Raw genomic sequence first — 57,671 nt, 5'->3', positions numbered from 1 at the left:
CTCAAGGGTGAATTCAACATGCAGATCCGCTCCCTTGCTCCACTGCGGGGGAATACTGAACTCATAGGTTTCCTCGTCCCCGGAATAGGTAATTTGCGAAATGGGACGTGCACTTCCCGAGGGGCCCACGTACCGGCCGACCAGGGCACTGACGCCCGAGGTTTCGATCTCCAGCCATGCGGGTTGTTCGCCGCTGGCTGTCGCAATGGTAATATCCCACCGACCCGCGGCCTCACTCCCCGGAATCTGAGCCTGCAGGGCTGTTACGCCAGCTGTTACAAATAACACAAACGATATAAAACTCAGCTTTTTAAGTGATAACATGATAACAGCTACCTCCGAATTACTTGATCTCTGTAATATTAATATTTCGAAATTCAACCCGCGAGTTATGGTTTTGGAGGCCGATATATCCTGACCTGCGTTTCAGACCGGGATGCTCCTCCACCCGATCCATATAATTAACCAGGTCGGTACTTACAACCGTCTCACCATTCAGCCGCACCTTCACTTCAGAACCATCCGCTGTAATTTCCATTTTCTGCCACTCTCCGGCTTTTTTACTTGCTTCCCCGGAGGGCGCCTTGACATCATAGATACTGCCGGTATATTGCCACGGCTGCAGGTCCGCATACTGCTCGGCATTGTCGTCCAGCAGCTGTATTTCCATTCCTTCATAGGCGGGATTGCCCTCGCGGGGGGCGCGCAGAAACACTCCGCTGTTGCCCCCTTCCGGGAGGCGATACTCAAATTCCAACTTAAAATTGTCGTAGGTTTCAGTCGTTGACAGCCATCCCCCGCCGCCTTCCGTATAAAGGAGCCCGTCATCGGCATGCCATTGCCCGGTATCCTCACCCACGCGTTCCCAGCCGGAAAGATTCTCGCCGTTAAAAAGAGATACTTTGCGTGGTATTTCACGGATAAAAATATTTTTGAAATAGAGGGGCGTATTATGCGCCTGCAAATCAATAGCGCCCTCCGAATAAACCGGCTCATCCCGGTCCCAGAAATTCTCCAATACTACATTATCCACAACCAGTTCGCTATTCAGGTGAACGGTCACTTTCTCACCCACCATCCGAATGTGCATGTTATTCCACTCACCAATGGCGTTGTCGGCCGGGACCAAAGGCTTACTGGGATGTTCCTTGTTATTATACAATCCGCCGGATCCCTGGGGCCATTCGGTAATATCCCAAATCTGAACCTGGGGCGTTTCCCGGAGATATACGCCGCTGTCGCCGCCCGGCTCAATTTTCCAGTCGAGCATCATCTCAAAATCCCTGTACTTCTTGTCCGTTGCCACACTGTGGCCTTCGCCGTCGAAAGAGAGCACGCCATCCCGCACTGACCAGTGCTCTCGCATCTCGGTATTTGCCTCTTTCTGCTTCTGAGCCAGTTCTTCTTCTGTCATTTCCGCCCGCGTTTTGGGATTGCCTACCACTCCTTTCCAGCCTTCCAGATTCTCGCCGTTGAAGAGAGCCTTAAAACCTTCCGGCGGCTCGTTCATCCCGTCTCCGTTCCCGGAATCCGAGCTGTAGTCCGGGTAGTAGACGTCGAGATCCTGTATTCTGATGTCCCTGAAGGCAACCTCGTCGCCGTGTCCCAAAAAGCCGATATGACCGCTTTCATTAAGCAAGCCGGGATGATCTCGTCCATCCATGGTGTTGGACGTATCAATATCGGCAAGATCCACATCGGTGATGGTTTGACCATTTACCCTGACCGTAATGTGGGAGCCGTCGGCAATCACTTCCTGGGTGTTCCACTCTCCGACCGGGTTCAAATGACCCCGCTGGGCAGGCGCTACCCCGTAGATCGACCCGTGGAACTGGTAGGGTTCCAGATCCTTATATTTTTCAGCCGTGTTGTCAATGATCTGAAGCTCCATGGCCTCATACGCCGGGTGGCTGTCCAGCGGTGCACGTATGGCCAGCCCGTTATTGGCTCCGGCGGTCAGTTTAAAATCGAACTTCAGAATAAAGTTACTGTATTCATCCTCGGTAAACAGATTGCCTGTAGCCCCATCCTTACTGATAATCTGTCCATTGCTGACGGCATACGATTCCATATCACCAACCCAGCCGGTCAGATCCTCCCCGTTAAATAACGTGGTAAAAATGTCCGTTTCATCACCGGCGGATTCCAGCTCCTGTATATACTGTTCGATTTTCTCTTTATGTTCCGGGCTTGTAGTCGCTGCTATCAGTGCAAGTTCCCGGCCGGTATCTTCAGTCGAGGCCGAAAGTATTTGCGCTACCGATCGGAGTGAGCGTTCCCGCACAGCCACATTTTCGTCATTAAAATGAGCCGCAACCGCTCTCAGCGCTTCCGGGGACTCCAGCGCCGCAAATCCGCTCAGCACCCGCAGCTTTTCTTCACCGGAGGTGGACTCATCTAACATATCCTTCAGAAACTGAACTTTGTCTGCTGCGCTGTATTTTGACTGCTGTACCAGGCGGATATAGCCTTCCAGAATGTCACTTCGTCCGGATTCCGGTGCGTTTTGGAAAGCCTCTGCCAACGGGGACAGTGCCAAAGCATCCGGCCAGTCGGAGAGGGCCCGCAAGGCCGCCTGTTGAATAGAATCGTTAGAGCTTCGGGACGCTGCAACCACCGCCTCAAGGGCTTTCTCACCCCCCATCTCGGGAAGGAGTTCCAGCAGATACGGTTTCTGGCGATTCGGGGCTTCCTCCAGAGCCTGCAGGACCGCCCGGGCACGTTTTTCCGGTTCCGGGATTTCCTCCGAAACCGCTAATACCGCTTCCTGCAGAGCCGAGCGCTCATTTTCATTTTGAGCTTCCGACAACAGGCGGGCCAATTGAGGCAGGTCGTCGGGATCGGCCAACCCCCTGAGGGACTGAAATACGGCCAATCGCACCGGTGCATCCGAACCGTCAAGCTGATCCAGCACGGTATCAAGATGCTGGTCCGCCCGCCGTTCCGCCAATATTTCGATAAGAGCGATCCTTGCGGATCCCGAGGGCGACGGCAGCAGATCTGCTGCTTCTGAAACGAGGGACTCCGTGGGAAGCCGCAGCAGGGCATTTTTCAGGGCGGCTATTTCTTCAGGCTGCTCAGCTTCGGTTAATGCCTCCAGTAAAACAGGCAGCGCTTCTTCTCCCCCGGCAGCGGCCGTTGCCCGAGCAGCAGCTATCCGAACCGAAAGCTCATTGCTTTCCAGAAAAGGCCGCAGCGTCGAAACGGAAGCCCGCCCGCTGCGCCCCAACATATCAATAATATCTGCCTGTACAGCGGGGGACAGCTCATCCAATGCCGAAGCTGTAGTCCAGCGCTCCGGTACTTGCCAGCCCGCATGTTGCCCGAGCAGGCTAAGAGCCGTTGAACGAAGCCGTGCATCTGAACTTTCGGCGGCTTCAACCAGATCATCGAGCGCTTCTTCACCTTCGTGGCCGACCAGTATCGATAAGGCCGAGCTTCGGGCTTCCGATGAAAAATCACCGGATAGAATATTGCGGCTGATGTCGGCACTCTGGCTTGTATTCCCCTCTTCCGCCAGTCGCCCTGCATACAACAGATAATACCTTCGGGCCGCTTCTTGCTGGTATCCTTCACCGGTATCCAGTGCCGAAGACAGCACCTCCCCGGCTTCCGGCTCCCCACTCCGGGCTAATGCGTACAGGACCACCTTCCGGGTCATCGGGTCATCGGAAGTAGCCAGGGGTAGCAGGGATCCCGTAACATCCGACGCCTTCATGTCCCCCAGTGCTTTGATCACGGCAATACGCTTCTCTCCCTCCGTAGCCGATATTCCCTCCGCCAGTACCTGGCGGGCACGGTTTGTATTGATCGCCCGGAGCGCATGCACGGCCGATTCGTTCAGGCGGTCGTCTCCGATGAATGACTGCAACGCCGGGATGGACTCGTTACTTCCGATCAGCTCCAGCTGCTCCATCAAAAAAACCTTTACCAGGGGATGGCGATGGGACTGTAACTCATCAATGAGGACTTTCTCAACCATGGCCCGTTCGGATTCCGCACCGGCGCGAGAAACATATTTTGATATTCCGTTGACGGCGAATCGGGCCTGCGTATCGTCACCGCTGCCCGGGGCTACCAGCATTTCCGTCAGTGCATTTATTCCCGAAGGTCCTGCCGCCACCAGCTCGCTGAAAATCCATTCCCTTTCAGCCTGATCAACGGCCGGGAGATCAGTAATGCGGCTCGTTACTTTAGCTGTAGAAGATGCGGGTTCATAGGTTTGTTGTTGCTGAGGCATTTCCCTGGTGGAAGAGCAGGAAACGAGAACCAAAGCAAAGGCGACCAATGTAAAGTGTCTAAAACGCATAAAATTACTCATTAAGTTGTGTTCAGATGAAAAACGGGAGCCTGTAACTCCATCTTCCATTACTGCTACTTTTTTTGTGCTGTGTAATTCAAGATTTTGCCCTGGTGAGCCGAAGGCCGGTGAGCGGACTGGCGAACGCAAGCTATATATGCCACTGCCCGCGCATCGGCTGGTTAATCAAGCGATTAGCGGCCTCGTCGCCGATAAAACGCTGGGTTTCAGGGTCAAATTCCAGTTTTCTTCCCAGTCGCAATGCAGCTTTCCCCAGGTTTACCAGTGTGCAGGAACGGTGGCCATTGGCTTCATTCAAAGCAAACGTCTGCCTGTTTCTGACCGCCTTGCTAAAGTCCGTCACCTGTGGATCCGGATCGGGCAGGCTGTCCGCCAGTTTACGGATATTGGGTATATCGGATTGAAATCCCCGGTACAGCTTGCCCTCCGGTCCCTCGATGAAGGCGGCATCGGTATCCTTGTTCTCGCCATCGAGGATAATCCGGCAGCCGTCCTCATACTTCATCTCAATTCTTCGCCAGGAGCTGACGGCATCGGGGTGCTGTTGGGGGGCGTCCGCCTCTACGCTAATGGGACTGGTATGATCCTTGCTTAAAATATACTGAACCGGGTCAAGGTAGTGCTGGCCCATGTCGCCCAGTCCCCCGCCGTCGTAATCCCAGTAGCCCCGGAAGGTCACATGCGTGCGGTGTTCGTTATACGGTTTTCGGGGCGCCGGACCCAGCCACATGTCATAATCCAGTGCCTCGGGAATCCACTGCGGCTCCAGGTTCGTCAGCCCGCTCCAGTTAAACTTCCAGTTGAAGCCGGTCGTCTCGCTGATGGTCACCTTGAGCGGCCACCCGAAGACACCGTTCTCTACCAGCTTCTTGATCGGCTTGACCGGCGTCCCCATGCCATAGAAAACATCTTCAAACCGGAACCAGGTATTCAGCCGAAAGATACTGCCGTTCCGCTGCACCGCTTCCACTACCTTTTCACCTTCGCCGATTGTTCGTGTCATCGGCTTTTCGCACCAGACATCCTTGCCCGCTTCCGCCGCATCCGCCGCCATAATGCCGTGCCAGTGCGGTGGCGTGGCGATATGCACGATATCTATATCATCCTGCTGCAGGACTTCCCGGTAATCGGAATAGCCCCTGACATTTGAGTCCGTCAGATTCAGGGCCTCCTGCAGATGATTCTCATCCACGTCACAGACCGCCACAAGCCGGGCTCCCGGATAATTCAGGTGCCCTTTGCCCATCATACCGACCCCGATAACCGCTTTGGTAAGCTGGTCACTCGGTGCCGTATAGCCTCTGCCGCCCAACACGTGTCGCGGCACAATAGTAAGAGCACCAAGTGTGCCAAGCGCACCTTTTATAAATTTTTTCCTGTTCATACCTTTTTCTCCCATGGTTGCCATCCATTTGTTGATTAAGAAGTTTTACAATGTAATGAGTCTCAGGGATGCCCCACTAAGACTTCATAACAAAAGCACTATATAATATTTTTGTTTCGATAATGAAACATAAAACTTACTTTTTCTTCAATTACTTATGCCGGTTTCTGTTACAGCCACTCCTAAATAATTAGTGATCAAATTACTCATGTTTTATGTTCCATTTTTGAAGCAACGCAAAAACGGAACCCAAAAACGTCGCCGGTCGTTTTTCACCCATCAGCTTTGCTGATTTGCTTGATCTATGTCGGAGGTGATACCATGCGTGTTGTTTATGCATCAGCTCCGCTGGTCCTGCACTCCAGCTGGGATGACGAATCAAAAATGGCAGGGAACCTACTTCTCGGCTCAGGTCCATGTAAACGCTTCACGGAGCAGGTCCAGGCTTTTGGGCACCGCCACCTGCGGGTTTTGCTGTCCTTCAAATTCCAGGGAAATATATCCCCGGTAATCGACCGCCCTGAATATTTCAGCCACCCGTTCATACTCGATGAAGGTCTCCTCCTTGGGCCCGTTAAACTGCCAAAAAGAATCGAAAGATACCCCGATCTTGTTTCTGGTCCCCTCCTTTTTCTGCCTTTTACTTTCCCTGTTAGCATTTAAAAAAGGAGCAGCCATTCCACCTGCTGCTCCCAACATAGTTTTTTCCGGAAATGCTCGTCGGCTTGTTTTCATAGCAAAAAATAAAGTGTTCCAAATTGTCCCTTATCATGTATAAATAACGCGTTGAGCGGTTAAAATACAAGTTGATCTCACGCGTTTACGGGCAGCAACAACCGATAGCTTTTTTCAGCGTCTTGTTATGAGTACAGCAATTTCAGGCCCCGGTTTTCGGCGGGACCTGAAATATTGTTTATAAGTTCTCTGTGAAACGCGTTAACGGCAACGTTGCAGTTAGTATCCGGGATTATTTTCAGAAATAGAATCATTGGAATTAATTTCGGCCTGCGGTATGGGCCACAGATGGTGATGTTCGCTGAAGTTTCTCGAATACCCGACGTCCTGTAAATAAACCTCTCCTTCCGAATTTTCAAAATGAGCACCGCGAACGGGCCCGGCTACCTGTTCACCGATTCCCCATCGCATGATGTCAAAGAGTCGCAATCCTTCCAGTGCAAATTCCCGGGCGCGCTCATCCATCAGGTACTCCATCAGGCTCTCTGCATCCGGATGTGTTGTTGCATTGATGGGGTCCAGTTCAACTGTGGGACGTTCACGCACTTCATTAATTGCATCGTAAACTGATTGATCAATCTCGCCGAGCTGAACTTTTGCTTCAGCATACATCAGCAGGATATCGGCATACCGGATGTGAATCATGTTAATGGATCCCGTCGAAGGGCTGTCTATATCATCTTCATAGTCAATATACTTCTTCATATTGTACCCAAGTTCGGTGGCTCTCTCTGTGACATTAACACGATCAGGAGTCGGACTGTCGGGACTGGAGTCGTAGGTGCTGTTACCGATGGGCTGTCCGGTATAATAAACCGAATAATTCCAGCGGGGATCCATGTTTTCATAGGCCTCTTCACGGCTGTTAAATTCACTGATATCATATTCCCCTTCATCAAGCCGGTACTTCCGATAGAGGCCATGGGCAGGCTCTATGCCCGAGCCGCCTCCAATGGATGCGGCAGAGATCCCAAAAGCATCATAGCTGTCCCCGGTAGAAGTATACTGCCTGTCAAAAATTACCTCTGAAGAGTTCTGACCTTCATAATGGAACAGCTCTTCATAGTTGGGATAGAGGTCATAAACACCACTTTCTATGACCGATTGCGCCGCATCGCGGGCGATCTCCCACCGTTCGTTGCGCAACGCAGCTCTCGCCTTCAGCGACTCGGCAGCGCCATGGGTTGCCCGGCCGACATTCCCGCTGCCGTAACTCACGGGCAGAGCCTCCGTGGTGATGATCGCATCCAACTCGTCAATAATAAAATCAACAATCTCATCACGATCGGTCCGGGCTACGTGATCATTGATGTCAATGGGTTCCAAAATTAAAGGGACCGCTCCCCATAAACTGGTAAGCTGGGTATAGTAATAGGCCCGGAGAAACCGCGCCTCCGCCTCCACCCTCTCCAGCAGATCCGTATTACCAAACTCGACCTCCCCGATGTTGGTAATCACATCATTGGCTTTGAAAATACCCCTGTAATACCTGTTCCAATAGCCTTCCACCGTACCGTTTGACGGGACAAGCGGAGTAAGTTGAGAATAGGCTATATCGGTCCGGTTATCCAGACCAAAGGTGCGGCCGTCCATCTCTGCATAAACAGCATTGACGGCAATCTCCGCATCACTGGCCCGCTGCCAGTACGAACCTTCTGTTACCGTATCGGCCGGAGTGACATCCAGGCCATCACATCCAGTGAGAATAACGGCAACCATCATTATACTTAATATTATAAGCTTTTTCATAACAATTTCCATTTACATTTAAACATTAAAAAATTAAAACGTGACATTGACACCCAGCGAGACTGATTTCGTATGAGGATAAAACTGATTTCGTCCCCTCGGGACTTCCGGGTCCATAAGGTCGGTGGGAGTTATGGTAACCAGGTTTGTCCCCGAGACATAAATCCGGAATCGCTGTATGAATTGCTGGGGGATGGAATAGCCGAGCTGAATATTTTTTAATCGTGCATATTTGGTATCCTCCAGCCAGAATTCAGATCCCCGCCTGTTCCAGTTTTGCGAACCTGTCATTACTCTCGGCCACTTACCACCGGGATTCTTTTCAGGATGGTATCGTTCCTCGACGTACTTTTGGGCAATATAATTTTGATTGTTCGGACCTTCGATGATGGCACCGTCCAGCATATGGTACTGCTGTAAGACCCCCTGCCAGAACATTTTGAAATCGAACCCGCGATACGAAGCGTCGAAATTCACACCAAACTCATACCTTGGGTCTTCATTGGCTATAATAATATGGTCGCCGTCAGGATATAATGCGGTACTGAGCGCACCGTCTCCATCCAGATCTTCATAAATAACATCTCCGATAGTCACTTCCGGGCTGTAGGTAGTGGGATAATTGTCAAGATCTTCCTGCGTGCGGTAAATTCCCGGGGAAGCATATCCACGCAATGAATTAATGGACTCGCCTTCAGTCCAAACAGTAAATCCATCGGGGTAGAAAGGACCCTGATCATTAAGATCCTCGATCGTATTAACGACATCCGAGAAATTTATGCCGACGGAATACTCCAGCTCCCCGGAGCCGGCAGCGCTGTTGTAATTAACCGCCAGCTCCCACCCGTTATTGGAAACATCCGCTGCATTCTGGTAGGGAGCACTTTTACCCACCGTAGCAGGAATGGGCAGCTGCAGCAGAATATCGCTGGTATAGTTCCAGAAATACTCGCCTATGACCTCTATTCTGTCATCCATCAACCCCAAGTCCAGACCAATATTCGTCATCGTCGTGGTTTCCCAGGCGATATCCGTGTTACCGGCCGAAGTGACGGCAGCAGCCGGTACGACCTCGTCGTCGAACTGGTAGGAAAGTCCCAGGTTATACGTATTCAAATAGGAATAAAGGCCGGTTCTCTCATTGGAACCCTGCCGCTCGTTACCTAATTGTCCCCATGAAGCTCGAATTCTCAGGTTGCTTAACCAATCCACATCCTGCATAAACTCTTCGCTGGAGATTCTCCAGCCGCCGGAGAACGATGGAAAGAAGCCCCACCTGTTGCCCTCCGCAAATCTCGATGATCCGTCGTATCGCACATTAGCCTGGAACGAATAGCGGTCCTCATATGAATAGTTCATACGTCCAAAGAAAGATCGTATTCTCCACTCGTCATTAAAACAACCATTGGTAAATTCGCCCGGATCATTAAATTGTCCACACGTCAGTTCCGTACCGGAATCACCTGCATTCAGGGATCGAAGATCATCATTGAAAAAATCGGAACGCGCTGCAGATGCCTGTGTAGCCTGGGTATAAATTTCTTCATACCCAACCATCCCATTCAAACTGTGATCCCCGAAATCATCCGTATACCGCAGCAATGCCCTCTGACTCAGTTCATTGCGATTATACCGACCTTCATTCAAGGTGTTTGTGGAAAACCAGCTGCTGGCAGCGACTGTTTCACCAGTGAGGGGATGGATCATGTTGCTTTTATCATCCCGGAAAATATTCTCTTCAGTACTGGTCCGGTTCAGCGTAAGATCTCCTTCAAGTGAAAACATCTCATTGATCTCGTATTCAACTCCGGCTGTAGCAACGATATCGTTGCTCGCCCTGTTTGTCTCACCGGAATTTCCCATGACAAACGGATTCCATGTGCCCCCGATCAGATCACCGGTTGCCTCCCGGCCGTCCGGATAACTCATAATCATATCGCGATTCATATGCAAAAGGGCCTGCATAATCCGCTGGGGCCTGAATCCCGGACCACTGACATCCCGGTTCCTGTAAAGCATATTAGCTTTAACCGTTAAATCATCCGTCACAAACAGATCGCTGTTCAACCGCAGTGACGTTTTTTTGCTGTTAAAATTTCGCATGATTCCATCCGTATCATCATGACTGACAGCCGCATATAATCTTCCCGTCTCGCCCCCCGTGGATACAGAGAGAGCATTACTATGCTCCAATGAATAGTCGCGGAAAACGCCACCCTCAAAGTCGGCAAAAGGATACTCCAGCGGGTTCGTTCCCGCAAGAACATTTTTCTGATATTCCTCGGTAAAAATCGGATCTGCTCCTGTTGCTGCATCTGCTTCGTTCCTCAGCATCATCCAATCTTCCTTAGAGGCCCCCGGCGGAAAAAAAAGCAGATCCTGCACGCCGACGTGGGCGTTGTAACTTACGGTAACCCCTGATTCGGCACCTCGTTTGGTGGTAACCAATATGACTCCGTTTGCCGCCCGCGATCCATAAATAGCGGCAGAAGCCGCATCTTTCAATACACTGATCGATTCAATATTAGAAGATTCCACCGTAGAAAGCGACTGTTCCACCCCGTCCACAAGCACCAGCGGGTTCGGGTTATTCAGCGTACCGGTCCCACGGATCCGCGCCACGGCATTTTCTTCCCCGGGTTGTCCCCCCTCGTACTGTATGCTTAAGCCGGGACTCAATCCCTGCATTCCCAGTTCGGTGTTGGTCATCGGACGCTCCTCGAAATCACGGGCTGAAACCGAACTGACAGCGCCCGTTACGTCTTCCCTTCGCTGAGTACCGAAGCCTACAACCACCATTTCTTCACCCATAATCGCCTGACCGACCAGTGCTATATCTATTTCGGTCCGGCCGTTTATGGGAATTTCCTGCGTCTGATAGCCGATGAACGAGGCAACAAGGGTATCCTCCAAGGAGGGAACCGAAAGCTCAAAAGTACCGTCCCCTCCCGTCGACGTTCCGGTGGTCGTTCCCTTGACCAAAATATTGACCCCCGGAAGGGTTTCATTATTCTCGGCATCCACTACGGTCCCCGTCACCGTTTCCCCTGTATTTTGTCCCTTCACCGGCAACGCCGGCAAACCAAATAACATACCTGCCAAGGCAAGTCTGGTCATCCACTTATATAGATATGTACATGTACGTGTATCCTTTTTTTTCATCATCGACCTTTTTTAAAAGTTTAGTTTAAGAGCGTACTTTTATCGTCATGTTTCCAGCTTGGAACCGACCTTCCCGCTGTATTTTCCCCGAGAGGATTTCCGCTTTGGAGCGTTTATCAAGCAAGCAGTTTAAATAAACGGTACAACTTGCTAAAAAGCTGTTATTCTCTAATCACCTTTATGTAAAGAAACCATTAAAGATTGGCCAACTCAGACATAAAGAATCAGAACGATGACAGCATTGAATATATCCCTTTTATCACGGAGTATTACGTTATACTCTTTTTACTACTAACCTGATAACTTTTTGATCCCGTATTTTTTAAAAAAGTAATGTTTTTCTGGGAAATCCGTTAATAATTCTAAACGAAAAGCCGAGGCTTCGGTTTCGGCTCGAATTATGTCCGGCAGCGAAAGGATGCCCTAATAGAATCTCTCTCCACAAGATTAACCTCAAACGTTCTGCACAGACGACTTCATGCAGCGCTGACTGATATAACAGAAATAGCCCCGATCCAACGTCCTGAAAACCATCCCTTCACCCTGAATTCAACTTGTTGAGATTGAGGTGCCTTCAGGGTTCAACGGTAACATAATATTTCAGTCGCCGGCTTCAATCCACGTTCCATTGAGCATGACCCGCCCTATGTTTTTCATCGCGGCAATGTCTTCATCCGGGCGTCCCTCAATCAGCAGCAGGTCGGCCAGCTTACCGGCTTCTATGCTGCCCAGTCGCTGTTCGGTGCGAAAATACCGGGCATTCCCCATAGTGCTGCTGGTTATGACGTCCATCGGATCCATTCCTACTTCATTAACCAGAAGTTCCATTTCATGCTGGTAATCCCACCCGGAATCTGCATGGGGTACGCTCGCGTGTGACCCGAGGGCAATGCGCATGCCGGACCGGTAGGCTTTCTCCACGAACCGAACCATGTTCCGGTATCCTTTGACGTGAAAATCCTTCACTCCCTCATCTCCCTGATACCGTTCAAAAACACTCAGCGTGGGCGTCATAATAACATCGTTTTCAACAGCCAGCTCAATCACCTCCTGCACCCGATCCGATTCCACGTCGATGGTCGACCAAAGCCTGAAGCGCTCCTCTCTCCGGGCACCATATTCGGCATTCACCCGTTTCTTGAACGTTCTGGATTCCTTCGGTCCGGCCAGGGCCGTGCCGAAGGAAGTAACGTGCTCCACGCCCTCGAGTCCCGCCCGGATGGCATCATCGGCATCCACGAGTTCGAGGTGTGCCATCACGGGAACGTTTCGTTTTGAGGCGGCATCCATGATTACTTCGTAGTAGTCAAGGGGCAGCTTAAAATAGAGTTTAATCCCCGTCGCCCCGTTCTCCACATGATCATACACCGCCTGCCGGGCGTGCGCATGGTTTCTGACAACCACCGCCTGGCTCTCCCAGACCGGGGGAAACCCTTCCAGATGTCCACCGGTTAAGAACATTCTCGGGACCGGCTTTTCCGCGAAATGGAGAGACTGGTAAAACCGCAGGGGATGTCCCGGATCCCGCATGGTGGTTATTCCCTTGTGGAGGTACCTGTTAATCCGGTCGTTGTCCATAAGCGAATGAAAATGGGCGTCAATCAGGCCGGGCATCAGGGTTTTTCCGGCTGCGTCCAGACGATCTGCATGATCGGGTATCTCAACCTCCGCGCGCGGACCCGCATCAACGATTCTGTTGCGTTCCACGACCACTACCGCATCCTCAACCGGTTCACCGCCCAGGCCGTCGATCAGCCGGCAGCCAACGATCGCTACGGGGGCACCATCAGCTGGGACAGGCGGGGGATTAACTTCCAGTAGCGGCCGGTCGTCACAGCAGGTATTCTGTTGCGCGTAGGTCCCCGAGGGACTCAGAACACAGAAAGCCAGGCAGCACAATCCAATAGAAATCCAATTAATTTTTTTGTTCCAGCGGGGTAAAGCCATGTTTGTACACCATTATATTTAAATTATGACGTATAATCGCCTTCTGATATGTGTGTATCATTGATTAATGCAGGACAAAAATAATGATCACAACGCTCGCATCTAAGAAGTCAGGTAATATATTAGTATTACAAATCAATATCCCGGGTTTTGGGTCATTTCAGGATTGTTGTCCATCTCACGCTGGGGGATCGGCAGCAGATAGTTTCTTTCCGCCACGAAATTTCTTTCTTCCAGAATGATATGTTCCGATTCCCAGGTGACCTCACCGGTCTCATTGTTCACAGAACCCTTCCGGACCCCGTATACCGTCCCGTCGATGGACTCCTCGCCGAGATCCCATCGGACAATATCAAAATACCGCAGGTTTTCAAAGGCGAATTCCACCCGTCGCTCCCGCCGCACCAGCGCTTCCGTCAGTGCGGTCGCTTCCGGCAGTCCGGCCCGTTTTCGTACCCTGTTGAGATATTCAAGTCCCTGTGCCATATTCTGCCCGGTTTCAAACGCGGCCTCGGCATAGGTCAGGTACATTTCAGGCAGCCGAATGACCATGAGGTCCTGTCCGCTGTTCTGCATGACCGCCTCGGGCATCGGCTCCACGTATTTCTTGATAATCAATCCCGCCGGAGATCCCACGGAGTTCTCATAGTAATCCGGGTTGCTTACCATATCACCTTCCTCGTTGGGAATCTGCTGGTCCAACGGATTATAATACCTTCCATCCCACTCTTGTCCCGGGTAAAGCAATGACTTCTCCAGACGGGGATCCCTGTTTTCGAAAGGATTGTCCGGGTCGTAGGTTGGATCTTCAGAAATGGGGAGTCCGTTCATGGTTTCGTAGGCCTCGACCATATCATAGGTACCCGATACATTCGCATAGCCTCCCCCCATGCCCGGAAGCATGAACTGGGGATGCCTGCTCGGATAGATATCCTGGGTAAACTTGATGCTCAATATCGCCTCTTCGTTATCCGATTCGCTTAAAAACAGCTGCCGGTAATCCGGGTACAGCTCATACACACCCATCTCGATAACCGCTTGGGCATCCTCCATCGCGGTGGCATAATTCCCCATATAGAGCTCCAGCCTTGCTTTCAGGGCGCGCGCGGCACCGCTGGTAATATGTCCCTCTGACTGAACCATGTTTTGAACGGGAAGCTTGTCACTGATCTCATCCAGCTCCTGAAGGATAAAACTTTTGACTTCCTCAGCGGGCGTTCTCGCCATGACCGCATCCGGCCCGAGTGTTTCGGTAACCAGCGGCATATCGCCGAACATCATCACCTTGTAAAAATAATTATAGGCCCTTAAAAATCGAGCCTCGGCCTTATAACGCTCTTTCGTGGCCTCGTCCATGGAAACATTTTCGATCTTTTCAAGGAAATTATTGTACTTCCGGATTCGACCGTATTCAAACCAGTCGCCGCTGTACGGGTCTCCCCAGTAGGATTCAGCAAGATTTGTGGGAGAGGCGGATCCGTCTATTTTATGGCTCCAGCCCGGATAATAGGCGTTATCGCTCATCCCGTCAAAGTAGATGATATTTGACCAGGTTTCCCAGTTTTCGTACAGGCCTGCAAGGGCCAGCTCGGCATCTTGCTCCGTTTGCCAAAAAGTATTGTCAGACAACGAATTTTTGGGCGTCACATCCAAAAAACCATCGCCACACGAGGTAACTCCCAGCCCAAACGTTGTTATGGTCAAAAAGTATATTAGCTTTTTCATAGTATATCTCTTTAAATTATTTTAAAATGTAATATTTAATCCAAGCGTATACGTTTTAACTTGAGGATAACCAACCCCATTGGGCGTTTCGGGGTCATAGTTCCCCGGAAATCCGGTTATGGTCAGCAAATTCTCACCGCTGAAAAACACCCTCACATTGGATAAATAATCGCCCGACCATGTGACCGGCACGGTATAGCCAAGCTGAATATTTTTCAGTCGTATATAAGCCGCATCAAGCACACTAAAGGAGCTAAACTGATAATAGCTGGTGGTATGCCCCGTCAAGGCCGTCGTTACCACTCTCGGATAGCGGCCTTCCCGGACCACTTCGTTATTCTCAACGATCGTGCGATCCATATGCATTTGCTGAACTTTCGCCCCGTTCTGGAAAGGCCACATGGCTTCCGGATGAATGGTCCGGTAGACTCTGTCCGCGCCCTGGAAAAAGGTGGAAAGGTCAAATCCCTTGTAATTGAGCCCCAGGTTAAAACCAAAGGTAATTTCCGGGATCGTATTCCCAAGCACAATCCGGTCATCGCCGTTGATAACCCCGTCACCATTTTGGTCTTGGTATTTCTGATCGCCCACGGCAGGAGTATTCCCCGGTATGTGGGGACTTGCATCGACATCTGCTTCATTTTGGAAAACGCCGATCGCCTCATAACCATAGTACGAATTCCATGCAATGCCCTCTTTTCGAATGCTGGTCCCGATATCAGGATTCTCGTACCGCTCCACCTTGTTGATATTATAGGCTCCGTAAAGGGACACATCATACTGGAAATCACGGATATTATTGTTGTGAGCAACCTCAAACTCTATTCCCCTGTTCCTCATAGCCCCGGCATTCACCGTAGGTGCGGGCAACCCGTATATGTCGGAAACAGGAACAGAGGTAAGAATATCGTCGGTATACCGATTATAGTAATCGAAGGTCAGGGAGAGCTGGTTTTCAAACAGACCCGCATCAAAACCGATATCCATCTCTGTGGTCGTCTCCCATGTGATATCCGGGTTGGTCGGACTGGTTTGTGCGGCTCCGCTCGATGCTGATCCCCCGAAATTATAGTTCTGCCCAAGCGATATAAGCGGTATATATTGATAGTTGCCGATTCTGTTATTCCCCAGCTTACCCCAGGATCCTCTTAACTTCAGTTCATTAATCCAGCTGATATCGTCCATGAAAGACTCCTCGGCGATTCGCCATCCGGCGGAAAAGGAAGGAAACCATCCCCAGCGCTGCTCCCGGGCAAATTTGGAGGATCCGTCATATCTCAAATTGGCCTGGACAAGATACCGGCTTCTAAAATCATAATTTATCCTTCCGAAATAGGAACCCAGCTTGGATTCAACTGCCGAACCGTCATTCGACCAGCCCTCTTGCGAACCCGCCGTCAGCTCCGATATGTCATTAGAGGGAAACTCCTGGCGATAGGCGCTTAGGGAGTTGCCGAGCTCTCTTTTTCTGTAGACTCCCAGCAGGCCATTTATTCCGTGATCTCCGTGCCTCCGGTCGTACTCCAGCATGGCTTCCAGTACCGTAACAGAGCTCCGATACACCTGGTCCTCCACCGAATTTGGTCCCTGTACGGACCCATCACCATATGCAATCGTCCGGTCATGATCCTTGCCGTCGCTGAGCTCATAATTCGCGCTGGCCGTCCCCTGCAGCGACAAGCCCTCCATTAAGTGAGCTTCGCCGGTCAGGCTCCCCACGACCCGTGAATTCTTTTCCTGATACTTCCCTCCTTCTTCAATCCAGGCAATGGGATTGCCATCGTCATGGCGGTCCCACGCCCCATCCTCGTATTTATTGGCAACGATGGGCGGAATGCGGTTCGCCTGCCGGAAAAACTGGTAAACGGACCCTCCGCTGTTGAACGGATTAGCGGGATTGGTCGTTTCCCTGCGTGTCAGGGAAGCATTGACGCCCAGATCGAACCAATCGGTCACGTCACTGTCGAAGTTGATCCGCAAATTGTAGCGATCACTATTTGCCTTTTCCATTAGGCCATATTGCTCATTGTAACCCAGCGATACTCTATACCGGTTCACATCACTGCCTCCGGCAAAACTGAGATCATGATTTTGTGTAAAGCCCGAACCCTGCAGCAACAGATCAAGCCACTGCGTATTCGGGTAATTATAAGGGTCCGATCCGGTTTCAAATTTTGTTATTTCTTCCTGTGTGTACCGGGGATCAAGTCCTTCATTTATGTTTGCCTCATTTAACAACCGTCCATATTCAGCGGACGAAACATATTCCGGAAGACGGGTGGCCTGCTGCCAGCCGATATGTGTTTTATACGAAACATTCATGCTCTCCCTGTTGCCCCGTTTGGTTGTTATCAACACGACCCCGTTTGCAGCGCGAGAGCCATAGATAGCAGCAGAAGCCGCATCCTTCAGTACACTCACGCTCTCCACGTCATTGGGATTGACATCGTCCATTGAAGCCTCAACACCGTCGATCAGGACCATCGGCGAAGAGTTGTTCATCGTCCCTACCCCACGGATCAAAATACTGTGATCTTCCTGTCCCGGTTGTCCCGAAGACTGTGTAATTGTCACACCGGGGCTTTTACCCTGCAGCAGGGAAGTCATATTGGTGGCGGGACGGGATTCCAGTCCTTCACTGCTGATCGTACTTACAGAACCTGTTACATCCTGGCGCTCCTGCGTGCCATATCCCACGACTACCAGCTCTTCACCAGAAATAGCCTGTGGCTGCAGGGTAATATCAATTTCCGTTCGTCCGCTAATGGCCACCTCCTGCCGCTGATAGCCAATATAGGTAAACACGAGGGTATCCTGCAGGGAAGGCACGGTTACCTCATAATAACCCTCACCGTCAGTCGATGCCCCGGTTGAGGTCCCCTTCAACAGAATATTCACGCCCGGGAGTGTTTCCCCTGTCCGGGCATCGGTCACGGTCCCTGTAATCGTTTCCTGAACGCGTTGGATAGTAAGTTTTTCATTCTTATTCATCAATATCAGTTGTCCGCTGGGCGAAACAGCAAACCGCAAGCCGGTATTCTCCAATACTTTCCAGAGGGCATCCTGTATGCTTATCTCCTCAAGGTCAAGGCTTAAGTGATTTCCCAGAACAGGCAATTGAGTGTCATACGAAAGTTTTAAATGGCCTTTGGAGGCAATGGATTTTAAAGCGTCAAGCAAGGTAGTTTGCTCGACCCGTAGTGTGATGCTCTTATTTAATACGGAAGATTCGTCAATATCCTGCCTGACTTCTGTATTAAGAAGCTGTTCCAGTGTTCCGACTGACGCCACCTGTTCGTTTGCCTGCTGGCTATCCTGTCCCATCAGCGGCAATGCCAATACTCCAAACAGAACAACCATGGAGACGAGTTTAGCTATCCGTTCATATAGATCGATATATCTGTCCCTGTTTATCATAATTAAGCTTCCTCTGTTAATATTAACCGACATATGTGTAAATGTTATCGTTATTCATTGTTATGAAATGTTACTCTACGACCTTCTCTTTTATAGTCCAAATCGAGGGAGAGTGCGATGACAGCCAGCACTTCTGTCAAAGGTTCATCCTCAAAGGAGGCCGACATGCGACGTTCTTCAAAAGAAGAATCCGACAATACGATATCGATATTATACCACCGCTCTAACCGTTCTGCTATGTGATCCAGGGATTTATCTGTGAATACCAGTCTCTTGTCTTTCCAGGCGATCAGTTCGTCAATATTTCCTTCCCCCTTTTCGATAAGCTGTCCGGCTGACCGGTACGTAACCCATTGATTTTTGGTCAGATAGATAGTTTCCGTTTCCCTGCTTTCTCCTTCGGAATCGATTTCTTCATCCTCATCCTCCCTGGAAACAGCCACCTTACCCTCTGCGACAGCAACCTGCACATCATCATCGTACGCTCTGATATTAAATGAGGTCCCCAATACCCGCGTAGTGGTAGGCCCGGCATGAACAATAAAAGGGCGGGATTCATCCCGATTAACCGAGAAAAAGCCCTCACCTTCCAAATAAACTTCTCGCTTGTCACTACCAAATTTTTCCGGATACCGCAGCGTGCTTCCGGCATTTAGCCTTATCACTGATCCGTCTCCAAAACGCAGGGTCGCTGTTTGTCCATTTGACAACGTACGCTGTTCGAACTTGATTTCTGACTGGGTTTGAGATGAAGGGAAGTCATTATAACTGTAATACAAACCGATCCCTCCGGCCATCACGATAATCAATGCCATGGCAGCCACTTTCATCCAAAGTCCTCCCCTGATACGGTGAGAGCGCTGAAAATAGGATGATTTTATATCTGAATCCCGCCTTTCACGGCCAGAATGAGTACCCTCTTCCTTTTCTATTTCAGAAAAAAGACGATCTCTGATTTCATCTTTCTCTGTAAAGGACAATGAACCCTGGTGGCCGATTTCTCTGGATACTTCCTGCAATAAAGAAATATTGCCCGGCTCTTTATCCAGCCAGTACTCTACCTCTTTCACTTCTTCGGGCGTACAAAGGCCCAACAGATAGTTAATCAATAGTTGTCGTTTCGGAAAATCGTCCATATCAGTTTTTTCCTAAAATTCTACCCCGGATTTCTCACCAAGAAATTTGTATGTCCGCAAGGCGAAGAAAAAATAACAGCGCAGCCCCCTGCGCCCCCACGCTATTTTTTTCTTCACCGACGCTGAGGGGGCAACGTTCGCAGTATGTTACACGCTGTTATAGTTTGTTGGCCTCATAAATAAATATAACTTTATCCTTGTCATGTGGTTACAACTATACGCCAGAAATCCTTGTGGAAAATACGGCTACTTATATAATCCTTTTCAAAGCCCGGTACCCTGAGGGAAAAAATATATATTTTTCCTGCTTCACACGTCGTGAAGGCATAAAACGAAAAATATAGAGTAATGACCTCCGGAAAATGTGCGAGCGTTGCGCGTATATTGTGACAGGCAGGTCAGTAATCGTTGCAAAATATGGTATTCAGAGCAAGCAGAGATTCAGGCTTTAAGCAGGAAGTGTGAAGTATAACTTGTCATGGCCGGGGATTAATAGGAGGGCAGGATGGAATTAGAAAGGTAGTCGCGGGAAGCCGAATATTAGAAGTTGTACGCTGGATAGCCTTTTGCAGGATTTCGCCCGAAGCTCTGCATTAACAACCCGGACAGAATTCAGTTTACACCCCCACGCTATATCCTCTTAATTATTTCGGGAAAAATCTCCCAGTTCTTCTCTCAGAACATTCAGTGCTTTGCTAATATGGGTTTCCACCGTCTTAAGCGAGATATCCATTACCTCGGCAATCTCGGTATAGGTCAATCCTTCCTCCCGGCTTAACAGGTAGGCCCGGCGCGCCCGATTGGAAATTTTAGAAAGTGCCACACTGTACGCCTCCCGTACCTCGGTGGATCTGGCCGCAGACTCGCTTTGGGGTTCCACTTGGGTAAGTTTTTCCAGGTTTTCTTCGAGCCACCGGTCGTATCTTTTGGCTCTTTTTAGTTTTTTAAGCGCGTGATTTCGTGCAGTTTTCAGAAGGTAACTTTTAAAGGCAGGGTGATCAAAATCAATTCTTTCTCTTTTCCTCCACATTTTAATAAAAACTTCCTGGGTCCAGTCTTTTACCCGCGCACTGTCGGAGGTATAGGTATACAGAAAGGAGACAACATCATCCACATATTTGTTAAACAACCGGTCGAACTGTTCCCGTGTAAGCATAGACCCCGCTGATCTTCTTTTCATTCCTGGTTCATAACTTAATATCCGTCAATTATGTAGCAGTCAAAGCTTGAAACATCCCTTTCAGGACAGATCACGATGAGCCGATCATTGTTATCCCATCAACAAGCTATCTACCGCACCGCTTATCCTTGTCATTTCTTTCAAGCAATTTTTCAGCCCTTAGAAAATATTAAATAAAGTTTTTATTTTACCAATCAAAAGTAATAATTCATTTTATTTTTGCTGTCTGTTTAAACACTGTCATTATGTTTCCCTTTTAAAGCCTCGCAGCTGATTTATTTGAACATCGTTTATTAATAGCATCCCTGACAACCATTTTTGGTCATCATTTTTTCCCGAAATACTTCCAGTCGACATCATATACCCCCCCTGTAGAACTCCCTCCCTACCCTTCCGGCCGCATGCGGCAGATCATGAATTACCCCTGCCTCAGATCTTTGCCCGCTACCGTCAAGTAGCTGCCGGACCCGAAATTCATCCTTGTCTTCATGCTTAGAAGGCTTGCTGCATCTTTAGCGCTGACACTATAAGCAGGGATCTTTTGGCACTATGACTGCATTGAAACATCTTCATCCGTAGCTTCGGACTTGTCTTTCCTATTTCGCCATATCGTCCATCCCCAAAGCAGCAGAAAGCCGACACCCAGCAGGGCGGCAATCGGACGGTTGAAGAACGGCCAGAGGATTCCCTCCGATCCGGTAACGGTCTGTATGAACCGCTCTTCCAGCGGTCCCCCTAAAATAATACCCAGCACGACCGGGCCCAGCGGGATTTTCCGGCGTTCCAGGACAAAACCAAGCAGTCCCATCCCAAGCATGATACCGACATCAAAGTAACTCCCCTGGATCGCAAAAGAACCGATAATACAAAACAACAGAATTACAGGGAGCAATATTTTTTGCGGGATCTTAATGACAAAGCGGCCTGTTTTGATGGCGACATAGCCCACGACCAGCAGGGCCAGATTAGCGATGATGAAGGACAGGTAGATGCTGTATACCAGCACCGGCTGGCTTGCAAAGATCTCCGGACCCGGGTTTAGGTTTTTCATGAGCAACACCCCGATCACAATCGCGGTTATTGAATCCCCCGGTATCCCGAAAACCAGCGCCGGGATCCATGTGCCGGCCAGGGCCGAACTGTTGGCTGTCGTAGCGTCGGCAATCCCTTCCAGCGATCCTTTGCCATACTCCTCCGGATGCTTGCTGGATCGTTTGGAGGCCGCCAGGGAAATCCAGGATCCCATATCCGCTCCCGCACCGGGCAGCATGCCCGTCACAGAACCGATTAAGCCGGAACGCAAAAAATCACCTTTCCGCCCGCTGATCAGCTTCACAGGAGACCGGAAGACGGACACAAAAGGCCTCCATATATTCCGCTTCAACCAGCCGCCTGCTCCCGTTTCCTCCCTCGTATCTGCGGCCGGATCCGGGATGGATCTATCTTTTCGAATATTCATGACGTTCCGCAGTACCTCGGAAAGCCCGAACAAGCCGATCATGGCCGGTATAAAACTGATACCCTGGTACAGCTGGGGCAGCCCAAAGGTGAACCGCGCTTCGGTATGCACGGCGCTCAGTCCCACCAAGGCAAGGAACAGCCCGATAAGCAGGCCCAGCAGCGACTTCAGAACAGGTCCGCGCGCCACCACGACCGCCGAACTCAGCCCCAGCAGGTACAACCAGAAATATTCCGCCACGCTGAACATCGATGCCACCCTGGCCAGCTGTCCCCCCAGCAGAATAAGGATAACCGCCCCGAACAGTCCCCCCATCACACTGCCCGTCAGCGCCATCCCCAGCGGCTTCTCCGACTGGCCCTTCCGGGTGAACGCGTAGGCATCATCCACATAGGCGGCCGAAGCCGGAGTGCCCGGGATACGCAGGAGCGTCGTGGGAATATCGCCGGCAAAAATAGCACAGGCCGTCATGGTTGCAATACCCGCCAGCGCCGGGACAGGATCCATCCAGTAGGTAATAGGGACAAACAAGGCCACCGCCATCGTAGCCGTCAAGCCGGGGATGGCCCCTAAAAAGATCCCGTATATGGCAGACAGGATAATCACCATCCAGATGGACGGGGAGAAAACAATCAGTTGCAGGGCTTCCAAAAGTGCTTCTATCATAATGTGACCATGAATATTACCATCCCAGCAGGCCCCAGGGCAGGGGGACCCGCAGGTAGATTGCGAACAGTTGATAAGTCAGGGGTACGATGACAAGTACGACCACCAGAGCAGTTGACCATCGAACGTGGAATTGCCACATGAGCAGCAACAGGATGAACGCCGCTGTGAGGATAAATCCAAGGTACTCGGCAAACAGCAGGTAAAAAATAACAGCCCCAACCAACAGCAGGATATGAGTATAGTCGATCCCTTTAAGATCGTCGGCCTCCGCCCTGCGGCCCAGGCTGCCGGTAACCAGTAAGGTCAGAATAATAAGCCCCATCAAAGCTAAAATGATAGAGGGGAAGAACATCGGGCCATACCGCTGCGAAACCACCTCTGCAAACGCTTGGCTGTTAAAGATCTCGCCATAGGTTTGATTCTCCGTTTCCAGGAACTGAAGGAAAGCCTCCGGGGACTGGCCACTGCTGCCAAAGCCGGAGTTCTTCAGAAAACGATGGTATTCCTCGCTGGTGATTACAGACTCTACCGATTCCAGCAACGTCTGGTAGCGCTCATCCGGGACCTCGTTCGGTACGGCCAGACCCCGCCAGGTTTGGCTGGTCCAGTCGTATCCCTGCTCCCGGAAGGTCGGGATATCCGGCTGGTCGGCCAGTCGCTCCTCAGCCATCACTCCCAGGCTCCGGATTTCGCCCGCATCGTACAGCGACCTGGCCTCCGGGAAGCTGCACACGACCATATCCACGCCGCCCGCCATCAGCTCCTGCAGGGAAGGGGCCGATCCGTTTATGGAGATCCAGGTAACCGCATCGGCCGGGAGGTCCGCTTCCAACAGCCAGCCCGCCAGGCTCACGTGCCATACGCCTCCGAAAGCCGTACCGGAAGCCTGCAGGGAACCCGGTGATTCCCGGATAGCCTGCTCCAAATCATCCAGGTTTTCCCAGGGTGCCTCCTCACGGACAAATATAGCGGCATTATCCTGGTTGACCTTCATCAGCGGCCGGTAATCCCGGTAGGTGATATTTGTCAGCCCCCGCCAGTGCAGCATATTAATTTCCGCCGTTATCATGGTCATGCTGTATCCGTCAGGGCGCTCCAGGGCCCCCCGGGTATGCCCCGTCACTCCGCCCCCGCCGGTGGCATTGATCACATTCACGGGCACCTCCATCTCCCGTTCCAGCTGGGAAGCGATCTGCCGGGCCACCCGGTCAGTTCCTCCGCCCGCGGACCACGGACATATCAGCGAGATGGGCCGGTTCGGATAGGATGCTTCCCGGGTACAGCCCAGCAGCAGTACGACTGCCACTAATAATATAGCCACAGGAGTTCCGAGAGCCCTGCCAACGCAGACGTATTTTATAACCCTGACCTTAAATGGTAACAATCTCATACCATTCCCGATAAAAATTTGAACCTCTTATTCCATTTTTTTCCGATGTTGAATAGTATTGCTGCCTTCTTTCCATACTCATGGTTGTTCAGTATGTTGTTATCGGCCTTCATAGTTTGAGCTTCTCCCCTCCGTGCCCGGTATTCCTCTACTCAAACAGAAACAGCGTTCTCCTCGATATACTGATCCAACTTGGTCGGCTGACTGGCTGGTCCCACATAATGAATCCGTTCAGCCCATTCAAGACCATATTTTTCTCCAACCTTCTTATCTGATGGCGTCCCCCAGCGTAATCGCATGGAATCCATATCCAGCATGATATGCTTGATATAGTTAAAATTGGCCGTCTCGTCGTCTTCACCCAGAATCGGTAATTTCTTCCCCTCTTCAGATAGTCTCCTGCGCAGCCGTGAACCGGCGTGGCCCCCGGGCCCCTGCGTCGTATTGACCATATTGGCCCTTACTTTGGTATCAATTACCTCACTGATATCTACAATCCGGTTAATATATTGTCTGCTTTTATTTTGATAGCGCGCAAAGTAGTACATCTCACTGACGCTGTTGGGCTCAACCCCCGCATCAAAATGTTCGGGATAATTCCGGCTGCTCCCGGCCATCCAGCGTGCTGCTTCGACGGCCCGTGCTGTTATATAGTGATCCGGATTTTCTTCATAATGGGCCCATGGATCGTAAGAAACCACCGTATCGACTTTCAGCATTCGAAAAAGAAATATCAAACGACCTTTCAGATCCTGGATATTGACTTCATCCATCTGATGGTTCCGGTTATAGAAATCATACGTTTTTTCCAGTCCCAGCACTTCTGCAACAGCTTCATTGGATTTTTCATTATTCACAATAACCTCTCCTCTGGTACTACCCCTCCCCGCCTTTTCGTCGTTGGAGGTGCGGATAAGATAGCCGGTATATCCTTCTTTTATCAGTTTGGCTACCGTCCCCCCCGCGAATAGTGATATGTCATCGGAATGAGGCTGTATCACCGCTAACACCTTGCCTTTATGGGGCTGGCCCTTTTGCATCTTTTCGACGACAAGCTCATTCCCGAAGAGATCGGGATCCTCATCTTCCGGCTTTATTTTGTTATCCCCCAGTGACGACAGGTAAACGGGAGAACCCAACAATGCTCCGGTTGTTAACCCCGTCTGCAGAAAATCTTTTCGTTTCATAGTTGCCTTTTTATTTAACCTTAGCCTGTAAACAAAAACGCTCAAATTTTATCAGATCCGGGTCCGCTAAAATACAAGTGCCGTTGAGTCAGCTACACCGGATTCCATACTTCATACTCTTCCGAAGGAACAGCTGTCTCGGTTAAAAAGAGCTCCCGAAAAACCAGCCTTACAACGACTGGAACGGGAAAGATTAACCTTTGCCATTTGCGTAGCGTGCTTCACTACTCATCCCAGGGCGAAGCCGCCAGCCCGTTGAGGTCGTAGACGACTTCCCCCTCCCGTATCGTCAGTTCCGTCTCCAGTTTTCTGTCGGCCCCCGGCTTCAGGTTGCCTCGCGAGTCGACAAAGCCAAAGTCCCCCTCCCGCATACCGAAGACGGCCACGTCGGCCACCGCCCCCTCGCTCAGGTGACCCAGATCCTCGCGGCCGATGACCTGCGCCGGGGTCCACGTGGAGGCCTCAATTACTTCTCCCAGCGACATGCCCATATCCATCATCTTCGAGACCACATTCAGCATGTTCTTCATCCCGTCGTTCATGCTCCCCGTATGCAGGTCCGTGCTGATGGTCGTGGGATGCAGTCCCTGCTCGAAGGCCGGAATGGCTACGGGGTAGAAAAAGCTGCCCCCGCCATGGCCCACGTCAAACACTATGCCCCGGTCCCGGGCTTCCAGCATGCCCTCCCGGAGCTCCTTGTCCTCGTCAATCACCGCCTGGCGTCCCCCGTGCACAGTGCCCCCGCCGCCGTACATGTGGGTATAAATATCGCCGGGACGCAATACCTCCAGCAGCAGCTTCTCCAGCGGAAGCGGCGGTGAGGCTCCTCCGAAGTCCACCATCACCGGCACGCCGGCACGCTCGCCGGCCTCCACTGCCCGCTCGTAGGGCCCCCACTCATGACCATGGTAGTGGGCAATTTTAACCCCCACCACCTCCGGGTGCTGCCGGGCCACCAGGGCCGTCATCTTCGGGTCCATGTCATTATTATTCTGTTCTTCAGGTATTACTCCTTTCATGCCGCTGCCGATAATATTCAGGAACGCCAGCACGCGGGTCCGGGAGCGGTCGATGACCTGCTCTTTGAAATGGCCGAAGTTCCGCCAGCCCGCGCCCCCCACATCCACGGTGGTCGTGACCCCGGCCCGGAAGGTAAAGCCGTCGGGGGGAAGGGCCGTAAAGCTGTTGCTCAGGTACGCATCCGGCTCGGTGCCGTGGTAATGGTGCCCGTGGAGGTCGATCAGCCCCGGGGTGACGTACAGCCCGGACGCGTCAACCACGGTTTCGGCTTCTGCCGGGGACAGGGAAGCGGACACTTCCACGATCTTCCCGTCGCTGATGCCCACGTCCATCGGCTCGTCGATGTTGTTCCTGGGGTCGATCACATGTCCGCCTTTCAGCAGCAGATCGTAGGACTGGGCTACACTTAAAGCCGGCAGGGACAACAGCAAAAAAGTCAGGAAAAAGAAAGCAGGGTAACGCAAACCCTTTTTTAAAAAAAACAGCAAACGGGCACGGTTATATTTAAATTTCAACATAGTTACCTGGGAATTCATCATTTTTATTACATTGCTTGATTTGATTGATACTTTACTTGGCGTTTAAAACAGCCGGGCTTCGCACCCGGGAAGAAATTCAGGTTAGGCCATTGAGAGTTCTTCCCGAATTCTCTCCCCTACGATTTCTGCCTCCCCGGGCTGCAGCATAAAGACCGTGAGGTTTATCGTATGCTCCCCGCTGCCTCTCATTTCGATCGAAGGATCGCCCTCTCTTAGATTTTCCCTGAGCTCCTCTTGTGAGAGACCTATGGTATTTTTGTCCCACGTTATCGCCAGCGAAGGCGTGTGATTTGCGATGGGCGGAACGGTAACCTCGGTCGTTACCCCATCAACCTGCCGGGCCTTATCTTCAATCAGTGCAATGCGGTCTTCCCACCTTTTCCACTGCTCGTCATGATCCATCTCAACATATCGTTTGACGGCGGCATACATGCCCAGGATCTCTTCTTTATTTACCTTCATGCCGCGGCCGATGTTGCCCCCGCGCGGGGGACTGTTAAAGCGGGCTGCGGCAACCAGGTCCTTCCTGCCCATCAGTATACCCGCACTCTGGGGGCCGCGCAGCGCCTTGCCCCCGGATATACACACCAGGTCAAATCCCATGTCATTAAACCTCCACAGATTTTCAACCGGCGGCACATCCGCAGCGATATCGATCATGGTCGGAACATCGTGTTTCCGGCCGACCTCCACCCACTCTTCATGTTGAATCATCCCATCCGGGGCGGCTTTGTTTAAAAACCACATCATCGCGGTATCTTCACTGATAGCGTTTTCCAGTTCCTCCTTCGATTCTACGGGGACAATCGTCACGCCGGTATTCGTAACCGCATGCACATAGCCGGTGTTATGGCTCTTCTGTACAATGACCTCAGACTTCAGGTCCGTCCCTTCCAGGTGAGGAAGCCGGGCGGCTTTCTCCGGGTCCGTCCCGGCAATAATGCCTGCCGTCCCCAGCACCATGGCAGACCAGCATCCCGCCGACACCATGGCGGATTCGGCGTGACACATTTCAGCAATGCGCTCGCCGACCTTGTCCTGTGCCTCATCCAGCATCATAAAATCGTTGGAAGAAGCGTTGATAGCCTGCATAACCTCCTCCGGCATCAGGCAGCCGGTCATGGAGGTATAGGTCCCTGCCGCATTGATAAACGTTCGAATGCCCAGCTCATCGGCGATATCGCGCTCTCCTGTAGTGCCGGGGGCCCGGTCACAGGACTGCATCGAGACGGCGCCGCTTCCGAACAGGCCAAACAGGGATAGGGTTGACAGCCGTTTTAAGAGTGCTCTTCTACTTAGCATAATAATATATATCCATTCATTTCATTAAAAAAACCTTTATCATGATTTAATTAATATATCAATAAGAATCAAATTCTTTCATATCATTTCGTATTGACCGGATGATTCTTTCGTAATTCTTTTCTTTTTTCCCTTGTTTATTTTGCAATCATCCCACAACAGTCATTTATCAGATATTGCAAGAAACCGAAGGAATACAACAATTGTTTTATATTCTTCTCGCTTTTTTCCTGCAAAAATAAAGGCGCGAGAGGCACTGGTTAAGAGAACGATTACTATAGTTCTCTCCTGGCGATGATCAGAGAAGAGGAACGGATTGTATCAACCCGGGACCGAAATCATCTGTTTTCAACAGGGAAGTTTTTTTAAACCCGCCCATTCTTATAACCAGACAAAAGAAACTATTTGCTTTTTTTAAAACTGCTAAACATGCTGTTATCCTATTTATCCATCACCATTAATTAATATGATAGTCAATATCCAGGTCATTTTCCCGCACCTCTTTTAGCTTCTGCCGCAGCCGCTCCCGGAATGAAGCCACAATATCCTCGTACTGCGGGTTTCCGGCCAGGTTGTTATACTGCTGCGGGTCCCGCTCCATATCGTACAGCTCCATACCCGATCCCGCGTCTTCATCATACTGGATATAGGCCCACTTCTCGGAGCGAAGCAGGTACGCCAATCCTCCCCCCCACCGGTGCATCGAAAAGGCGGCCTCCCGGACCTCGTGGTTCGGATCCTCCAGCGTTTGTACCAGGCTCTTGCCCTGCAGGTGCTCCGAGTACTCCAGTCCCGCCATTTCCGCGACCGTGGGATACAGGTCCAGCAGCTCCACCAGCGAATGGCTGACCGCCGGCTCTTTCCCCGGGGCTTTGATGATCAGCGGCACCCGCACCGATTCCTCATGCAGGCCCACCTTCATCCAGAACCGGTGCTCGCCCAGGTGAAAGCCGTGATCGGAGGTAAAGATGACAATGGTTTCATCTTCCAGTCCCTCCTCTTCGAGCGTCTGCAGCACTTTTCCCACCTGCGCGTCCATATAGGACACCGAAGCGTAATAGCCCGCCACCGCCTTTTTTTCCTGCTCCTCCGACATGCGTGCATTCACGCTGGTCACATAGTTGATTCCGCGGGCCGGAATATCATCCCAGTCGCCGGCCACTTTGGGCGGCAGCACCATCTCCCGGTAGGGATAGGGCTCAAAGTATTCCCCGGGCGCCACAAAGGGTACGTGCGGGCGAACAAATCCCACCCCGAGGAAAAACGGTTCGTCCTTATGCTTGCGGATTAAATCAGAGGCCTTTTCAGCGGTTTTGCCATCCGAATGGGCGGCATCGCCTTTATCCGCCTTGACGATGGTCATTACGTTGCCTCCCTGCCGGGGTTTCTCCCCATACGGGTTATTCTGCACCAGCTCCGCTTCGCCCTCGGCTTTCCACTCCGGACCGGGACTGTTATAGCGCTCGGTCCAGGAGGCCGGATCGTCGGTTCCGTTTGATCCCTCCTCGATATCGCCCGGCACGCCCATATGATAAATCTTGCTGACGCGCGCGGTATAATAGCCGTTGTCTTTGAACAGCTGAGACCAGGATCTCCGGTCGGGACCCACGTTCCGGCGGCCGCTGACGTAGCCGTAGGTGGTGGTCGCGCTCGGGTAATAGCCGAACATCAGCGAAGCGCGGGACGGGCCACAGACCGGGTACTGCGAGTAGGCCCGCGTAAAGCGTACTCCCTCGGAGGCCAGCCGGTCGATATTGGGGGTGATATCCAGCTTATTCTTATAGGAGGAGACCGCGGTGGCCGTCAGGTCATCGGAAATGATAAACAGCACATTGGGTTTTTCCGGTTGCTGGGCGGGAGCATTTAGTGATAATGCTATGAATAGACAGGTAAAGATGGATATGGATAGATATTTCATGGGCACAATTCTTTTCAAAATTTACTCGGTTTTCTTAAACCCTAATACAGTGGGTTCATCAATATCCGGATCGCCGGGCTTTATTATTTAGATATGAAAGGAAGTTTCCCCGCTTCAGTAACAGGGATCAGGATGTTCCCTGGGACTCCCATTACATCCCAATATGGTCAATACAATATAAATACAACAAATCGTTAATCTTCTTTTTTCCATAGAATAAGCAGGTATGGTATTCATTGTAGAGGCCTTTGAAAAACCAGGAGTTTTGTTCAAGGTCAAGGCCAGAGGGAGGTTGGAATCGCAGTATATAGCCCATATGTAAGAATTTCAACCACCCGATAACGCCGACATTGGCCAAAAGAACGGTTTTGCAAAGAGTTCTTGTAAGCTTTCGCTATTAGTGCAAGAAACTGATTCTCCATTTCACTCTAATATACGGTATATTTATTATAATGCGTTTAGCGGTTAGAGACTTATTAACTTACCGCGCTGTTGCACTTGTTACTTGAACACAGCTTATATTTAAAGAAGACACAAAATTATTCTGAATAAACCTTGTGGTTCAACTGCTCAGGTCCAATGGGTTGCCGGGTAAAGCCCGGACCCCTCCACCGTACCTGAAGAGCGTGCGTGCCTTTCTCACCACGAGCATATGTGAGTTGTATTGGGTGATACCCTTCCTCCAGATGAATGTCCCCTGAAACTTCGGTGCCACCCGTATAGCCCCGGTCTGCATCGATCACCGTAGCCGCGTGGAGATGCAGGACCGCACCACCGTCGGTCTGCAAAGAAAACGTATAGGTTCCGGTTTGGGGTACATCGAGTAGACCGCTGTAAGCTATTACAATATCCTCATCCCGGGTTCGAACGCTCAGATCAAAACCTTTGGCCACCCCGGACGCGCTTTCGGAATCCAGCCCGAGCGTGCTTACATCCGGGGTCCACGGGGTCGGAGTCTCAAAAACGCGGTAGCGGAGGCCAAGCTTCAGATTCTGAGGTGCCTCTACTGCAGGTACCGGGACCTCATCATAGGGCCGAGCCGCTGTTGAATCGGGGCGACGCAGCCGCAGTACCCGGTCTTTCATGAGCCCTTGCAGTTTTTCGAATTTACCGCTACTACCGGCTAAATCCTTCGTTTCGCCCGGATCTTTCCGGGTATCATATATACGAAAATCATCATCTGCGGATTCTACGTTATATCGTATTCCTTTGTAGCCATCCAAATAAATTACCTGCATCTGCCCGCGACGCTGGCCCTGACGGGAGGCCTCAAATTCGGAATAATCAGGGGTTGCCCCACCCTGACTGTATTCGATATATACCTCACTTTCGTTGGGCGTACCTTCTCCGGAGAGTAGGGGAAGCAGCGATACCCCATCAGTGCGGGCCGGTGCCGGCAGCCCGGCCAGGTCAGCAAACGTCGGCAGCCAGTCGTGGAAGCCGCCGGGCGCATCACTGGTTGACCCCGCGGGAATCTGTCCCGGCCAGCGCACGATAGTGGGGACGCGAATGCCCCCCTCCCACGTATCCCGTTTTATCCCGTCTAACGGACCAAAACTATCAAAAAAGGTAGGATCGTAAGCCCCGTAGCCGTAGGATTCGCGGTGTGGTCCGTTATCGGAAGTAAACACAACCAGGGTATTGTCGTCAATATCCAGATCGTTGAGTAGCTGAAGAATATCTCCTACGCCATTATCTATCCGTCTGACCATGCTGGCAAACCGCTTCTGCGGCTCCGGCCAGTCCCTGCCGGCATAATCGTGATGGATATAGTCCTCAATTGTGCTATCCGCGGTGTTGATGATATGGCCCTTTTCGCCTTTCCACTGCACTCCACCTTTTAATCCACCGCCTTTGGGATAGGGAGCGGGCGCTATCTCCAATCCGGCATGGGGCGTATCATAGGGCAGGTACAGGAAAAAAGGGTGGCCCGTATCTTTCTGTTCGGTAATCCACTTTTTGGCGGCGGCTGTAAACAAGTCGGTGGTATAAGCGCCTTTTAGCTGATCAGAGATTTCCTCAGTTCCGGAATACAACTCTACAGGCGGCCGCTGGCGCACTTCATGGGCCGGGTAGTGATTATGGCCATCCCGGTGACGCACGTAGCCGAAAAAATGATCGAATCCGCGTTTGGTCGGGTAGGCTTCCCACGTCTGCGGGCTATCGCCCTCGCGGCCCTGCAGTCCGTATTTACCTACAAGACCGGTCGCATAGCCGGCCTCTTTCAGCACTGTAGCAAGGTTATGATTATCAGACAGGGCTTTATCAAACTGGTTATCGCGAATCTGGGCGTGACCCTGGTGGACGCCCTGCAACAGCGAAGCTCGAGAGGGCGCGCAAACAGGGGCCCCTACATAATGGCGGTCCAGGCGTATTCCCTCAGCGACCATCCGGTCCAGGTTGGGCGTCTTATGGAAAGGCTCGCCTTCGTCGACTCGCTCATTTTGATAGAATGCTCCGATATCTCCATAGCCGAGATCATCGGTCAGAATAAAGATGATATTGGGCGGGGCCCCGGACCCTTTAGCTGGCTGTTGTTGAGGTTCCCTGCAGCCTATCAAACTGAGAAAAAAAAGACCAAAAAAGCTAACAAAACGGATTGATTTCTTCATATCAGTTATATATATGATCGACATATTTAATTTCTGTGTTGTATCCATTCCTTAATTTCAGGAGTTCCTTTTAGTAACTGTTGTTCAATTAAAAACCGAACCGCTTCAAGAACCGTCTGTATAAAATAGTCGGCATTCCGGCCAATAAATGCAACAGCCTCACGGGCGTCATCCACGGCATCAAAAGGCGTAGTGCCATGCCGGGAGGCAACACGATAATCCACCAGAATGCCGGTCATTCCCCGTTGGGCAAAGTACTCGGCGTGAGGTTTAAATTGATCCATTTTCCCCTCTTTCCATCCCCCGCCAAAGAAGAAGACAATCGCCGGGGCTTTCGATTGGCTGCGGGCGGAGGGAAAAACGGTCAAATCGAGCGCTACAGAATCCACTTTTTTGTATTGGAACTCATAAGCAGAACTGTCTACAGCTGTAATTTCTGTTGCTACCTCCCCATCCGGTGGGCCGAACCGATGAGATGTTACCTGAGTCGTTGAGCTGGCCCGAAACGACAGGATAAATCCAACTACTAATACTGACCCTAACAACTAATTGAACACAGTGGCTCCATTTATCATGTTAAATCAAATCTATCTGCCTGTATGTTAGATCGCATATCCAGGTTAACGGATACGTGTATCGGCTACATCTGTACCGCGCCGGGCTGTCCGTTTTCAACAACAAACGAAGCTCGTGTCCGGATATCTGCTCCCTTGGTTTCGACATACGGTACCACCCGAAAATCCGTTTGCCACCGCTCGGGTGTTATGCTGCATCGCACATATCCCCGTTGAGCGTTATAAAACTTAATATGCGGATTTTCTGCCAAAATTGTACTTGCGTAACCTGGAAAATCGGTGCCGTTGCCGCCGGAAGTAATGCTGGTTCCCATAAATTCGGTACCCAGCGTACGAGAATCCGGATTACTAAAATCGTCTTTCAGATCGTTCACCCAATTTTTGTGCGAGTCGCCCGTCAATACCACCATATTATCGATATCATTTTCTTTTACAACATCAAATAATCGATTACGGGTTGCGGCATAGCCGTCCCACTTATCCATGCCGAATGCGGTTCCCGGGCCCTCTTGTCGATCATCCTGCGCCATCATGACCTGCTGGGCGAGTACCTTCCACCGGGCCGAAGAGGAACGAAGTCCGTCGAACAGCCAGTCTTCCTGGTCCTCTCCCAGCATCGTACGGGCTGGATCCAGCCGCTCCGAACAATCCGACTGGATACCTCCCCCGCAGGCAAAACCAGTGCGGTATTGCCGGGTATCCAGCACATTAAAATCCACTAAATTACCATATTTAAACCGACGGAACAGCTGCATATTGACATCACCGGGCAGGGAGGATCTTCGAATCGGCATATGCTCGTAATACGCCTTAAAGGCCGCTGCCCGCCGACTCAAAAACTGAGCTGTATTATCATAAGGAGGCCCTTCGCCTCCCCAGTTGTTTTTGACTTCATGATCGTCAAGGGTCACTATCCAGGGAAAGGCCGCATGGGCCGCCTGCAGGGAAGGATCGCTTTTATACTGTCCGTAGCGAATGCGGTATTCATGTAATGTGCGGACTTCATTTCGCGGCAGATGTCCCCTGCCCAGACTCCCCTGGGCCGCTCCTTCATAGATATAATCTCCCAGAAAAAAGACCACATCCAAATCCTCATTAACCAGATGATCGTAGGCCGTATAATAGCCTGCAGGATAATTCTGGCAAGAGGCGAATGCGATATTCAGCTGATCCACTGGCGCGCCGTCCGCCGGTATTGTTTTGGTGCGTCCGGTCGGACTCACTTCGTCATTCATTTTAAACCGGTAATAATACCACTGGTCCGGTTCCAGTCCCTCTATTTCGGCATGCACGGAATGGGCGTATTCGGGCTCTGCCGCATAGGTGCCTTGTTGTACGATGCTCGTGAAAGATTCGTCCTCAGCTACCTCCCACGTTACATCCACCGGCTCGGAGGGCATGGATCCCCCCCGGGGCGCCAAGCGGGTCCATAGTACGACTCCGTCAGGCAACGGATCTCCCGAGGCAACACCCAATTCAAATGGATAACCGATCGTTTTAGGCGGGGTTGGAGTTGAGGGCCCCTCCCCCCCATTACTGCCACACCCGGCGATAGCAGGGAGGGTTCCCAACAGACCGGCGGCAGCCAATACCTCTGCAATCTTTCCTGTCTTTTGCAGAAAGCTGCGCCGGTCCATCGTTTCATTCGTCAAGCGGTCAAGCGTGGTTTCATGTGCCGCTGATTCTTCCGGTTTGTTCTCCTCACCCATTATGATAAACCTTTTTTATTTTTGACATTTAAGGGGCTGTCAACCATCCGGATTAATACCCTGGATTTTGTTCTAAATTCGGATTTAACGTCAGCTCCTCATCGGGAATGGGCAAGAAATAATCTTTTTCACCAAAGCTGCGCTCATATTCCGGATACACCCAGGTTTCCGTAGCCTGAGCGGTAATCACTTCTATTTCTGCCACATGGGTATGAGTCGTTCCTCCAAAACTGGACTCAACTGTCATTCTGAAATATTGGGCTTGACGAGCAGATGATGTATATACCGTATTCGACCCAACATTATTTAATGTAAAGTCTTCCCTGTGCTCCCAAGTATTTCCATTACTGCTTACTTCAATATAAATATCCTGCGGATTGCCATCGTTATATCCCTGGCGACCTCGAATTCTGAATCCGATGATTTCCTGCCGGTCTCCCATATCGATGGTTATATAATGAGGATGAGGAGGATTAGAATTTACCCATGCCGTATGCCAAATGGTGGATACATCATCATCAATTATATTCGATGCCACATTTCCACGAGGCTCATTATCTGAAGAAAAGTCGATTACCTCCCAATCCGAACGGTCGGCATAGGTATTCTGCACAGATGTTATACCCCTGATCGGTCCATTCATCACCTCCGGGGCGATCTCCCAGCGGCGGATATCGAAATAGCGCAACCCTTCAAATGCCAGTTCTACTTTACGCTCGTGGCGGACAATTTGCCGCAGCTCTTCCTGGCTTTTCGGGGATTGTATAGCAGGCATCTCCACATCCGGTCGCTGGCGAACTTCGTTAATTGCATCATACACGCTCTGGTCGATCTCTCCGAGTTCTATCTTGGCCTCTGCGTAGGTCAGTAGTATTTCAGCATAACGCTGCAGGATAATATTGATGCCGCCATTGGACGGATCTTCCAGATCCTGATCGTTGACATATTTTTTGATGTTAAACCCGGTACTTGTGGTTGTAAACGATCTCATGATGTCATCCGGACCTCCCAATCCGGGCCGCGGATCATAGATTTGTCCATCCGGCAGTACGTCTCCATATACGAACATGGAATAGCGTAATCTCGGGTCCCTGTTTTCATAGGGACTGGCGGGATCATATCCGCTTCCAGGGTCGTCGATCTTCATACCATTTGCCATCTCATACGCGTCTACCAAACTTTTGGTAGGCACAAAAGTGGAACCCGAAGATTTCTGAGAAAAAGGAGCTAAGATATCAAACAGAGAATTGGAATCCTCGTTTTTGATATACTCCTTATTCAAAATGACTCCGCTATTATGCTCGGCCTCATAGCTGAACAGATCTTGATAGCTGGGATACAGTTCATAGACTCCTGAATCCATCACCGCCTGGGCGGCCGCAGCGGCTTCTTCATAACGCCCGGCCCAGAGCATTGCCCGTGCCTTCCATGCCAGGGCCGCGCCTCTTGTAATTCTGCCTTGGTCATTATCGCTGTAGCTTTCGGGCAGGACTTCTGAAATTTCCTGCAATTCTGAACTGACAAAATCCCAGATCTCCGCTTTATCCGTTCGGGTCAATTCTTTGGCTTCGCTAATAGAAATCGGTTCTGTGATGAACGGAACATCCCCGTAAAACATCAACAGATACGAATATTGATAAGCTCTGATAAAACGAGCTTCTGCCCGGTACCGGTCTAACAATGCTGTATTATCACTCTCAACACGATCGATTTTTACCAGGTAATCATTAACAGCCCTTATCGCCTCATAGCTATTGCCCCATATACCCCGACCATAGCCGGAGGTTGAGCTCTGTAATCCCTGTACATTTTGAGAGGCACTACTGGAAGGAGTATTTGGTTTGCCAATATCTGATATCGAATCCCATCTGAAGATGGCTGTTTTAAGATGATCATAGAGAGCGTTGGCAGCCAGCTCAGCATCCTCTTCGGTATTCCAAAAAGAGCCGTCCGAAAGTCGGTCATTAGGTTCTGTTTGTAAGAAGTTATCGCTGCACGCTGTTGTAATTAGCAGCAGTGCTACCAGGGAGAAAAAAATGATTCGATTCATCATAATATTAATCATAGTTTTAGAATTCCAGATTGATCCCAACGGAGTATAGCTTGGTCTGGGGGTAATAGTTCAACCGGCCTGACGGAAATTCGGGATCCAGTCCCCAGTCCGTGGCTTCAGAAAGCGTAAAAAGATTGGTCCCGCTTGCAAATATTCGCAGTGAGCGTATGTCAATACCCATCTTTTGCAAAACGTCGGCCGGAACGGTGTATCCGACATCTAAATTTTTAAGCTTTACATACGATGCATCGACCACCCACCATGAGCTGTGGTAACTTTGATTTTTTCGCGATCTTTTTTCCCTGCGAGGGAAACGGGCGTCGGTATTTTCCGGCGTCCAGTAATCTCCGGCAATTTCCAAGGTAAAACCCTCCCAATTTCCGCCTTCACGGGCTGCGCCAATCGGTATCGCATCAGCCTGACCTACACCCTGGATAAAAAATCCCAGATCAAAATTTCTATAGTTCAGGTTGGTCGTTATGCCAAACGTATATTTGGGTAGCGTAGAACCGATGACAGTACGATCCTCGCCGTTTATGACACCATCTTCGTTAAGATCAGCATACTTCAAGTCACCGGGATAGGTGGCGTCCTTATCTACAATTGTCGGATGATTCTGAATCTCTTGTTCGGATTCAAAATATCCAAGCGCTTTATATCCGTATAATGCATTTATTTCTTCTCCTTCTTTTGTAACCAACACATTTTCTCTCCCACCCAGGTAAGGCCCTGTTCCGGCTAAGTCAATAACCTCGTTTCGTACATCAGATAGGTTGGCCGAAATGCTATAATTGAAATCCTCGGATAAAATATTCCTATGGCTGAGCGTCAGCTCCCAGCCCTTGTTATCGACAATACCCGCATTTTGGGGAGCCGCTCCCAACCCCACCGTTCCGGGAATAGGCAACGTTAATAAAATGCCGTCGGTTCTTTTCTCGTAGTAATCAAAAGTCATCCCCAGCATACCTTCCCAAAAAGCTATGTCGATACCCACATCTGTTTGAGTGGTCGTCTCCCAAGTCAAGTCCTGATTAGTTAATGAGCCCTGGTAATAAGTCTCCACAAGCCCCCCGCCGAAACTGTATGTTCCGTTGTTTAAGCCCGGGAAAAAGGTATATAGATCAACTGAATTATTGCCGGTACGGCCCCAGGATCCCCGAAGTTTCAGATTGCTGATAACCGACTCAAATGGTTCCCAAAACTGCTCATTGGAGATTCGCCATGCCGCTGAAAATGACGGGAAGAAACTGTATTGATTGTTGGCTCCATAGAACTTGGAAGAACCATCGTACCGGGCATTGGCTTCCAAGAGATATCGATCTTCATAAGAGTAGTTCAGTCGCCCAAAAACAGATCTTAACCGCGTATCGGTATCGTACCCTGAGTTAGACCAGTTTTCCTGGGATCCTGCATCCAGGTTTCGTAACTCGTTATTGTAAAAGCCTTCCCTGTTTGCGGTTAGCCGTTCGTGGTTTTGTTGTATCTGCTCGTATCCCCCCAGGATGCTAATTGAGTGATTTTCCAGCTCCAGCTTATAGTTTAATAAATTTCGCAACGTAAGTCGATCGGTTTGATCCCGAAATTCCGTTAATTGATTGGGAGAAACGGTCTTAACGATGACGCTCGGATCATAATAATCATGGACGTCATAGGCTCTTTTAAAATTTCGGTGACTTCGCAAATCAATCTGGCCACTTACTTGTAAGCTATAGGTAAGATTGTCCAACAGCTCCACATCAGCCGTTGCATTTCCTAACAAATAATCCTGGTAATATTTTAGCGTTCCTGATTCCTTGGCATACATATAAGGATTATGACCCTGATTGCTTACCCCGTATGTCCCATCCGGATATTGGGGAACCGTCCACTGAGAGCTGTGCCACAGACGCCAGTAAACCCCCCCGTCTTCAAAGGGACGGACCGAATCATTTTTCCTATAGGTTATCTTGCTGCTCAGCTGAATACGGTCGTTTACTTTAAAGTTCGTATTTAACCGGACGTTATATTTATCCGATGAAAAGTTCGGAATAACGCCATCCTGATTCGAATAGCTGAGTGACAAGAGAGAATTTATGCTTTCAGATCCTCCACTGAATTGCAAGCTGTGATTCTGTTGCGGGGCGGGGCTGAAGGTCGCATCCCACATGGTATTGGGTAGTGGATATTGCAACCGGTCATCAGCGTTGATATACTCCTGAATCTCTTCCTCTGTATAAAAAGGTTGTCCACCGGGACGGTTGGAATAAGCTTCATTTTGCAGTCTCATATATTTTTCCAATCCCAAGTGTTCCGGCTTGTAATTGAGCTCCTGAACTCCATAATAGCCGTTATATTCTACTTCCAACACTCCTTCCTCAGCGTCCTTAGTGGTTACTAAAACGACCCCGTTAGCTCCTCTCGATCCATAGATAGCGGTAGCAGAAGCATCTTTCAATACGGTGATGGATGCAATATCATTGGGATTCATATCGCCGAACCCATCAGTTTCTTCTACGCCATCGACCAAAACAAGAGGCTCGTTATTTCCGATCGTGGTATTTCCCCGAATTCTGATCTGGATATTATTTGCCGCTGCAGGATCGCCTCCACGGTCTATAACAGTCACCCCCGGCGCCAGTCCCTGCAATGCTCTTCGACTGTCGAACACATGTTTTTTAGAAATAACATCACCATCAATATCGGAGACCGCACTGGTTAAACTGCTTCTTTCCTGTTCTCCATATCCCACGACAACCATTTCATCACCTACAATGGCCTGTGAACTCAACGATATGTTTAGTTCAGTTCTGCCATTGATGGGTACTTCTTTTGTCTGATACCCCACAAACGAGGCCACCAACGTATCTTGCAGAGAGGGAACGGTAAATTCAAATGCCCCATTTCTGTCTGTCGATGTCCCCATGGTAGTCCCTTTCACCAGAATGTTTACACCGGGCAGGGTTTCATTAGTTGCCGCATCATATACGGTTCCTTCGATCATTTCATCTGATGGTTCTTCTCTTTTTACAGGTCGAATATCATCTGTTTTGACCGTTACGGTGCTGTTGATTTGTCTAAACAGTAATCCTGTTTCCCGTGAAATAATGCGTAATATATCGGCAACCGATCTTTTTTTTGCTGTGAACGATATACGATGAGGCATCGCTTCGATTCGGTATTTGCCATAGAGAAATGAAAACGAGGTAGCTGCTTCAATATCTTTAAAAATATTCTCAACGGGAGTATGTTCTGCAGATATCTTGACAAAAACGTCTTCGATACTTTGTCCGGAACTGCTCTCGGCCATTACCAAAGGGGCAACCAGGCAACAAAATAACAGTCCGAACAAAGCATTACGTGACATACGGAAGGCTGTTTTTAGTATTCTTTTTTTCATATCTTATCAATGATTAATGGGTTCTTATTACTCGTTAATCGACAGGCTCGTTTACCTTGCATGCGCCAACATCGTCAGGTAAGCGGGCCTTTTTATTATACCGTTTACTTGTTTTCTGTACTGCTAAAGAAAATTCTTATCTATTTATTTACATTGTCCTCCTGTTATAACAACCCCTTTCTCAGTGAATCTATAATCCATATTCAGGGCAAACTGCATAGCTTCCAATACATTTTCCAGACTTTCTTCTTTATGCTCTCCCTGAAGCACACAGCTCTTAATGGCTTCGTTTTCAACCACAATATTGGTCCCGTACCACCGCTCTAACATATTTGCTGCTTCAGCAACCGTCTTGTTGTGGAAGAACAGGATTCCATCTTTCCATGCGACTATGCGGCGAATATCACCAGACTCTCTTTTTAGCTCTTTTTTCTTCTTATCAAACGTTACCCATTGATTGGGAGTTAACACCATGGACGTCCGGGCGGAATCTTTCTTCTTTACCGAAACTTTGCCATGCTCTACGGCAACCTGCGTCTGCTGATTTTCGGGAAAGGCTTTTACATTGAAAGCAGTCCCCAGAACGGTTGTTTTAAGATTTCCGGCATGAACTTCAAAGGGACGATCTTTATCAGAGGTTACCTCAAAAAAGGCTTCTCCGTCAAGATATATCTCCCGGGCTCCCGAACCGAATTGTTCCGGAAACTTCAACGTGCTTTCCGAGTTCAGATGCACCTTGCTTCCATCACTTAACGTATATGTGGCTGTTTTACCGGCCGGCAGGGTTCGCTCCACATAAACAGGTTCTTGTATGGGTCCTGGACCCTGTATTAAATAAATTCCCAAACTTGTTGAAAGGATAAATAAAATAACCGCAGCCGCGGCACCCCATCTGACGATAAATTCCCTGCGTGAATACTTCTTGGTATTGTGAGTATTAAATGCTGGTGATTTATCTGTTTTACCTGCAGTTTCATTACCAATACGCTGTAATACCTCTGCTTTAATGCGTTCTTCATCTACAGGTAGAGCAGGCGCATTTCTGGCGGAAAACTGTTCTAATCGAACCGCATGCGAAGGATCTTCTTCCAGCCATCGCTCTATCTGCAGCTCTTCCGTTCGGGTACAACTCCCCTGGAGGTATCGCTTTAATAATATATCGCCGGGATCTCTGGTCAATCTTTCATTATTTATTTAAGTGAATTCGATATAAAAAAATAAACTATAACAGAAGGCTAAAATCCCTTCCTTCCTGTTCCGATCGCTTTCCTGGGAGGTGTTCGCTGCTTCCTGCGCCTTGAGCACCCTCCCACCTATAGGCGGACTCTCCCAAAAGGAGATTTGTTTATATTATATTTTACGTCAACTTCACGTTTGATTATCTCTTCTATTTATATATATGAGCAAAAGATGGGGATACCCTCAAAAAAAATTTAAAAAAATTCATAGGGGGAGAAAATTCGGGCTGGCCGGTTATGCGTTTTCTTAAATAAATGACATGGATCTACTGCACAGATCCCCGGTTAAGGCATGAAATCGTAAAATTTAAAATCCTTTCCTAAATTTATAAAAAAGATTTGGAGAAGACGCGCAAAGAATTTAAAAGATCCTCTGCTATCCTCTGAATTCACTCAGCTCAACACGTAAAATTTTTAACGTATGGCTAATTTGTCCCTCTACCGTTTTCGGAGAGATTCCCATCTCCTCGGCTATCTGGCTGTAGGTCAATCCCTTGTCTCTGCTTAATGTAAAGGCCTGTTTCGCACGGGGCGGTACTTGCTCAAGGGCTTCTCTATAGGCTTGGGACAATTCTTTTTTTACTAATTGCCCATGAACCGAATGGACGGGTACCGGTATGTCATCGACCTTATCATACGCAAAAAAGGGCTCTCGCTTCTGTTCCCGCAGGCAGCAAAGAGCATGATTCCGAGCCATTTTTAACAGATAGCCCTTTACACGCGGATGACCGGGATCAATTTTTTCCCGGTTATCCCACACCTTTATGAATACTTCTTGCACCCAATCTTCCAACTCTGTCTTATCAGAGGTATAATAAGAAAGTAAGGTAGATACGGCCCGAATATGCGTATTAAATAGATTTTCGAATTGCTTTTTTGTCAGCATCACTAATTAATCGTCACTTTGCTTACATATCATTTTCATGCTGTCAATTAGAAATAATCATTATTCTCCCTTCCCTTACTTAAAACGGATCATAATATAACTGCTCCGAGCGATCAAGTCTTCAACAAACCGTTAAGTAAATGTTATAAAAAAAATACAATGCTTAATTTGCCAAGCTTTAAATAGGAAATAACTATGCATTCATAAAACCCACACCCAGATAGTAGTATCAGCACTTCATAAATCCCTTTTTGATTATAAATAATACAAAAAAATATTCATTTCAAACCCGGACTTATTTTTATCAGGATTTACTTATTAAGTCCTTAACAAAAACCGTATCACTATTTGCAACTCTCGAGAGAGAATCTTTTGTAAAAATAGGGTTGACAGTTTCTAACATTCCCATGCAATAGATGCTGAAATCCCGTGGAAGCAGAACATGGCAGGATTCTACAAAAGCGTTTCGTTATATATGTTATATAGAAGTAAGCTTTCACTCCCCTCCAAACCCACCGCCCCCGGGCGTTTTCAGGATAAAACGATCGCCTTTGTCAAGCGACCGGCCCTCCACCGGTTCCAGTCTTTCGCGCCGGCCGTCCTTATACACCACCCACTGTTCACCCGGCTTTCCCCTTTCCCCGCCCTGCAGGCCATACGGCCCTGCTGTCCGGTGTTGCGATAATACGGTAAGCTCCACCGGCTGCAGAAAGGTGATCTGGCGAAGTATGCCGTTTCCTCCCTTCCATTTCCCCTCACCGCCGGATCCTTTTCGGATGGCATAGCGGTCCAGCCGAACCGGGTACCGATGCTCCAGAATTTCGGGATCGGTCCCCCGCGTATTGGTCATATGATGGTGCACTGCATCACTCCCGGGGAAAGAGGGTCCCGCACCGGTGCCTCCTCCCACGGTCTCATAATATCCGAAATGATCATTCCCGAACAGCACATTATTCATGGTTCCCTGGCTGCAGGCCGCACGTTCGAACGGCTTCAGCAGGGTATCGACCAGCCGCTGGCTGACCTCCACATTCCCGCCGACCACCGCCGGGCATTGGGCGGGGTCGCTGTCAAAATCAGGGTTGAGCAGGCAGGGCGGCAGATGCAGCTGCACCGGCTTGAGAATCCCTTCATTCAGGGGGATCTGCTCGTCAATCAGCAGCCGCAGTACATACATGACCACGCTGTTTACGATGGCCGGCGTGGCATTTAGGTTGTGGGGGTGCACTTCGCCGGTGCCGGAAAAATCCAGCCCAATGGCATCCTCCCCAATCTGCAGCGATACCCTGAGCGGAGTCCCGTCGTCCAGCGATTCTTCGCTTAGATAGCGGCCGGACGGTATTTTGTTGATTGTCTCCCGCATTTTGGTTTCGGCATGGTCACGCAGGGCATTCATATAATAATGTACTTCCCCGAAACCGTGCTTGCGGCACAACTGCCGCAGTCCTTCCGCCCCGCGGTGGTTAGCCGCCACAGCGGCCTGCAGGTCCGCCATATTTTCCTCTACATTCCGGGTGGGATGGGCAGCTTCCAGCATGTGGTTTCTGATGTGATCCCACCGCTGCTCTCCCTTTCTAATCAGGTGCATGGGAGGGATGACTACGCCCTCTTCCTCGAGACTCGTTGCCGCCGGGGGCATCGATCCGGGCGCGGTCCCCCCTATTTCCGCATGATGGGCCCTGCTGGCGGCATACCCGATCAGCTGTTCCTCCCGGGTATACACCGGGGTCACCAGCGTAACGTCCGGCAGGTGCGAGCCGCCATAGCCCGGGTGATTGGTGATAACGACATCCCCCGGCTGCATCGCAATACTTTCCCTGAGGCGCCTGACACATAATCCCAGCGCTCCCAAATGCACCGGAATGTGGGGAGCATTGACGACCAGCTCCCCCTGGGCATTCAGGAGGGCGCAGGAAAAATCCATCCGGTCTTTTACATTGACGGAAAGAGCGGTCCGCCGAAGCATCTCCCCCATCTCCACAGCGATGGAGGTAAACCGGTTGGTAAACAGTTCCAGCCTGACCACTTCGGAGGAAGTAGCCTCATCCTCATCCGTTTGGGTCCCCTCCCGGTCTTGATATGCCATTTCCAGCGCGCCCGTACCGGTGACTTCCATCTCCCACTGCGGCTCCACCACAATCGTACTGTGGGGATCCAGCACTAATGCGGGTCCCGTTAGGCGGCTCCCCGGCTTTAATGCGGACCGGAGGAAGACGGGGGTCCGGCGGTTGGTCCCGCTAAACCCGATCTGTTTGTGGAATGCCGGCTCCGGCGTATGAGCAGGGAGATCTCTCGGCCTCTTTTCAGCGCCGCCCGGTACTGTTGAAGCAACGACCCGCATGCTCTCCACCTCAACGGTGCGATTCGGTACCCAGTGGCCATACCGCTCCCTGTACGCTTCTCTAAAGGCCTTTTTAAGGTCCACCCCCTTTTCTAAAGCGATCTCCAGCGAGGTCTGCTGCCCGGCCAACCGCAGAGATACCATTTGCCGGCGGATGACGATATCGTCCTCAGCGATGCCGGACGCCTGCAGTTTTCGGGAAGCCTTTTCTCCCATCCGTCGTCCCCTGTCCGACAGCTGTCCCTCTACCTCCTCCAGCGGCTTCAACAGCTGTGATTCCTCAAATTCTTCTATTTGGGCGCTCCCCAGCCCGTGGGCACTCAATAAGCCTGCATCTTCCGGGATTAATACGGTTTTGATGCCCAGTCGCCGGGCAATCGCGCAGGCATGCTGTCCCCCGGCCCCGCCAAAAGCGACCATGGCATATTCACGGACGTCGAACCCTTTGCGAACAGAGATCTTGCGGATGGCATCGGCCATGCGTTCGTTGGCAATCCTCAAAAAACCCGTCAACACGTCCCGCTTCGAAACGGACGCCTCCCCGGTGGCATTCACTTCTGAAACGAGTTTTTCCAACTGCTGTTCGGCTGATGTTCGATCCACCGGAATATGAAAGTTTTGAGGATCCAGCCGTCCCAGCAGCAAATTCACATCCGTCAGGGTCAGTGGTCCCCCTGCCCCGTAACAAGCCGGGCCCGGTCGGGCGCCTGCACTTTGGGGGCCCACACAAAGCTTATATCCATCGAAGTGACAGACGGAGCCTCCTCCGGCGGCTACCGATTCAATATTCAGAGCCGGGGCCACAAGCTGTGCATCACCGACCGTATGTTCAAAGACATACTCAAAATCGGATTCGTACCGAGCCACATCCGTGCTGGTCCCTCCCATATCAAAGGAGATCACCTTGTTATACCCTGATGCTTTTCCTGCGGCTGCAGCTCCCACGACGCCCGCCGCCGGACCGCTTAACAGGCTGTCCTTCGGAGCGTAGTCCTCCTTGAGAGTGAGTCCCCCTGCACTGGTCATCACATACATATTCCGGTCCGGAATCACCGACTGTACCTCATCAAGGTACTGCTGGATTATCGGAGCCAGGTAAGCGTTTACCACGGTCGTCTCAGCCCGGGTGAGTATCTTTATAAAGGGACTGAGTTCCGAGGAAACGGAGACGCTTTTAAACCCTTTCCGCACCAGCCATTCCTTCATTTGCTGTTCATGGGCATCATTTTTATAGCTGTGCATCAGCACTACCGCAACCGATCTTATCCCGCCTTCCAGCATCTGCTCCACCTGGGATTCCAGCGAAGCAGTCTCCAGCGGCTCCAGTACCGTACCTTCGGCATCCAGCCGCTCGTCAACCTCTACAACTTTGTCGTAAACAGGCCTTCGTTTCTCTATATTCAGTGCAAAAAGATCAGGTCGCTGCTGGTTGCCGATCTCCAGCAGATCGGCAAATCCGCGCGTCACCAAAAGGGCGGTCGGTTCCCCTTTATGCTCCAGCAAAGCATTGGTAGCCTTGGTCGTGGCCAGGCGAAACTGCAGGGGAGGCAGGGACCGCCGGCGGGAGGTCCGGGTCACCATCCGCGCCGCCAGTACCGGGGCTTCCTCCTCCGACTGCACCTCAAAAGAAGGGATATCACCGGGTATTTCAAGGGGACGATCAAGCGTGAGGGTAGAATTCCGGCTGTCAAAGCCCGTCACTTCCGCAACCGCTTCGTCACTCCCCGGTTCCAGGAGTCTGAATTGAAATCCCTTGATAAAATCATCGGGCACTTCCCAGTCCTGTTCAATCTTAACCGTGGAAGCGGGGCCGGTCACTCCGGAAACAACTACTTTTCCCCGCAGGCAGCTGCTGGACAGGACCTTCACCCTTTTGCGATCTCCTTCTGGGTCGACAGCGATACAGTCCGTAAAAGTACCGCCGGTATCAATCCAAACCTGCCAGCTTTTATCTTTGGGGCTTTTCACCAATAAACCAAAATTTTTTTATAATAATATCAAATTAACCTTATAATATTTAATTAATATAACATTTTTCCCATGTTTTTTAAACACCCTATTATTAGATGCCCGCAAGAAAAAGTCATACCGCCGGGGGCGCTTCATCGCATGGCTTAACCCTGGCAAGCCGGGCACCATGCGGGACAGACGTCAAGCCTCCTTTGCCGGGCCCTGAAATGCGGTGGTTATCACCTCATTCATCCGGCTACAGTCCCTTGAGCCGCGCAATATGGATCAAATTGTCAATGGCGTATTCACCCCCGACGATGGAAGGCTCAAGCCATTCGGTAGCAATGACCCAGGTCTCATTCTCGCTTATTTCGGTGACGCCCAGATTATCCAGGGAACCGCCGCGTTCGGCCGGGATAATCGCCCGCCCGGTTTCCCCAACGATATGCAGTGATTCAGGATCCACCTGCGCAAGCATCAGTGATTTACCCCCTTCAGTAAGGTAAGCAAGGTACAGGTTACCGCTATGCGGAACCCACTGCTGCCGGCTGCTGTTACCCGCCAGAGACGAACCATCTTCAAAGTTCAGGGACTGCGGTTTATCAAAGGTGAGCCCGTTTTCGCTGCGGGCGACGTATACCTCTTCGTCGCTGCGGAAGGTCAGATAGTAGCGGCCCCTGTACTCGGCAAGGGAGGGTTCATAACGTTCAGCTCCGGCATCTACAGTCAATGGGTTGCCGTGTTCGACATATTCAAGGGTTTCCCCGTCAAACCGGCTGCGAACAACGGTAATCTGGCGCTGTGACCCCTCTTCATTCATGCCATGGACCGGGAACAGGACAGAGCCATCCTCCAGGTCGACGCGGCGACCGGAAGCAACCGCTCCCTCATCTATCCCGATACCGGAGGGCAGTCCAAAGGTATGCCAGTCCGACCACCGTTGCGCTTGTTTGTCAAAAGTGGCGTAGGCGATAGCGCGTTGTTTGCCGGCTACCACGTTATTTTCATCATACACCGCACTGTGTCCGATGCCCAGCAAAGTCTCGCTGTCCGCATGATATTTCGGAACAAAATCACTGACCAGGCGGTCATGTCCCTCCTCTTTATCCAGCGCTTCCCGCTGAAACACCGGCTCCTCGAAAGGACCTTCCCAGCTCAGTCCAAGGTCGCGACTGCGAAAGTAGTGAAGTCCCCGGAGAACGTCGGGACCTGAATGCTCGACTTTATGGGTGGTAAAGATGACGGTCGGCCTGCCGATGGGATTAATCGATGCATGAGCGGGAATAACACCGGCACGCCCGTTCACCCAGGAATACTGTCCGTCGTAGCCGTATTGCAGCGCCGAACGTTCAAGGCGGTAACCGAGGTCGGCCAACCGTTTGGGATCCGGCTGGAAAGCCTCAAAGGCAAGGACCTCCCGGATGGCCGGGAGCAGTACCTGTTCGACTTCAGGGGCTACGTTCGATGCCCGGTCGCTGGCTTCATATCCTCCCTGGAAGTATTGGATTTCCGTGCTGATATACCCAGGATCATAATCACTGTAGGAAGCATTGGCAATAAAATCACCGGGATAAAGTGACTGGGCAAAGAGCTGGTACTCCACGGCCAGTTCGCCGGGGGTATGCAGGATCCGGGCTGGTCCGATACGCAGGGCGGTCAAATTGATCTCATCCCCTTCCAGCGTGCGGCGTACCCATCCGAGGTCGCTGGCAGCACCGGTAGGTTTTTCATCCATCTCCGACGCCCGGCTCAGGGTCTGTTCCAGTTCTTCCTTGATTATATGGTCACCAAGCGGCAGTGCAACCGGCTCGATACGCCATTCGAGCTGACTCGCATCCACGGGAGTGCGCTCGGTTTGCTCCCAGGCTTTGAGCATCCCTTCGGCAAGCCGGTCAGCCAGAATCTGTCGTTTTTCGGTCCACCCGTCATTCCACTTTCCCGCAGCGATGTTGCCTCCCGCGCCGTTAAAATGAACCTGTCGGATTCCGGTCTTTGTTTCAAAGGTGCTGCGGGCAATACCTACAAAATCGGGATTGGCCCCGCCGGTACGGTAGTAACTCTGCGGGTGGGTCGTATAATAACTGAGTACGGCGTGCGGCTCATCTCCGTTCCAGAAACTCACCAGCCTGACTTCCGGGTCGATAGTGCCTACCGGCGCCCGCTGGGCCTCTACGTCGCTCGTGGAGCTCATGCGTCCCAGAAACTCCTTCCCCTCCCGGTTCACCTGGCGTCGGTTCGAAGCGACTTTTTCGACCAGGGCTGTGCCGGTCCCCACATGGGTAACGGTCCGTAGATCATTTTTCATAGCCTCCCGGAGAGCTTCGGCCGATCGCTCGATGGTCTGTTCCACAAATGCCCGGTTATCCACATTGGTCCCCGCCGGATCAATACCATACTCATTGAGAATATCCAGGGCTTTAAAGTCAGCTCTCGGGGCATCATGCTGGTGCAGCGCATGCAGTGAGACACGGTCGGGAGTGGTGCCGGCCGCCCCGGCAAGAGCTTCCTTCCAGGCCGCCGCAGCCCTGCTTTTGACACCGATCCAGTCAACAGCACATAAAACAATGGGATCTCCGTCGCCGGCGATCACGATCCCCCGGGCAGAGAGCGGTTTTTCAATTCTTTTCGTAGGATTGTAGGCCAGGGGCTCACCAATATCAGGCGTGGCGTCCGCCTCAAAAGTAGCAACCTGTATCTCGCCCGGATCGTTTTCGCTGTCACTCTGTGCTTTTCCAGGGACAACAACAGCTGTGAGAAGAATAGCCGTAATAATAAACGCCTGTGCGGAAAAAGAACGGCCTGCAAATAAGCAAGGCATTTTGTTCGGGAGGGTACAGCACCAGCTAAAGGAGGTAATAATATGTTTTTCCATCGGTTTTTGCCATTTATTTTAGCTTCTTGTGATTTGTCCCCTTTAGCACGGCATTATTATCAATAATTTGATCTCATGCAAGGTCCACTGTCCCTCCGGTGCTCAAGTTACGGCCAGGCGGATTAACCAGTAACTAAGGTAAGACTATCGCCGGCGACAAAAACAGTCGCCTGAAGGGTACTCACAGGTCATGAGAGAAGTATGGCACTTGATTTTCTTTTACAAAAGCCAACCGAAATCAAGGATGCTGCATGCTGCCCACTAAAAGCCCCGGGGCTCGCCGTCGTGGCGGGGATCGGAAACCCCGATGATTTTCCCCTCCTCGACTGAAACAAGATATAACCGGGCATATCCACTTGAAAGGGCCTGAACGTCATATCCCATGTTTCGCACCTTCGCCAGCACATCATGGTCAAATCCCTTTTCTACCTGTACTTCCGGATTCGAGGAACCGGGAAAGATCCGCGGCATTCTCACTGCGTCAAGCGGATCCAATCCATACTCGAGAATATAGACAATATTCTGCAATATGGCCGTGGGAATTCGTCCCCCGCCCGGGGCGCCGATGACCAGGCGGACTTCCCCATCCTCCAGGATAATCGTGGGAGAAATAGTGGAAGCACGGATACGGTACGGGTGACTGGAATTCCACTCTTTCTCCCCATCCAGATAGGAAAAATTAAAACCGGAATTATTTAACAAAAACCCGTTAACCCAGGCTCCGGACCCGAATACATGGCTTAAGGTCGTTGAAAAGGATACTGCGTTGCCCTCCGGGTCGACGACGGATATATGCGTTGTCTCCCCGGCTCCTTCCTCTGCGTACTCATAGTTATCATTGTCAAAGGAATCCGCAGTATGGGCATAGCTTGCGGCCGGCCGTTTGATTTCAGGTCTGTCAGGCTTCTCCAGGTCTGCTGAACGCCCGGCTCCCACTTCACTGCATTGCGGCAAGGTATTCCGGAGAGTATAGTCAGACGGGTCGCCGGGTTCTATCTCATCCGGCACCGTTCCCTGTCCCACCTGCTCGCGGCGCTTCTCCGCATACTCTTTGGAAATAAGTCCGGTTATCGGGATATCCTCCCAGTTCGGGTCGGTTCCGTATTCCGAACGGTCGGCAATACTCAGGCGCATGGTGGAACTTAAAATATCAAATGCCTGGGCCGAAACGATAGGCAGTCCCTGTTGGTCCAGGTCATAATTCTCCAGGATATTCAGAGCCTGTATAATATAAAAACCCGTTTGCGGTAACGGAGCCGACAATACCGTATAGTTATTGTACGAACCACAGAGCGGGACTTTGTCCCACTGCGGCTCATATTCAGCAAAATCCTTGACCGTTACCGGGTTTCCGGCCTTGTTAAGCAGCTCAACCATATCCCGGGCATTTTCGCCCCCGTAAAAGGCTGAAGCTCCCTCATCCGAAATATTTTGCAGGGTCCGCGCCAACTCCGGCTGCTTCAATATTTCGCCCACCGCGAGAGGTTCGTCACCGGGCCAGAATGTCCTCCGGGCGCCTTCGTAGCGCGAAAGCTTTTCCTCGTTGTCCCGGATGAACCGGGCAAGCGTCAGGTATACCGGAAACCCTTCCCGGGCATACCTGATGGCGGGTGCCATGACTTCTTCGCGACTCATCGTCCCATGTCGTTCGAGGGCCTGTAGTAACCCGTCCACGGTCCCGGGAATGCCCGTTGATAACAGATTAAATGCCCCGTCTTCAAACTGACTGTAGTCCAGGTCCCTGTATGTCTCGGCCCGTTTGGCGGTATAAAAATCGGCGTAATCGGTCTGCTTATTCTCATGGTCCCATATAAGCATGCTTCCACCACCCCCGATGCCCGACATATTGGGCTCCACCACATTCAGGGCAAAAGCAGTGGCAACGGCTGCATCAACTGCATTGCCGCCCTTTTCCAGCATACTGAGCCCCGCTTCGCTCGCCAGCGGGTGAGCGGAACTTACCATCGCCTCCTCGCCAACCAGCTTCTTCCCATGATCGGATTGGTAGGTTGGGGACGGATCTACCTGGGATTGCGAGGTGGCACATCCCAGCAATAAAAGTATGGAGCATAGTAATACGCTTCCCGAAAAATTTTTTTTATCCAGCTTTGGTGATGACAGGTCCATAAAAGGCATGATCAGGAATTAATTTTTAACGCATTAATAGCCCGGGTTTCGGGCCGTGATTTTTCAACCACTCATCCCGGCATAGCGGTGAGCTGACCTCCGGCCGAGAGCATCCGCCCGGAGACCGATTCCAGCCGCCGGGGAGATGAGGAGTGGCATGCCCGGTCGCATTCTCTTTCTTGTCCTCTTTCGAAGGTAAGACAACGGGCGCTTAATTCGAATTATAAATTTTCATTCATATTCAGCTCTCCCTGGCCGATGGGAACACAGCGATCCTGTGCCTCGAGATAATTATGATGTGACGGACCGGACTCTCCGTACCAGCGACGCAGGTCCCAAAATCGCCGCCCTTCCAGCCACATATCTTTTCCTCGTTCTTCCTGCAGATGCTGCCAGGCTTCCTCCATACTGCCGGCACTTAAAGGATCAAGGCCGTGGTAGCTGCGGCCCTGGTTGATCAGTTCCATGGCTTCATTGACGTCCTGGTTTTCCCTCAACTGCATTTCCGCCCGGATCAGCAACATCTCCGTTCCCTTCGACAGGGCGATGTTATCGGCATCGGTCTCATGCTTCAGCTGGGTGATCCAGGGACTCCTTCCGTTGGCTGCTGTGGCCGTATCCCCGTCGGCTGTCCGGATCACCTCCTGGGGCAGCCTCGGGTCGTCCACCCCCTCCCAGGGGGTATCCCATACGGTATATTCTCCCCGTTCAATGGTATTGGGAGGCCAGTCGTTATTCTCCCTGCCGGTATTCAGCGAGTACACAGCTTCAAAACGATAGTCAACCGGCACCCTGCCGGCATCCTCCGCGGCCGCCGTCCAGTTGCCCCGGGCCGCCTCCATGGACGCCCGTCCGGCATATGCCGCCATTAGCAGATTTTCGTTGCCGATGTTTTCAGCGATGCCTGCCGCTTCGGTAAAGTGGTCCGCCGCCCTGTCAAAATGGACCGTGAAGTCCTGCCGTTCACCGCCATCGATGACCGCATAACAGGCGTTTTCTCCCAGTATTCGATTGGAATAACCCGCGTAAAGATACGCTTTGGCTACATTTTCGCTGCTGTTGAATTCGTCCCCGAGAATGTCATTTATTCTTTCAAGTCCGCTTTCAGCTACCCACCGGGCACGATGCGCATAGTCCCACCACGTATCAACGTCTTCGCTATTAATTTCTCCCGTACTGAAGACCGTGGGAGCAGCATACGTTCCGCTGTGTGTCATATCATCCGACCAGACGCTTCCCCATATGGTGGTCTGGCGGTAAGCGACGGACAGATCGGCCGACATTCCGACTACAATGCCCGGCACGGCTTCGGGAGAATTAAGAGCACTTTCTTCAATGGGACCCGGGTTCTGGACATCGCATCCGTGTATAATGACGGATATACATGCGATTACGGTAACAACTGAGATTTGTTTCTTCATAAGTTTGGAAATATTTGGATCGTTAAAACATTTAATAGATTTCTTGCAGATGCGCATATTTTCTCTAAAACCGGAAGTTAAATGTAGCCAGGAATGATCTGTACGTCGGCATAGCGTAATAATCCCGGCGTGCCAGGCTTCCCCGGTAGTCATCCAGTTCCGGATCCGTACCCGAGTAGTCCGTTATCGTCAACAAGTTGCGCGCCGCTATTTTCAGGGAAGCAGATTTTACGGCTCCTCTCATCCACTCCCGGGGCAGATCATACGTCAGGGACACGTGCCGCAGCTTGAAAAAATCGGTGGACTCGATCCAGTGATCATACCTGGGAGACACTTCCCCGGTATTCAGGGCGCACCTGGCCCTCTGGCTGGCCGTAAGGGAAGATTCATCCTGCCGCTGCAAGTCGTAGCACGGAGGCCAAATCCCTCTTCGCCCGTTTTGATAGGCCGTGGCATTCACCATATAGCCGCCGTACTTGTACTCGCCCAGGGCATCCAGCGTAATATTATCCATCAGCCGAACCGTGGTGCCCAGTGATATGGATTTATCGGGGTAAGCGGGACCGAAATAGGCATCCTCCTGGTATTCGGGATCAGCGATTTCATCCGGGTTCGTAATCCTGGCCCCGAATATTCCGGGCACCGGGTATCCTTCCCGTATGTAGGTCCGCCCGAAAAAGGCAACCTCGATATTATCCGTCGTTCCCAAATCCACGGCTTCACTTTCCTCTTTTGAAAAGCCGAACTTCATATCCCATTCGAGGCCCGGCCTTCTCAGCAGACCTAAATCCAGATCAAACTCAATACCACTGTTCGTGAGCTCACCGACATTGCGGACCTGTGAGGACAAGAAGCCTTCAGATGGTATGGCCGGGACGGGAATCAAGGCTTCCGTTGTGGTTTGGTTGTAATAGGTAACATCCGTGGTAATGCGTCCGTCCAGGAAACTTGCCATAAATCCGGTTTCAAACTCCCGGCTTCTCTCCGGACCCAGATCCGGGTTACCGATCTGGTTGGGGGTAAAGCCGGGCTGGCCGTCTTCCCCTGCTATGGGCGACCATGTCCGTACCGCATCGAAGGCCCCCGGCGCCTGGCCGGACTCTCCCAGGGCCGCGCGAAGCCGCATGGTATTCCACCACGAGGTGGGCCAAAAGTCATAATCGGACACCACATAGGAAGCACTCACCTTCGGGTATACCTGCAACCCGTAGTTTTCACCGAAAGCCGAGTGACCGTCTACGCGCAGTCCTGTCGTCAAAAACAGCTGATCATTGATATCGACCGCAGCCTGTCCGAATACGCCCCCGGTGGTTACCTCTATTCTGCTGTCCCCCGTTATATCCTTGCGCGCCCCTGAAATCAGGGTCGGTTCCTGGGGACCCGAAAAATCCTCGGAAAAAAGACGGGTCGTCTGGGTGTTCTCATTGAAAATCTGTGCCCCCCAGTTGACGGTCAAACCGAGATCCTGTGTAAACGAGTGCTCAAATGTGCCTAAATATTCCAGGGAAAGAACCGTTTTCTTCCAATCGACGATACTTTGTTGTCCCAATGGAGTCCGGGAATACCCAAAGTACTGGGTAGATTCCAGTTCCGAGGTATTATAGTCGTAACCAAACGTCAAGCGGTTCTGCAGGCGCTCGCTTGGATTGGCCTCTACCACAAGGCTGCTGATAAAATGCTCCCGGTTACTGATATTTTTGCTTTCCAGAATCTCCCGGTTGTCTACGCATATCGCCTCGGGATCGTCGCAACCGGATGCACCGGAAAAATTGCTTCCCGGTCCCCGTGTGACGTTCAATACGAATCCATCCCCGTTGTTGCCGGAGGGCACCCAGTCCGTATTATCATGATTATAGGAAGAGTTATAGGTAATGGTCACATCTTCAACAGGTTGAAACCGGAAGTTTCCGCGGAATCCCACTCCCCGGGTGCCGCCTCCCCCGTTTATAACGCCCTCTTCATTTTCAAATTCACCGGAAATATAATAGGAAAAATCCTGAATGCCGCTCGATACGCTCAAATTGTAACGCTGCACCAGGCCATTTTGCAGCCAGGATCCGCTGTTCGGACAGTTGGCCTCCTGAAATTCAATTCCGTCGTAGGTTTCCAATCCCTCGCCCCGGCAGCGACCGACAAACAGACCGGTCGGGTTATCCTCTTTCGGACCAAAATGGCCCATATTATTGAACCCGCCGGTAATACCTGCATTCCAGGTCGTCTGACCCGCCTCTCCCTGCTTGGTCGTTATTCTGATCACGCCGCCCGAGGCTTCGGTCCCATACAAGGTCGTAGCCGCTGCCCCCTTTACCACGTCAATGCTTTCGATATCATTGGGATTGATATCGTTCAGGGGGGAAGCCGACTGACCCGATGCCTGGTGAGTCGGGGTATCATCGCCGCTTATGCGTATGCCGTCCACATAAATAATCGGGTTGTTGCTCTGCGTGATGCTGTTGTTCCCTCTTAACCGGATGGTACCTCCGGTGCCCGGGTTCCCGGCATTGGCCAGTACCGTAGCCCCGGTAACGCGTCCGGTCAGTATCTCCTGGGGGTCGCTGGCCGCCGACGCCGCAAAATCATCCGAGTTGATCCGGGACAGGCTGGTTCCCACCTCCCGTGAGCGGGTTTCCCCGGTCGCGGTTACCACGACTTCATCCAGTCCGACCGCTTCCCTGCGTAACTCAATATTTACTTCCAGCCGGGTATCCGCTTCAACTGCAACCTCTTCCCTATACGGTTGGTACCCTATAAAGCGGGCTACAAGCGTATATGTACCTTCTTCAATGCCGGTAATTTCATACTCGCCACTGGCATCTACAGAGGCTCCCCGGTTGGTCCCTTCCAGGATGACATTAGCCCCGGGCAGGGGTTCACCGCTCCGGGCTTCAACCACTTCTCCTGCAACAGTTCCCGTTTGCTGTACCCGTTGCTTCGAAAGAGTGGGGCTGTAGCGTTTAAAGATAACCAGCTGTTTCTTCGAAGAGATAGCAAAATGCAGGCCGGTGCCTTCCAGTATTTTCCACAGTGCTTCGTTTACCGTAATCCGGTCTTCTTTAAGAGTGACCTCCTTTTCCATGGGAATATTCAACATCCCGTAAGAAAGACTGAAATCTGTCTTGCCTGCCACCTGTTCCAGGGCCTGGAGAAGGCTTCGCCGGTGGATATCCAGGCTGATCGTCTGGTGCAGCAGCCGTTGGTTTTCTCCCTCGCTGCTCTTTACAAACTCCATTTCCGGGTGCAGCTGCTGTGACTCCGCTAAAATTTGGTCGGGATCGGCATCTTGCGCCGGGGCCGACTGAATGAGCAGGAGCAGCAGCATCAGGCAAAATAGCCCCACAATTCTGTTGCCACCCCTGCCCTTATGTCCGTATCGTTGTATGACGTTTTCCATAGTAGTTTTCGTTAATAGAGAACTTTGTGTTGTCTTATTATTACTTATTGGTACCATCCGTAACAATCTTAGCTCTGCTCAGTGATATCTGAAAAAATAACCTTATGGTCCGCCGGACGCCGGTAATTGAGGTCCAGGGAAAGTGCTATGATGCCAAGGACCTCATTCAGGGATTCTTCCCGGAAAGTTGCCGTTAAAAGGCGTTCACCCAGATCGGCATTTTCAAGGTCTACCGTTATGTTATACCATCGTTCCAGTCTCGGAATAATTTGTCGCAGCGGAGTTTTCTCAAAAACCAGCTTGCCATCTTTCCATCCCAGGTACTGAGCCATCGAATGCGTTAATAACTGCTGGCGTATCGTGCCGTCTTTCTCAACTTCGGCCATTTCATTTGCCTTTAATTCCGCTGCCTCCCCGGGTTGGGGCGAATCGGGCTGTATGCCGAAGCGAACCCGGCCCTCTTTTACAACCGCATGTACTTTTGAGTCCCCGGGATAAGCGGAGATACCGAACTTCGTGCCTAATACACGGGTATAGGTTTGTTTTGAATAAATGATAAACGGGCGGTTCCGGTCGGGAACCACCTCAAAGTAAGCCTCTCCCTGCAGGAATACCTCCCGCCGTTCGCTGTCAAATTCGGATGCAATCTCCAGCCTGCTGTCAGCATTAAGGGTAACTTTTGAACCATCCCTCAATGTAAACGAGGCACGTTCACCCCTGGCTGTTTCTAAGGCCTGCCTTTCCGAAACGGCCGGCTCCGATTGCTGTGGGATGAATTGCAACAGCGACAAAATGGAAATTAACACAATAATTGCTGCGGCAGCCGTCCAGACATAGGATCGTCGACTCTCATGAGAGGAGGGGTAGTTAGCCTTATAGG

General features: G+C 51.0%; 30 protein-coding genes (2 of these 30 only partly in view). All 30 read right to left on the bottom strand.

From position 1 onward, the window contains the following. Nucleotides 1–324, bottom strand: partial view of a 3-keto-disaccharide hydrolase gene (locus tag BUB16_RS02990; protein WP_073059336.1) — the 5' end (the start) only. 621 nt of this gene lie to the left of the window's left edge; 324 of the gene's 945 nt are visible here — the first part of the coding sequence; it begins with the start codon at nucleotides 322–324; its stop codon lies beyond the left edge, outside the window. A gap of 19 nt (nucleotides 325–343) precedes the next feature. Continuing rightward, a complete protein-coding gene (locus tag BUB16_RS02985) occupies nucleotides 344–4,309 on the bottom strand; it encodes a DUF1080 domain-containing protein (protein WP_170864269.1) in 3,966 nt (1,321 codons plus the stop codon). Nucleotides 4,310–4,451: 142 nt separating this feature from the next. Then, nucleotides 4,452–5,720, bottom strand: coding sequence for a Gfo/Idh/MocA family oxidoreductase (locus tag BUB16_RS02980; RefSeq protein WP_073059380.1), 1,269 nt, complete (start codon nucleotides 5,718–5,720; stop codon nucleotides 4,452–4,454). Between the two features lie 393 nt (nucleotides 5,721–6,113). After that, on the bottom strand, nucleotides 6,114–6,440 hold the full coding sequence (locus BUB16_RS21705) for a hypothetical protein (RefSeq protein WP_211483073.1): 327 nt from the start codon (nucleotides 6,438–6,440) through the stop codon (nucleotides 6,114–6,116). A 219-nt stretch (nucleotides 6,441–6,659) separates the two neighbouring features. Next, nucleotides 6,660–8,189: a RagB/SusD family nutrient uptake outer membrane protein gene (locus BUB16_RS02970; protein ID WP_211483072.1), complete on the bottom strand. Its 1,530-nt coding sequence runs from the start codon at nucleotides 8,187–8,189 to the stop codon at nucleotides 6,660–6,662. 33 nt (nucleotides 8,190–8,222) lie between these two features. Then, nucleotides 8,223–11,306, bottom strand: a complete 3,084-nt coding sequence (locus BUB16_RS02965; RefSeq protein WP_073059332.1) for a SusC/RagA family TonB-linked outer membrane protein — start codon at nucleotides 11,304–11,306, stop codon at nucleotides 8,223–8,225. A gap of 645 nt (nucleotides 11,307–11,951) precedes the next feature. Next, nucleotides 11,952–13,298 carry an amidohydrolase family protein gene (locus BUB16_RS02960; RefSeq protein ID WP_073059331.1) on the bottom strand — a complete coding sequence of 449 codons (1,347 nt, stop codon included), beginning with the start codon at nucleotides 13,296–13,298 and terminating at the stop codon, nucleotides 11,952–11,954. 135 nt (nucleotides 13,299–13,433) lie between these two features. Next, nucleotides 13,434–15,023, bottom strand: coding sequence for a RagB/SusD family nutrient uptake outer membrane protein (locus BUB16_RS02955; protein ID WP_073059330.1), 1,590 nt, complete (start codon nucleotides 15,021–15,023; stop codon nucleotides 13,434–13,436). A 21-nt stretch (nucleotides 15,024–15,044) separates the two neighbouring features. Beyond that, nucleotides 15,045–18,440 (bottom strand): SusC/RagA family TonB-linked outer membrane protein, encoded by a 3,396-nt coding sequence (locus BUB16_RS02950; protein ID WP_170864268.1) that lies wholly within the window; start codon nucleotides 18,438–18,440, stop codon nucleotides 15,045–15,047. A gap of 50 nt (nucleotides 18,441–18,490) precedes the next feature. Further along, nucleotides 18,491–19,576 carry a FecR family protein gene (locus BUB16_RS02945; protein WP_073059329.1) on the bottom strand — a complete coding sequence of 362 codons (1,086 nt, stop codon included), beginning with the start codon at nucleotides 19,574–19,576 and terminating at the stop codon, nucleotides 18,491–18,493. A gap of 640 nt (nucleotides 19,577–20,216) precedes the next feature. Continuing rightward, nucleotides 20,217–20,756, bottom strand: coding sequence for an RNA polymerase sigma factor (locus BUB16_RS02940; protein ID WP_084087991.1), 540 nt, complete (start codon nucleotides 20,754–20,756; stop codon nucleotides 20,217–20,219). A gap of 547 nt (nucleotides 20,757–21,303) precedes the next feature. Then, nucleotides 21,304–22,881, bottom strand: coding sequence for a tripartite tricarboxylate transporter permease (locus BUB16_RS02935; protein ID WP_084087990.1), 1,578 nt, complete (start codon nucleotides 22,879–22,881; stop codon nucleotides 21,304–21,306). Nucleotides 22,882–22,897: 16 nt separating this feature from the next. Continuing rightward, the gene (locus BUB16_RS02930; protein ID WP_170864267.1) at nucleotides 22,898–24,205 is read right to left on the bottom strand and encodes a tripartite tricarboxylate transporter substrate-binding protein; all 1,308 of its coding nucleotides are present in this window, start codon (nucleotides 24,203–24,205) and stop codon (nucleotides 22,898–22,900) included. Nucleotides 24,206–24,426: 221 nt separating this feature from the next. Beyond that, the gene (locus BUB16_RS02925; RefSeq protein WP_073059326.1) at nucleotides 24,427–25,461 is read right to left on the bottom strand and encodes a PIG-L deacetylase family protein; all 1,035 of its coding nucleotides are present in this window, start codon (nucleotides 25,459–25,461) and stop codon (nucleotides 24,427–24,429) included. A gap of 224 nt (nucleotides 25,462–25,685) precedes the next feature. Then, on the bottom strand, nucleotides 25,686–26,945 hold the full coding sequence (locus tag BUB16_RS02920; RefSeq protein WP_211483071.1) for an amidohydrolase/deacetylase family metallohydrolase: 1,260 nt from the start codon (nucleotides 26,943–26,945) through the stop codon (nucleotides 25,686–25,688). 156 nt (nucleotides 26,946–27,101) lie between these two features. Beyond that, nucleotides 27,102–28,322 (bottom strand): selenocysteine synthase, encoded by a 1,221-nt coding sequence (locus tag BUB16_RS02915; protein WP_073059325.1) that lies wholly within the window; start codon nucleotides 28,320–28,322, stop codon nucleotides 27,102–27,104. Nucleotides 28,323–28,779: 457 nt separating this feature from the next. Beyond that, nucleotides 28,780–30,240: a sulfatase gene (locus BUB16_RS02910; RefSeq protein ID WP_073059324.1), complete on the bottom strand. Its 1,461-nt coding sequence runs from the start codon at nucleotides 30,238–30,240 to the stop codon at nucleotides 28,780–28,782. A 539-nt stretch (nucleotides 30,241–30,779) separates the two neighbouring features. Further along, nucleotides 30,780–32,852 carry a sulfatase-like hydrolase/transferase gene (locus BUB16_RS02905; RefSeq protein ID WP_084087997.1) on the bottom strand — a complete coding sequence of 691 codons (2,073 nt, stop codon included), beginning with the start codon at nucleotides 32,850–32,852 and terminating at the stop codon, nucleotides 30,780–30,782. Between the two features lie 26 nt (nucleotides 32,853–32,878). After that, nucleotides 32,879–33,397, bottom strand: a complete 519-nt coding sequence (locus BUB16_RS02900) for an alpha/beta hydrolase (RefSeq protein ID WP_139240167.1) — start codon at nucleotides 33,395–33,397, stop codon at nucleotides 32,879–32,881. Nucleotides 33,398–33,492: 95 nt separating this feature from the next. Continuing rightward, a complete protein-coding gene (locus BUB16_RS02895; RefSeq protein ID WP_073059321.1) occupies nucleotides 33,493–35,136 on the bottom strand; it encodes an alkaline phosphatase D family protein in 1,644 nt (547 codons plus the stop codon). 52 nt (nucleotides 35,137–35,188) lie between these two features. Further along, the gene (locus BUB16_RS02890) at nucleotides 35,189–37,189 is read right to left on the bottom strand and encodes a RagB/SusD family nutrient uptake outer membrane protein (protein ID WP_170864266.1); all 2,001 of its coding nucleotides are present in this window, start codon (nucleotides 37,187–37,189) and stop codon (nucleotides 35,189–35,191) included. A 16-nt stretch (nucleotides 37,190–37,205) separates the two neighbouring features. After that, entirely contained in the window at nucleotides 37,206–40,532 is a 3,327-nt protein-coding gene (locus tag BUB16_RS02885) for a SusC/RagA family TonB-linked outer membrane protein (protein ID WP_170864265.1), read from the bottom strand. Between the two features lie 177 nt (nucleotides 40,533–40,709). Continuing rightward, entirely contained in the window at nucleotides 40,710–41,744 is a 1,035-nt protein-coding gene (locus BUB16_RS02880) for a FecR domain-containing protein (protein WP_073059318.1), read from the bottom strand. 435 nt (nucleotides 41,745–42,179) lie between these two features. Further along, nucleotides 42,180–42,689 (bottom strand): RNA polymerase sigma factor, encoded by a 510-nt coding sequence (locus tag BUB16_RS02875; protein WP_073059317.1) that lies wholly within the window; start codon nucleotides 42,687–42,689, stop codon nucleotides 42,180–42,182. A gap of 496 nt (nucleotides 42,690–43,185) precedes the next feature. After that, nucleotides 43,186–46,998 carry a hydantoinase B/oxoprolinase family protein gene (locus tag BUB16_RS02870; RefSeq protein WP_073059376.1) on the bottom strand — a complete coding sequence of 1,271 codons (3,813 nt, stop codon included), beginning with the start codon at nucleotides 46,996–46,998 and terminating at the stop codon, nucleotides 43,186–43,188. 238 nt (nucleotides 46,999–47,236) lie between these two features. Then, nucleotides 47,237–49,852: a sialidase family protein gene (locus BUB16_RS02865; RefSeq protein WP_073059316.1), complete on the bottom strand. Its 2,616-nt coding sequence runs from the start codon at nucleotides 49,850–49,852 to the stop codon at nucleotides 47,237–47,239. 261 nt (nucleotides 49,853–50,113) lie between these two features. Next, nucleotides 50,114–51,979 carry a gamma-glutamyltransferase family protein gene (locus tag BUB16_RS02860; RefSeq protein WP_170864264.1) on the bottom strand — a complete coding sequence of 622 codons (1,866 nt, stop codon included), beginning with the start codon at nucleotides 51,977–51,979 and terminating at the stop codon, nucleotides 50,114–50,116. A gap of 221 nt (nucleotides 51,980–52,200) precedes the next feature. Then, the gene (locus tag BUB16_RS02855; protein ID WP_170864263.1) at nucleotides 52,201–53,400 is read right to left on the bottom strand and encodes a RagB/SusD family nutrient uptake outer membrane protein; all 1,200 of its coding nucleotides are present in this window, start codon (nucleotides 53,398–53,400) and stop codon (nucleotides 52,201–52,203) included. A gap of 64 nt (nucleotides 53,401–53,464) precedes the next feature. Continuing rightward, nucleotides 53,465–56,791, bottom strand: a complete 3,327-nt coding sequence (locus BUB16_RS02850; RefSeq protein WP_170864262.1) for a SusC/RagA family TonB-linked outer membrane protein — start codon at nucleotides 56,789–56,791, stop codon at nucleotides 53,465–53,467. A gap of 68 nt (nucleotides 56,792–56,859) precedes the next feature. After that, nucleotides 56,860–57,671 carry the 3' portion of a FecR family protein gene (locus BUB16_RS02845; RefSeq protein WP_073059312.1) on the bottom strand. Its footprint extends 262 nt past the window's final position, so the window shows 812 of its 1,074 coding nt (coding positions 263–1,074); its start codon lies beyond the right edge, outside the window; its stop codon occupies nucleotides 56,860–56,862.

It is taken from the genome of Fodinibius roseus (genome assembly GCF_900129315.1).
Lineage (GTDB): Bacteria > Bacteroidota > Rhodothermia > Balneolales > Balneolaceae > Fodinibius > Fodinibius roseus.
The sequence above is the reverse complement of the archived record's forward strand: the minus strand, read 5'-3'. Positions and strand labels throughout refer to the sequence as shown.

Excerpts from the sequence above, each read along its gene's own strand:
- BUB16_RS02905 (WP_084087997.1), bottom strand. The coding sequence starts at position 32,852 with ATGAAGAAATCAATCCGTTTTGTTAGCTTTTTTGGTCTTTTTTTTCTC.
- BUB16_RS02890 (WP_170864266.1), bottom strand. The coding sequence starts at position 37,189 with ATGATGAATCGAATCATTTTTTTCTCCCTGGTAGCACTGCTGCTAATT.
- BUB16_RS02980 (WP_073059380.1), bottom strand. The coding sequence starts at position 5,720 with ATGGGAGAAAAAGGTATGAACAGGAAAAAATTTATAAAAGGTGCGCTT.
- BUB16_RS02895 (WP_073059321.1), bottom strand. The coding sequence starts at position 35,136 with ATGGGTGAGGAGAACAAACCGGAAGAATCAGCGGCACATGAAACCACG.
- BUB16_RS21705 (WP_211483073.1), bottom strand. The coding sequence starts at position 6,440 with ATGAAAACAAGCCGACGAGCATTTCCGGAAAAAACTATGTTGGGAGCA.
- BUB16_RS02945 (WP_073059329.1), bottom strand. The coding sequence starts at position 19,576 with ATGGACGATTTTCCGAAACGACAACTATTGATTAACTATCTGTTGGGC.
- BUB16_RS02950 (WP_170864268.1), bottom strand. The coding sequence starts at position 18,440 with ATGATAAACAGGGACAGATATATCGATCTATATGAACGGATAGCTAAA.
- BUB16_RS02860 (WP_170864264.1), bottom strand. The coding sequence starts at position 51,979 with ATGGACCTGTCATCACCAAAGCTGGATAAAAAAAATTTTTCGGGAAGC.
- BUB16_RS02885 (WP_170864265.1), bottom strand. The coding sequence starts at position 40,532 with ATGTCACGTAATGCTTTGTTCGGACTGTTATTTTGTTGCCTGGTTGCC.
- BUB16_RS02915 (WP_073059325.1), bottom strand. The coding sequence starts at position 28,322 with ATGCTAAGTAGAAGAGCACTCTTAAAACGGCTGTCAACCCTATCCCTG.
- BUB16_RS02910 (WP_073059324.1), bottom strand. The coding sequence starts at position 30,240 with ATGAAATATCTATCCATATCCATCTTTACCTGTCTATTCATAGCATTA.
- BUB16_RS02965 (WP_073059332.1), bottom strand. The coding sequence starts at position 11,306 with ATGACCAGACTTGCCTTGGCAGGTATGTTATTTGGTTTGCCGGCGTTG.
- BUB16_RS02960 (WP_073059331.1), bottom strand. The coding sequence starts at position 13,298 with ATGGCTTTACCCCGCTGGAACAAAAAAATTAATTGGATTTCTATTGGA.
- BUB16_RS02865 (WP_073059316.1), bottom strand. The coding sequence starts at position 49,852 with ATGGAAAAACATATTATTACCTCCTTTAGCTGGTGCTGTACCCTCCCG.
- BUB16_RS02940 (WP_084087991.1), bottom strand. The coding sequence starts at position 20,756 with ATGAAAAGAAGATCAGCGGGGTCTATGCTTACACGGGAACAGTTCGAC.
- BUB16_RS02935 (WP_084087990.1), bottom strand. The coding sequence starts at position 22,881 with ATGATAGAAGCACTTTTGGAAGCCCTGCAACTGATTGTTTTCTCCCCG.
- BUB16_RS02875 (WP_073059317.1), bottom strand. The coding sequence starts at position 42,689 with ATGCTGACAAAAAAGCAATTCGAAAATCTATTTAATACGCATATTCGG.
- BUB16_RS02970 (WP_211483072.1), bottom strand. The coding sequence starts at position 8,189 with ATGAAAAAGCTTATAATATTAAGTATAATGATGGTTGCCGTTATTCTC.
- BUB16_RS02855 (WP_170864263.1), bottom strand. The coding sequence starts at position 53,400 with ATGAAGAAACAAATCTCAGTTGTTACCGTAATCGCATGTATATCCGTC.
- BUB16_RS02850 (WP_170864262.1), bottom strand. The coding sequence starts at position 56,791 with ATGGAAAACGTCATACAACGATACGGACATAAGGGCAGGGGTGGCAAC.
- BUB16_RS02925 (WP_073059326.1), bottom strand. The coding sequence starts at position 25,461 with ATGAAACGAAAAGATTTTCTGCAGACGGGGTTAACAACCGGAGCATTG.
- BUB16_RS02955 (WP_073059330.1), bottom strand. The coding sequence starts at position 15,023 with ATGAAAAAGCTAATATACTTTTTGACCATAACAACGTTTGGGCTGGGA.
- BUB16_RS02985 (WP_170864269.1), bottom strand. The coding sequence starts at position 4,309 with ATGCGTTTTAGACACTTTACATTGGTCGCCTTTGCTTTGGTTCTCGTT.